This window comes from Cytobacillus spartinae, assembly GCF_042865285.1.
Lineage (GTDB): Bacteria > Bacillota > Bacilli > Bacillales > Cytobacillaceae > Robertmurraya_A > Robertmurraya_A spartinae.
The window spans coordinates 57,555-112,237 of sequence record NZ_JBIACK010000017.1; the positions used below are offsets into that span (position 1 = coordinate 57,555).

At 36.2% G+C, this 54,683-nt stretch carries 54 protein-coding genes and 2 riboswitches (1 of these 56 only partly in view); of the genes, 16 read left to right on the forward strand and 38 right to left on the reverse strand.

Annotation, left to right across the window (positions count from 1 at the left end; translation table 11 throughout):
* Together ACFYKX_RS23635 and ACFYKX_RS23640 are read right to left on the reverse strand one after the other, a co-directional pair.
* Positions 1-322: the 5' portion of a M3 family oligoendopeptidase gene (locus ACFYKX_RS23635; protein WP_389364193.1), read on the reverse strand. Its footprint begins 1,373 nt before the window's first position; only the first 322 of its 1,695 coding nucleotides appear in the window; its start codon is at positions 320-322; the stop codon falls past the left edge of the window.
* Positions 323-542: 220 nt separating this feature from the next.
* The gene (locus tag ACFYKX_RS23640) at positions 543-983 is read right to left on the reverse strand and encodes a MarR family winged helix-turn-helix transcriptional regulator (protein WP_389364297.1); all 441 of its coding nucleotides are present in this window, start codon (positions 981-983) and stop codon (positions 543-545) included.
* A 251-nt stretch (positions 984-1,234) separates the two neighbouring features.
* On the opposite strand from ACFYKX_RS23640, the gene ACFYKX_RS23645 reads away from it, so the two are divergent.
* Both ACFYKX_RS23645 and ACFYKX_RS23650 read left to right on the forward strand, forming a co-directional pair.
* On the forward strand, positions 1,235-2,740 hold the full coding sequence (locus tag ACFYKX_RS23645) for an ATP-binding protein (RefSeq protein WP_389364195.1): 1,506 nt from the start codon (positions 1,235-1,237) through the stop codon (positions 2,738-2,740).
* 32 nt (positions 2,741-2,772) lie between these two features.
* Entirely contained in the window at positions 2,773-3,384 is a 612-nt protein-coding gene (locus ACFYKX_RS23650; protein WP_389364197.1) for a DedA family protein, read from the forward strand.
* Between the two features lie 260 nt (positions 3,385-3,644).
* Here ACFYKX_RS23650 and ACFYKX_RS23655 read toward each other — a convergent pair whose 3' ends face one another.
* A complete protein-coding gene (locus tag ACFYKX_RS23655) occupies positions 3,645-4,640 on the reverse strand; it encodes a phosphotransferase enzyme family protein (protein WP_389364199.1) in 996 nt (331 codons plus the stop codon).
* A 155-nt stretch (positions 4,641-4,795) separates the two neighbouring features.
* On the opposite strand from ACFYKX_RS23655, the gene ACFYKX_RS23660 reads away from it, so the two are divergent.
* Positions 4,796-6,028, forward strand: coding sequence for an MFS transporter (locus ACFYKX_RS23660; protein WP_389364201.1), 1,233 nt, complete (start codon positions 4,796-4,798; stop codon positions 6,026-6,028).
* Between the two features lie 33 nt (positions 6,029-6,061).
* On the opposite strand, the gene ACFYKX_RS23665 is transcribed toward ACFYKX_RS23660, so the two are convergent.
* A complete protein-coding gene (locus ACFYKX_RS23665) occupies positions 6,062-6,589 on the reverse strand; it encodes a hemerythrin domain-containing protein (RefSeq protein ID WP_389364203.1) in 528 nt (175 codons plus the stop codon).
* Positions 6,590-6,829: 240 nt separating this feature from the next.
* Between ACFYKX_RS23665 and ACFYKX_RS23670 the strand changes: the two genes are divergently transcribed.
* Together ACFYKX_RS23670 and ACFYKX_RS23675 are read left to right on the forward strand one after the other, a co-directional pair.
* On the forward strand, positions 6,830-7,168 hold the full coding sequence (locus ACFYKX_RS23670) for a hypothetical protein (protein ID WP_389364205.1): 339 nt from the start codon (positions 6,830-6,832) through the stop codon (positions 7,166-7,168).
* Positions 7,169-7,436: 268 nt separating this feature from the next.
* Positions 7,437-7,580 carry a hypothetical protein gene (locus ACFYKX_RS23675; protein ID WP_389364206.1) on the forward strand — a complete coding sequence of 48 codons (144 nt, stop codon included), beginning with the start codon at positions 7,437-7,439 and terminating at the stop codon, positions 7,578-7,580.
* 81 nt (positions 7,581-7,661) lie between these two features.
* Here ACFYKX_RS23675 and ACFYKX_RS23680 read toward each other — a convergent pair whose 3' ends face one another.
* The 4 genes from ACFYKX_RS23680 to ACFYKX_RS23695 are packed head-to-tail and all read right to left on the reverse strand — an operon-like array spanning position 7,662 to position 11,120.
* The gene (locus ACFYKX_RS23680) at positions 7,662-7,946 is read right to left on the reverse strand and encodes a ferredoxin family protein (protein WP_098526926.1); all 285 of its coding nucleotides are present in this window, start codon (positions 7,944-7,946) and stop codon (positions 7,662-7,664) included.
* Positions 7,946-9,241, reverse strand: coding sequence for an FAD-dependent oxidoreductase (locus tag ACFYKX_RS23685; protein WP_389364208.1), 1,296 nt, complete (start codon positions 9,239-9,241; stop codon positions 7,946-7,948). Before ACFYKX_RS23685 ends, ACFYKX_RS23680 begins: the two co-directional genes overlap by 1 nt.
* On the reverse strand, positions 9,234-10,262 hold the full coding sequence (locus ACFYKX_RS23690) for an electron transfer flavoprotein subunit alpha/FixB family protein (protein WP_389364210.1): 1,029 nt from the start codon (positions 10,260-10,262) through the stop codon (positions 9,234-9,236). Before ACFYKX_RS23690 ends, ACFYKX_RS23685 begins: the two co-directional genes overlap by 8 nt.
* A gap of 39 nt (positions 10,263-10,301) precedes the next feature.
* Positions 10,302-11,120, reverse strand: coding sequence for an electron transfer flavoprotein subunit beta/FixA family protein (locus tag ACFYKX_RS23695; RefSeq protein WP_389364212.1), 819 nt, complete (start codon positions 11,118-11,120; stop codon positions 10,302-10,304).
* Positions 11,121-11,694: 574 nt separating this feature from the next.
* Between ACFYKX_RS23695 and ACFYKX_RS23700 the strand changes: the two genes are divergently transcribed.
* On the forward strand, positions 11,695-12,606 hold the full coding sequence (locus tag ACFYKX_RS23700; RefSeq protein ID WP_389364214.1) for a YitT family protein: 912 nt from the start codon (positions 11,695-11,697) through the stop codon (positions 12,604-12,606).
* Between the two features lie 89 nt (positions 12,607-12,695).
* Here the strand turns inward: ACFYKX_RS23700 and ACFYKX_RS23705 are convergent, their stop codons facing one another.
* Entirely contained in the window at positions 12,696-13,247 is a 552-nt protein-coding gene (locus ACFYKX_RS23705; protein ID WP_389364216.1) for a PilZ domain-containing protein, read from the reverse strand.
* Positions 13,248-13,362: 115 nt separating this feature from the next.
* Positions 13,363-13,602 (reverse strand): Spo0E family sporulation regulatory protein-aspartic acid phosphatase, encoded by a 240-nt coding sequence (locus ACFYKX_RS23710; RefSeq protein WP_389364217.1) that lies wholly within the window; start codon positions 13,600-13,602, stop codon positions 13,363-13,365.
* Between the two features lie 322 nt (positions 13,603-13,924).
* Here ACFYKX_RS23710 and ACFYKX_RS23715 point away from each other — a divergent pair, with 322 nt between their 5' ends.
* A complete protein-coding gene (locus ACFYKX_RS23715; protein WP_389364219.1) occupies positions 13,925-14,845 on the forward strand; it encodes a DMT family transporter in 921 nt (306 codons plus the stop codon).
* A gap of 49 nt (positions 14,846-14,894) precedes the next feature.
* Here the strand turns inward: ACFYKX_RS23715 and ACFYKX_RS23720 are convergent, their stop codons facing one another.
* From ACFYKX_RS23720 to ACFYKX_RS23740, 5 genes are all read right to left on the reverse strand, one after another.
* Entirely contained in the window at positions 14,895-15,428 is a 534-nt protein-coding gene (locus ACFYKX_RS23720) for a 1,2-dihydroxy-3-keto-5-methylthiopentene dioxygenase (RefSeq protein ID WP_389364221.1), read from the reverse strand.
* A gap of 19 nt (positions 15,429-15,447) precedes the next feature.
* A complete protein-coding gene (locus ACFYKX_RS23725) occupies positions 15,448-16,062 on the reverse strand; it encodes a methylthioribulose 1-phosphate dehydratase (RefSeq protein WP_389364223.1) in 615 nt (204 codons plus the stop codon).
* Entirely contained in the window at positions 16,059-16,721 is a 663-nt protein-coding gene (locus tag ACFYKX_RS23730; protein WP_389364225.1) for a 2-hydroxy-3-keto-5-methylthiopentenyl-1-phosphate phosphatase, read from the reverse strand. Before ACFYKX_RS23730 ends, ACFYKX_RS23725 begins: the two co-directional genes overlap by 4 nt.
* 1 nt (position 16,722) lies before the next feature.
* Positions 16,723-17,940 carry a 2,3-diketo-5-methylthiopentyl-1-phosphate enolase gene (gene mtnW / locus ACFYKX_RS23735; RefSeq protein ID WP_389364227.1) on the reverse strand — a complete coding sequence of 406 codons (1,218 nt, stop codon included), beginning with the start codon at positions 17,938-17,940 and terminating at the stop codon, positions 16,723-16,725.
* Between the two features lie 84 nt (positions 17,941-18,024).
* Positions 18,025-18,131, reverse strand: a riboswitch (SAM riboswitch).
* A gap of 163 nt (positions 18,132-18,294) precedes the next feature.
* Positions 18,295-19,467: a pyridoxal phosphate-dependent aminotransferase gene (locus tag ACFYKX_RS23740; protein WP_389364228.1), complete on the reverse strand. Its 1,173-nt coding sequence runs from the start codon at positions 19,465-19,467 to the stop codon at positions 18,295-18,297.
* 119 nt (positions 19,468-19,586) lie between these two features.
* On the opposite strand from ACFYKX_RS23740, the gene ACFYKX_RS23745 reads away from it, so the two are divergent.
* Both ACFYKX_RS23745 and mtnK read left to right on the forward strand, forming a co-directional pair.
* Positions 19,587-20,375 carry a carbon-nitrogen family hydrolase gene (locus tag ACFYKX_RS23745; RefSeq protein WP_389364230.1) on the forward strand — a complete coding sequence of 263 codons (789 nt, stop codon included), beginning with the start codon at positions 19,587-19,589 and terminating at the stop codon, positions 20,373-20,375.
* Positions 20,376-20,459: 84 nt separating this feature from the next.
* Positions 20,460-20,609: riboswitch (SAM riboswitch) on the forward strand.
* An 83-nt stretch (positions 20,610-20,692) separates the two neighbouring features.
* The gene (gene mtnK / locus ACFYKX_RS23750; RefSeq protein WP_389364231.1) at positions 20,693-21,874 is read left to right on the forward strand and encodes an S-methyl-5-thioribose kinase; all 1,182 of its coding nucleotides are present in this window, start codon (positions 20,693-20,695) and stop codon (positions 21,872-21,874) included.
* Positions 21,875-21,953: 79 nt separating this feature from the next.
* Here mtnK and ACFYKX_RS23755 read toward each other — a convergent pair whose 3' ends face one another.
* The 12 genes from ACFYKX_RS23755 to ACFYKX_RS23810 form a co-directional block, all read right to left on the reverse strand.
* Positions 21,954-22,103, reverse strand: a complete 150-nt coding sequence (locus tag ACFYKX_RS23755) for a GNAT family N-acetyltransferase (RefSeq protein WP_389364299.1) — start codon at positions 22,101-22,103, stop codon at positions 21,954-21,956.
* Complete coding sequence (locus ACFYKX_RS23760; protein WP_389364233.1) at positions 22,034-22,216, reverse strand: hypothetical protein; 183 nt, start codon at positions 22,214-22,216, stop codon at positions 22,034-22,036. The genes ACFYKX_RS23755 and ACFYKX_RS23760 overlap by 70 nt, the downstream gene beginning before the upstream one ends.
* Positions 22,217-22,218: 2 nt before the next feature.
* Positions 22,219-22,803, reverse strand: a complete 585-nt coding sequence (locus ACFYKX_RS23765; protein ID WP_389364234.1) for a DUF2087 domain-containing protein — start codon at positions 22,801-22,803, stop codon at positions 22,219-22,221.
* 151 nt (positions 22,804-22,954) lie between these two features.
* Complete coding sequence (locus tag ACFYKX_RS23770; protein ID WP_389364236.1) at positions 22,955-23,452, reverse strand: methylated-DNA--[protein]-cysteine S-methyltransferase; 498 nt, start codon at positions 23,450-23,452, stop codon at positions 22,955-22,957.
* Entirely contained in the window at positions 23,453-25,264 is a 1,812-nt protein-coding gene (locus ACFYKX_RS23775) for a PAS domain S-box protein (RefSeq protein ID WP_389364238.1), read from the reverse strand.
* A 408-nt stretch (positions 25,265-25,672) separates the two neighbouring features.
* Positions 25,673-27,487: a methyl-accepting chemotaxis protein gene (locus tag ACFYKX_RS23780; protein ID WP_389364240.1), complete on the reverse strand. Its 1,815-nt coding sequence runs from the start codon at positions 27,485-27,487 to the stop codon at positions 25,673-25,675.
* Positions 27,488-27,784: 297 nt separating this feature from the next.
* The gene (locus tag ACFYKX_RS23785; RefSeq protein WP_389364242.1) at positions 27,785-30,079 is read right to left on the reverse strand and encodes a thiamine pyrophosphate-dependent enzyme; all 2,295 of its coding nucleotides are present in this window, start codon (positions 30,077-30,079) and stop codon (positions 27,785-27,787) included.
* Positions 30,079-31,092, reverse strand: a complete 1,014-nt coding sequence (locus ACFYKX_RS23790; RefSeq protein WP_389364244.1) for a 2-oxoacid:acceptor oxidoreductase family protein — start codon at positions 31,090-31,092, stop codon at positions 30,079-30,081. Before ACFYKX_RS23790 ends, ACFYKX_RS23785 begins: the two co-directional genes overlap by 1 nt.
* 322 nt (positions 31,093-31,414) lie before the next feature.
* Entirely contained in the window at positions 31,415-32,134 is a 720-nt protein-coding gene (locus ACFYKX_RS23795) for a LutC/YkgG family protein (RefSeq protein WP_389364246.1), read from the reverse strand.
* Complete coding sequence (locus tag ACFYKX_RS23800) at positions 32,134-33,561, reverse strand: LutB/LldF family L-lactate oxidation iron-sulfur protein (protein WP_389364248.1); 1,428 nt, start codon at positions 33,559-33,561, stop codon at positions 32,134-32,136. The genes ACFYKX_RS23795 and ACFYKX_RS23800 overlap by 1 nt, the downstream gene beginning before the upstream one ends.
* 38 nt (positions 33,562-33,599) lie before the next feature.
* On the reverse strand, positions 33,600-34,316 hold the full coding sequence (locus ACFYKX_RS23805; RefSeq protein WP_389364250.1) for a (Fe-S)-binding protein: 717 nt from the start codon (positions 34,314-34,316) through the stop codon (positions 33,600-33,602).
* A gap of 203 nt (positions 34,317-34,519) precedes the next feature.
* The gene (locus tag ACFYKX_RS23810; protein WP_389364252.1) at positions 34,520-35,251 is read right to left on the reverse strand and encodes a FadR/GntR family transcriptional regulator; all 732 of its coding nucleotides are present in this window, start codon (positions 35,249-35,251) and stop codon (positions 34,520-34,522) included.
* Positions 35,252-35,491: 240 nt separating this feature from the next.
* Here ACFYKX_RS23810 and ACFYKX_RS23815 point away from each other — a divergent pair, with 240 nt between their 5' ends.
* Positions 35,492-37,258 (forward strand): B12-binding domain-containing radical SAM protein, encoded by a 1,767-nt coding sequence (locus ACFYKX_RS23815; protein WP_389364254.1) that lies wholly within the window; start codon positions 35,492-35,494, stop codon positions 37,256-37,258.
* A gap of 168 nt (positions 37,259-37,426) precedes the next feature.
* Here the strand turns inward: ACFYKX_RS23815 and ACFYKX_RS23820 are convergent, their stop codons facing one another.
* Together ACFYKX_RS23820 and ACFYKX_RS23825 are read right to left on the reverse strand one after the other, a co-directional pair.
* The gene (locus ACFYKX_RS23820) at positions 37,427-37,567 is read right to left on the reverse strand and encodes a hypothetical protein (protein WP_389364256.1); all 141 of its coding nucleotides are present in this window, start codon (positions 37,565-37,567) and stop codon (positions 37,427-37,429) included.
* 1 nt (position 37,568) lies between these two features.
* A complete protein-coding gene (locus tag ACFYKX_RS23825; protein WP_389364258.1) occupies positions 37,569-37,730 on the reverse strand; it encodes a hypothetical protein in 162 nt (53 codons plus the stop codon).
* Between the two features lie 177 nt (positions 37,731-37,907).
* Between ACFYKX_RS23825 and ACFYKX_RS23830 the strand changes: the two genes are divergently transcribed.
* Positions 37,908-38,258 carry a DUF3905 domain-containing protein gene (locus ACFYKX_RS23830; RefSeq protein ID WP_389364260.1) on the forward strand — a complete coding sequence of 117 codons (351 nt, stop codon included), beginning with the start codon at positions 37,908-37,910 and terminating at the stop codon, positions 38,256-38,258.
* Positions 38,259-38,301: 43 nt separating this feature from the next.
* On the opposite strand, the gene ACFYKX_RS23835 is transcribed toward ACFYKX_RS23830, so the two are convergent.
* A complete protein-coding gene (locus ACFYKX_RS23835; RefSeq protein ID WP_389364262.1) occupies positions 38,302-39,657 on the reverse strand; it encodes a TrkH family potassium uptake protein in 1,356 nt (451 codons plus the stop codon).
* Between the two features lie 359 nt (positions 39,658-40,016).
* On the opposite strand from ACFYKX_RS23835, the gene ACFYKX_RS23840 reads away from it, so the two are divergent.
* The 4 genes from ACFYKX_RS23840 (at position 40,017) to ACFYKX_RS23855 (ending at position 44,359) form a co-directional block, all read left to right on the forward strand.
* On the forward strand, positions 40,017-41,129 hold the full coding sequence (locus tag ACFYKX_RS23840; RefSeq protein WP_389364264.1) for a CdaR family transcriptional regulator: 1,113 nt from the start codon (positions 40,017-40,019) through the stop codon (positions 41,127-41,129).
* A 111-nt stretch (positions 41,130-41,240) separates the two neighbouring features.
* A complete protein-coding gene (glcD, locus tag ACFYKX_RS23845; RefSeq protein ID WP_389364266.1) occupies positions 41,241-42,653 on the forward strand; it encodes a glycolate oxidase subunit GlcD in 1,413 nt (470 codons plus the stop codon).
* Positions 42,650-43,975, forward strand: a complete 1,326-nt coding sequence (locus ACFYKX_RS23850) for a (Fe-S)-binding protein (RefSeq protein ID WP_389364268.1) — start codon at positions 42,650-42,652, stop codon at positions 43,973-43,975. Before glcD ends, ACFYKX_RS23850 begins: the two co-directional genes overlap by 4 nt.
* 180 nt (positions 43,976-44,155) lie before the next feature.
* Complete coding sequence (locus tag ACFYKX_RS23855; protein WP_389364269.1) at positions 44,156-44,359, forward strand: small, acid-soluble spore protein, alpha/beta type; 204 nt, start codon at positions 44,156-44,158, stop codon at positions 44,357-44,359.
* A 30-nt stretch (positions 44,360-44,389) separates the two neighbouring features.
* On the opposite strand, the gene ACFYKX_RS23860 is transcribed toward ACFYKX_RS23855, so the two are convergent.
* The 8 genes from ACFYKX_RS23860 to ACFYKX_RS23895 all read right to left on the reverse strand — a co-directional run bounded on the left by ACFYKX_RS23860 (position 44,390) and on the right by ACFYKX_RS23895 (position 54,099).
* The gene (locus ACFYKX_RS23860; RefSeq protein ID WP_389364271.1) at positions 44,390-45,475 is read right to left on the reverse strand and encodes an anti-sigma factor domain-containing protein; all 1,086 of its coding nucleotides are present in this window, start codon (positions 45,473-45,475) and stop codon (positions 44,390-44,392) included.
* A complete protein-coding gene (gene sigI, locus ACFYKX_RS23865) occupies positions 45,472-46,230 on the reverse strand; it encodes an RNA polymerase sigma factor SigI (protein ID WP_389364273.1) in 759 nt (252 codons plus the stop codon). Before sigI ends, ACFYKX_RS23860 begins: the two co-directional genes overlap by 4 nt.
* Before the next feature lie 158 nt (positions 46,231-46,388).
* The gene (locus ACFYKX_RS23870; protein ID WP_389364275.1) at positions 46,389-47,714 is read right to left on the reverse strand and encodes a DUF5667 domain-containing protein; all 1,326 of its coding nucleotides are present in this window, start codon (positions 47,712-47,714) and stop codon (positions 46,389-46,391) included.
* A gap of 181 nt (positions 47,715-47,895) precedes the next feature.
* Positions 47,896-48,369 carry a hypothetical protein gene (locus ACFYKX_RS23875; RefSeq protein ID WP_389364277.1) on the reverse strand — a complete coding sequence of 158 codons (474 nt, stop codon included), beginning with the start codon at positions 48,367-48,369 and terminating at the stop codon, positions 47,896-47,898.
* A gap of 153 nt (positions 48,370-48,522) precedes the next feature.
* A complete protein-coding gene (locus ACFYKX_RS23880; RefSeq protein WP_389364279.1) occupies positions 48,523-51,816 on the reverse strand; it encodes an efflux RND transporter permease subunit in 3,294 nt (1,097 codons plus the stop codon).
* A gap of 180 nt (positions 51,817-51,996) precedes the next feature.
* A complete protein-coding gene (locus ACFYKX_RS23885; protein ID WP_389364281.1) occupies positions 51,997-52,491 on the reverse strand; it encodes a protoglobin domain-containing protein in 495 nt (164 codons plus the stop codon).
* 116 nt (positions 52,492-52,607) lie between these two features.
* On the reverse strand, positions 52,608-53,087 hold the full coding sequence (locus ACFYKX_RS23890) for a GNAT family N-acetyltransferase (RefSeq protein ID WP_389364283.1): 480 nt from the start codon (positions 53,085-53,087) through the stop codon (positions 52,608-52,610).
* On the reverse strand, positions 53,065-54,099 hold the full coding sequence (locus ACFYKX_RS23895) for an EAL domain-containing protein (protein ID WP_389364285.1): 1,035 nt from the start codon (positions 54,097-54,099) through the stop codon (positions 53,065-53,067). Before ACFYKX_RS23895 ends, ACFYKX_RS23890 begins: the two co-directional genes overlap by 23 nt.
* A 360-nt stretch (positions 54,100-54,459) precedes the next feature.
* Between ACFYKX_RS23895 and ACFYKX_RS23900 the strand changes: the two genes are divergently transcribed.
* Positions 54,460-54,683, forward strand: a 224-nt coding sequence (locus tag ACFYKX_RS23900) for a transposase (protein ID WP_389364287.1), incomplete at its 3' end; no start/stop codon positions are given.

Genomic DNA, 54,683 nt, shown 5'->3' on the forward strand with positions numbered 1-54,683 from the left:
ACTTTTGCTCTAGTTCATGACGAAACTTAGAATTTACAAGAGCCTCATAATATCTTGTCACCAACCCTTCTACTTGAGGTTGGATTTCATCCATATAATCTTGCTCGTTTTTATAGAATTCATCATTTGTATCAACAGAATGACGGATATAGACAAGGTTAAACATCGTTCCTAAATCATTACGGATTCCATTAATCTCTTTCATTGCCTCATTTTGTTCATCCGCCGAAGACGCGTTTTTAAACTTTTCTAGCGCCACTTCAAAGCTCTTTTCTACTTCTTCTAAATTTGGTCGAGTATATGTATATTCCTCAAATTTCACGTATGTCTCCCCCTATTTCTAAAAATTATGACAATACCTTTTTATTATATATTAAAAAGGATAAATTAGCCTAATATTACTTTATGGCTGACCCATTATTCTCGCTAGAAAGATGGGATGATGCCTTAACATTAAATTCAAAAAAAGAAGCCCTTGGAAAGTGACCCCAAAAAGTTAGAGTAGAAATCTAACTTTTGGGGGTCACTACCTAAAGGGCCACTTAATACTTTCCAACAGATAATCCAAGTTTTTTTAATAAGGTAATACTTGTATTTTTTTCATCTTCAGTTAGTTCTGACATAAGCTCATGGATACGCTTTTCATGCTCCGGAAAAATCTCTTCGATAAACTGTTTGCCCTTATCTGTGATTTGCGCATACGTTACTCTGCGATCATTGGGACAAGCAGTTCTTTGTAAGTATCCTTTGTTTTCTAGTTTATCAACGACATACGTAATACTTCCGCTTGCTAAAAGGATTTTTCCACCAATTTGCTGAAGAGGTTGGTCACCTTTATGATATAGTAACTCTAAAACAGCGAATTCCGTAGGATTTAAACCATATGTTTGAATGAGTTTATTCACATGCTCATTCACAGCACGATATGCACGCGATAGAACGATAAATAACTTTAATGATTGATTAATTTCATCTGTTCCCATTTGACTCATACCCTCTTAAAAGTTCTTTATGAACTTGTTTATTATACATTCGTTACGCCAATAGCCCTATTTAGCTACTTAAAACCATTATAAAAAACCGTAACAAACACTGTCAATTTATTCATTTTAGCGAATGCTCTATTCTTCTAGTCAAACAGCTTTAGAAATAATTCTTCCTGTAATGCTTATCATAAACATTATAATGGTATAATAGTACTTACTTTATCCTGTTTCTCGGAGTTAATTAAAATATGAAAAAAAACTATCGAAATCTTTTTATTTATTTACTTGTCGTTATCATTCCTACCATTATTTTAAGTATATTCTTTATTAACTTAAGAATGAAGGAAGACTATACAGAGAGAGTTGAACATGCCAAGTGGATTGCTTCAATCCATGAGACACATTGGAATCAATTCATAAGTGAAACTGTTACTTCCCTTGAGATGTTATCTCTTACAGCAGGGACCTTAATCAACAACGTGGAACAAATGGGACCACTTTTACAACGTGCTCACCAAACCGATCCTCGTTATGGCGGGCTTTACCTTCTCGACCACCATGGGCATGTGATGACTGGCTCGAATAATCTTATCAAAAAAAATGAATTAGAAGATGATCCCTATATAAAGGAAGTCTTAAAAACAAAAGACACCATCATTTCAAATAACCTTGCTTCTATTAAAAATGGGCAACAAGTTATAGGGTTAGCTGTCCCTGTTCTAAATGAAGAAAATTCTATACAATCTATTACGGTTGCTTTATTACGTGTTGATTATGTTCAAAATATTATGAATGTATTAACCCCAGACACCAAGTTACTAGTTATAAATGCAAACGATGATATTATAATGGGAATTAATAAAAACCATATAGGTGAGATTAATGACCGAACTTGGATAACTGTACCTATTGACCGTCTTCCATGGACCATAAAAGTAAAGATAAAGGATCTTGAGTTTGATAAAATATTTACGGATGCTCTTATCATTATTCTTATTAGTTTGGTCCTCACAAACATTTTATATTTGCTGCTCAAATATATGCTGCTTAAAAGGCAAGCGGCGTTGGAAAAACAGCAAAATGAAGCACAAAAACTAGAACTAGTTGGAACGTTAGCAGCTAGTACGGCACACGAAATCCGTAACCCCCTAACCGGCATAAAAGGGCTTGTTCAACTGTTAAGTGAAAAATATAAAAATCCAAATGACCAATTCTATTTTTCAGTGATAAACGATGAAATTAAACGAATTAATGAGATTGTTAGCGAGTTCTTAATCTTGGGTAAACCAACTGTGCAGAAGATGGAGATCATTGATTTAAGAACGATTATTCTCGAGCTACAGCCTCTCATTTCTTCAGAAGCAAATTTGTTTAATGTAAAATGGACATGCTCTATGCCTAAAACAGCAATTCATGTCGCTTGCACGAAAGATCAAATGAAACAAGTTATCCTTAATATTACGAAAAACGCTTTTGAATCAATGAGTGATGGAGGTAACCTGGATATAGAGCTTTCTGTAGATAAAGAGAATTGTCAGTTGATTATCACAGATACCGGAACTGGAATTCCTGATGAATTGTTAGAAAGTATCTTCAACCCGTTCTTCACTTCGAAGAAGACAGGGACTGGTTTAGGCCTTGTTGTTTGCAAACGAATCCTTCATTCTTTTAATGGAAAAATAGAGATCAAAAGTAAAGAGAATGTAGGTACAAAAGTGATCATTTCATTACCAATTGTAGAAATACTTAAGTAGTGCTTAACTAGTTGTGGAGTTGGAGGTTTTTTATGGACTGGATAACGGAATTCATGGAGCAGTATGGGTATATAGGAATCTTTCTAATGATGGCATTGGAAAACTTATTTCCTCCTATCCCTTCAGAAATCATCCTTCCTTTTGGAGGATTTCTAACTACATACTCAGATTTGACTGTAGTAGGCGTCATACTATCTGCAACAGCAGGCTCTTTAGCTGGTGCTGTCGCTCTCTTTGGAGTTGGTCTCCTTCTAGATGTTGAGCGCTTAGAAAAAATTATTGATCGCTGGGGACATATTCTTCGAGTAAAAAAGGAAGACATTCACAAAGCCGATTCTTGGTTTGATAAATACGGTTATTGGACGGTCCTTTTTTGTAGGATGATTCCGTTAATAAGAAGTCTCATATCGATTCCCGCTGGGATGTCTAATATGAAATTCTTTCTTTTCATCACCTTTACAACGATAGGGACCTTTATATGGAACATTATTCTTGTGTCATTAGGTGCAATGTTAGGGGAATCTTGGGAAGAAATTGAGCATTTTATAGGCGTGTATTCAAATATCACTTATGCAGTCCTCGCTATTGGATTCGCTTTATTTATTCTTTGGTACGTTTTTATAAAAAGAAAACAATACAAGTAAAAACGCTGGAGTCCCAGCGTTAAGACAGTAGACAAACTTGAAAACTTCGAGGTTGCCTACTGTCTATTTTTATTAAATAAAGTCCTACTCTGGATAACCGTTGATTTTCCGCTACGGGCGAACGCCCCCCGGAAAGAAAGCGCCTGGAGCGGAAATCAACCATTTCCCTCCGAAGTAAATAAAAAAGACAAAAAGTATCAAAGTCTCGATGCCTTTTGTCGACAATTTGAAACGCTGGAATCCCAGCGTTTTTTTATTGGTTATATAATATCAACAATAGTTTCTTTCTTCTCTATACGGCTACGAAATTCTTCTAATAACTGATTTATACGTTCATTTCTATCTTCCGGAGCGTATTTTTTATGAAAAACAGAATAAAGCAGTACATCCCTTAATTGCAAAAATAAAGGAAGATGCTCTTTCCAATCTGGAGGAAGTTTATTTTCTGTTTCATATCCTTTGATAAAAGAACTTAAGAAGATGCTAGAAAAAGCATTTCCTTCATTTTTTTCTGCATCTGGAAGGTGCCACAGCGCTGAATAGTATAAGGGGATGGCAATATCAGAAGCAAACCAGTGATGACAACAATCGTCGAAATCGAACACATGGATTTCTTCTCCATCAAAGAAGAAATTACCGGAATGTACATCTGTATGAATTAATCCATATATATCTTTATTTTTCGGTAAGGAACTTATTTTTTGAATGAGTTCTTTCGTATTCTGTATAATCAGCTGCTCATTGTTCGGTATATATTTTTCAATGTTGAGTAATTCTTCTTCATCCCAGTGCTCCCTAGCTGACACGTCACCTTCAGGCTTGTAATCCTTAGTTGCATGATGCATTTTTCCAATTGTTTTGCCCCAAGCATAAAATAAGGGAGGGTTAAAATGCTTATCATTACGGACCTTTACTGGAAAACCATCCGCTTTTGTGAATAAGCATCCAAAGAATAAACTATGATCACTAGCCATAGCCGACTCGACTAATTTTCCATTATTAGAAGTTAATACTTTAGGGACATTTACACCCTGATTATGTAAATAATTTACCCAATCTAATTCAGATAACAACTGATCTTCACTTCGATGAGAGCTGTGGGTAATTCTCAATATAAATGGGGTTTGGTCTTTAAACACTTCAAATACATAATTCTCAAAATCTCCGAGTTTTTTATTCTCTTCGTTTAAATTAAATTGCTGTAGAAAATACTGAAGAATTTCTTTTGTAAACACATTCTCTACTACTGCTTCCATACTCTCCCTCTTCTCTAATTCCATTATTTTCTATATATATTACATAATATAGCATATTTAATTAAAACAAAATCGTTTTGTTCCCGAGAGAATTGGAGTATTATAGCATTATCAAATTTTTAAAAATGAATGCTCTAGAAAGAAGGAAAAACATAATGAGTCAACCTGCTGTCGTCTCTAAAAACATCTCTAAAGAGCATGAGGGTACAGCCTACAAAATTCTGTTTATTATAGGTCTGTGCCATCTGCTTAACGATTCTATTCAAGCGGTAGTACCAGCGATGTTCCCGATACTTGAAAAGTCAATGGGCTTAACTTTTACGCAATTAGGGTTAATTGGATTTTCTTTAAATATTGTTTCATCCATTATGCAGCCAGTCATTGGAATCGTTACTGATAAGAAACCAATGCCTTATGCCTTGCCGATTGGATTAACTTTTACCTTATTCGGTGTTTTAGGTCTTTCTCTATCACCTAGCTTTGAATGGATCTTAATATCGGTCTTATTTATTGGCTTCGGTTCAGCCGTATTCCATCCAGAAGGTTCTAGAGTCGCCTACATGGCTGCTGGAACACGTAGGGGACTCGCTCAATCCATTTATCAAGTTGGGGGCAACTCTGGTCAAGCGTTAGCTCCTTTAATTACAGCTTTAATTCTTGTGCCATTAGGACAAATCGGAGCTGCTTGGTTTACCATCGTTGCAGCCCTTGCAGTTAGTCTCTTAATCTATATTGCCAACTGGTATTCTAGGAAATTGAGCTTTGATCATGCCCTTCTAAAGGGAAAGAGCAAAGTTACAACTAATCCAAAAGGAATTTCGAAAATTATTATTTTTTATCTTTTTCTAATTTTATTCTTAATATTTGCTCGTTCCTGGTATATTTCAGGGATTACGAACTACTATGCTTTTTATGCTATAGACACATACTCCTTCTCTATACAAAAAGCCCAAGTATATTTGTTTGCCTTTTTAGTCGCAGGTGCAGTTGGAACCTTCTTTGGAGGCCCTTTAGCCGATCGATTTGGAAAAAAGAATGTTATCTTTCTATCTATGATTAGTACAGCACCACTTTCTATCGCTATTCCTTTTGTACCTCCAACAGTTGCATTTATCTTGCTTGCGCTAACTGGTTTCATTCTCATGTCTAGCTTCTCAGTAACAGTCGTTTATGCACAAGAGCTAGTACCAGGAAAGATCGGGACCATGGCTGGGTTAACTGTAGGATTGGCTTTCGGAATGGGGGCTCTAGGTTCAGTTGTGTTAGGTTACTTAGCCGATTTAATCGGCCTTCCTTTAACCATTATATTAACCGGGTTTCTCCCACTATTAGGATTAATCACGCTGTTATTACCTTCTGATAAAAGAATAGCTGAAATACATTCATAAAAAATAGGGATGAATGGGAAGCCCCATTCATCCTTATTTGATTTCATTAATTCTAATAAAAAGGTCTTCCTTTTCTTCTACTTTTAAAAGCTTTTCGGCCATCGGAAATAAGATGTTTTCTTCTTTAGCGAAGTGGTCAACCAATATATAGTAAGCATTTTTTATTACATGTGAATATTTAATGATTTCTTCATTGGTAAACTCACTTTTGTTGTTTGTTGCCTTCAAAAAGGTTCCTATACACTCCTTCGCCTGGTCATGTTCATACTCCATGACAGCAATTGGCCCCATTTCCTTCCCAATATACGTTTCCATCATTGGGAATAGAACACCCTCTTCCCTTTCAGAGTGAGGTTCTAACTCGTGAAAAAATGCCTTTACTTGATCAATTAAGCTAGTGAAAGCTTCTTCTCTTTCATCGTTAGCATCTATTCTGTTACATGTGAACAAAAGGTTTTCTAATTGCTTTAGTAGTGATGGATGTTCTTCCTTAAGTTGACGTAACCCTTTACTTAATTCAATATCTTGATTTCCAATCATAGAACTCATACAACCTTGCATAATAACTACTCCTTTCGGTTACCTTCTAGCTACAGTATATATCGCTTAGGCAAAAGGAGTTGTGATTCCAATCACAGATACAAACATAAATACTTTTTTCCGGTTAGTTATCAAATTAATTAGAAACTATCTATACAATTTTCTAAAAATTTTAACAATTACACAGGTAATTTTTCCAGAACCATCATATAATAAATAGTAAGAAATATTTTATAAGTGTTTTATACAAGGAGGGAGAAAATGTATTATCCAAACTATACTGAATTTTATCAAAAGGCTCTAATTCCAATTGGGGTGAATGATCACAGTTCATTATTAAAATGGTCAAATGACGATACGGAAGTCTCACACTGGTTAATTGCACTAGAAGGTCATCCTAAAGATAAAAGCGAGTACTATACTTGGAAAGTCATTGTTTTCGCTACAGATCGGAACGGGAACTTCAGAGGGAGAAAACCTTGTTATACCTCCATTATGTTTGAGTGCTTCCATAAAGCTTACGATGCAGTTAAAGAGATAGAGACTCAAGGTAGAAGTGATGTTTTATACTCCTCCAATTTCCAAGAAAGAATCAGCTAAATTATCCCCTTAATAAACTCCTGGCTTTTCTTCTTTTTACATTCATTTGTGAAATCCCATACATATAGTGGAATACCAACAAATTCATATTAAATTCGACATCAGTTAACTGAAACCTGAAATTAATTTCTTTTACACTTTCTATTAGGACAGCCCCATTAAGGGAGTATTTATTTTCTTTAAAATTAACTAGTTTTCGCTTTAAAAACAGGCAGGAATACAAGCCATTTTTATTCGCATTTATAGAATATATTGAGGTGATTTAAAAATGGGGTTAGACTGCTGTGAAATGTTAAGTAGAGACGTCCGACGTTTAGAACGCCAGGTTCAGAGGTTAGAAAGGCTAGTTGAGCGCCTAGAAAGACAAGTACAAGCATTAGAACAGGAAACAGGTGATACGAAAAACCAGTAACAAAAGTTACTGGCTTCTTGTTAAACCGTTAAACCCTATTTAGAAAGCACCCAAAACTCATGGGTGCTTATTGTGTTCTAGTTAAGCCAACCGAAACACAATCCCATGACCACCCTTTGGATATTCCCACTTAATATTTTGATAAGGGCATCCAATTCGGCAGCTTCCACATTCGTGGCAACCCTCATATCCCACTTGCATCCTCGTTCCTTCCCACTTATAAACTTCCGCTGGACAGAAAACAGTGCATATCTTATCAGGGCATTTTGTCATACAAATATCATGATCCAACACAGTCAAATGGGACTTTGTATCGCATTTAAAGCGAAGTAGATACTGCTTTTCTTCGATGTTTTTTGTAGACATTATTTCACCGCCTTCCATGCACGATATATATCCTGAATCACCTTAAAGGTACCTTTCTCACTAGTTACACTACGCATAATTTGTTTTTGCTTTTCCCGTTTAGGTGTTCCATCAACAGTGAAGAACTTACTAGCAGCCTTATTCATCATTGGTACATAATCTTTAAAATATTGTGGGTAGTGTTCAAATGTGTGTGCTGCATCTTTGTACTTCTCTAGGTCTTTCATAATAAAACTATTATATAGTGCTTCACGGTAACTATTTAAGCTAGCTTCACTAAAGTCTTGGCGTTCCTTTGCTCTTATGACAGCTTCTGCAGCCATTTTTCCAGAAGACATGGCCATATTAGAGCCTTCTCTGTGAATGGCATTAACTAATTGTGCAGCATCACCGACAACGAGAACTCCGTTTCCTGCAACCTTAGGGACGGAATTGTAGCCACCCTCCGGAATTAAATGAGCTAAGTATTCTGCGGATTCTCCTCCAGCGAGTAACGGTTTAACCATAGGATGGTTTTTTAGGTAGTCTAAAAGGTCGTAAGGCTTTAACTTCGCTTTTATCATACTTGAAAGCGTTGTGCCCACACCGATATTCACACTCTCTTTATTTGTATAGATGAAAGCGGTTCCAAGATTACCTTTAGTAGAATCACCAAATATTTCAATGGTGCACCCTTGATTATCCTCTACATTAAATCGGTCATTAATCTTCTCTTTTGAGAGATTAATAACTTCCATAACAGTTAAAGCCACTTCATCTGGTCTGAACTCCTTATGGAATCCTAACTGCTTCGCTAGTAGCGAGTTAACACCATCAGCTAACACAACCACATCGGCGTACACATCACCATCTGGGCGGTCCGTACGTACTCCAATTACCTTCCCATTTTCAACTATGCATTCTAGCGCAACAGTTTCATTAATGAGTAGGACACCTTCTTCAACCCCTTTTTGGGCAAACCACTGATCAAACGGTGCACGTAAAACGGTAAAGTTATTATAAGGTTCGACACCCCACTCCAGCCCTTTGTAGCCGAAAGTGACCGTCGATTCTTTATCCATCATCCAAAAGCGCTGTTCAATGACAGGTCTTTCTAGCGGAGCTTCCTTCCAAAATTCCGGAATAATCTCCTCCATTTGTTTTCGATATAAAACGCCACCCATTACATTCTTACTTCCTGGATATTCTCCTCTTTCAATTTGCAATACCTTCAATCCATGCTTAGCGCATGTGTATGCGCAAGAAGTACCTGCTGGCCCTGCTCCAACGACGATTACATCAAACTTTTCAGGCATAGCTAATCTCACCGCCTTCTTCTTTACGGATTTCCTTGAATTGTTGAATCAGCTTTGGAACAATTTCCAGCGCGTCTCCTACTATTCCATACGTAGCTACATCAAAAATGGGAGCGTTAGGATCTTTATTTATCGCAATGATAAATTCTGAGTTCTTCATCCCAACGACATGTTGAATCGCCCCTGATATACCGATTGCAAAATAGATTTTGGGCGTTACCGTTTCTCCAGTCTGACCAATTTGCATTTCATGTGGGAGCCAACCGGCTTCGACGACATCTCTCGTACCTCCGACACTAGCCCCTATTGTATTTGCAAGTTCATGAATGAGCTCAAACTTTTGTGCATCACCCATTCCTTTTCCTCCACAAACAATAACATGAGCATCTGCTAAACTAGCTTTTTTTGTTACATCCTTCACAATTTTCAACACTTTTGTGCGCATATCTTCTTCTTTTAAAGGAATTTCTTCTTCCATTACTTTCCCTTGTCTATTTGCATCTGGTTCAAGTGCTTTCATGACCTTAGGACGAACTGTCGCCATTTGAGGACGATGTTTTTTGCAAAGGATTGTAGCCATAATATTACCGCCAAATGCAGGTCGACTTGCTTCGAGTAGTCTTTTTTCTAAATCTACATCAAGCATTGTCGTATCAGCCGTTAATCCTGTACTTAAGTCGGTTGCCACAGCACTAGCTAGATCCTTTCCATTTGGTGTCGCACCATATAAGAAGATTTCAGGCTTATACTTCTCAGCTAGATGGATGACACCCTTCATATATGACTCTGTACGGTAGTCTTTTAAAACAGGATGGTCAATCACATATACCTCATCCGCTCCATATTCGATGACTTTAGAGCATAATTCTTTCACTCCGTCACCCAAAAGGACTCCTGCAAGTGCTACATCTAGTTTATCCGCTAATTTTCTCCCTGCACCAAGTAATTCAAGAGACACTCCCTCTATTTCACCCTCATTTTGTTCCATGAATACCCACACTCCTCGGTATTCTTCCATCATCCTAGTCCCCCCACTCTAAAAATGTTTTATTCATGTTTATCACTTCACATAAAAGAGTTCCTTTTTATCCATTAATACATCCATTAGCTGCTTAACTTGTTCATCTGTTGTGCCTTCAAGCCTTTTTCCGCCGTCTGGCTTCGGAGGTGTAAACATTTTTCCTACGATAGTTGGAGAACCCTTTAATCCGAGTTGAGTGCGGTCAACATCCTCTAAATCATTCACTGACCATATAATGGGTTCATATCTTGCTGCCTTTAACATGTTTGGAAGTGGCGAATATTCAATATGATTTATCTCTTTTTCCACTGTTAATAAGCAAGGCATATTAACCTGAAGAAGTTCGTAACCGTTTATCACTTTTCGTTTAACAAGAGCAGTCTTCTCAGCCTCATTAATTTCACAAACTTCAATTACATTTGTAATAGGTGGGATATCTAGTCTTCTTGCAATTCCAGGTCCCACCTGACCCGTATCCCCATCTATAGCATGCTTCCCACAAATAATCATGTCGATAGGTTGGATCTTGGCGATTTTATCAAGTGCTTTTGATAATGCATAGCTTGTTGCTAATGTGTCTGCGCCTGCAAAGGCCCGATCAGATATCAAATATCCTTCATCTGCACCTATTTCAACACTTTTCTTGATAATGGCTGTTGCTTGTGGTGGTCCCATTGAAACAACGGAAATTCGGCCGTCCCCCTGAACTTTTTTCATCCTTACCGCTTCCTGTACTGCATGTGCATCATAAGGATTTAAGATAGCAGGTGCACTTCGACGGTCGAGGGTGTTTGTTTTTGGGTTAATTTTAATGATTTTGGTATCTGGTACCTGCTTAACACAAACGACAATGTGCATGTAAAAACCCCCTCCTTGAAAAGTTTAAGAATCTAGCTTTCTTGTATATTTTTGCAATGCTTTGTAATACGATATATGATGGCTTACAAAAGCATAGTACAAACAAATTTTTCGATATTAGGTGACTATAATATTGAAAGTCTTCTAAAGTAGATAAAATTCAGAGCATTATTTCAAATTTTTAGTAAAAATAGCGGAAGTTAATGGTTGGGGTTACGTATTAAATATTTTTTAAATAGTAACGAAAAATTATGATATTAAAATAAAAATCATTAAGAGAAGTGTATATGATGTGGCATTCTGGAAGAGACAAAGAAGGTTACAAATTTATTTTCCTATTTAATACTATATAATAATTCTAAGTTTACACTATGATAAAAATCACAAGATGAAGGCTTATTTTTCCAAAAAAAATAAAAAGACATTAGCTAGGATCCTTCAATTACATTATTAAATAACAAGAGTTCAACTCTAATTTCAGCTAAGAATACAAAAGTTTTTGGTTTTTTAAGCCAATAATACCAGTAAACATATTATAATATTTATTAATAATACAAAACAGCGAGGTGTTTTAATGGAAACAGGGTCTGAAGCAGACAGCATATCTGCACAAATCAATAAGAAGATAGAACACAAAAAACTTTCGAAAAAGAATATTTTTAAAAGAGGCTTTTTCATGTTTATTGGTGCCATATTAATGGCTGTGGGTATTGAAATATTTCTTGTTCCAAATCAAATTATGGATGGAGGTATTGTAGGAATATCTATCATACTTTCCCACTTATCAGGGTTTAAACTCGGACTTTTCCTATTCTTCCTTAATGTTCCATTCTTTTTTATAGGTTACAAACAGATTGGAAAAACCTTTGCCATTTCCACTCTTTTTGCCATTACTATTCTTTCTATTTCCACCGTGTTCTTCCACCCGGTACCTGCTTTTACAGCTGATATGCTGCTAGCAACTGTTTTTGGTGGTATTATTCTCGGAACAGGTGTTGGGATTGTTATAAGATACGGAGGGTCATTAGATGGAACAGAAATTTTGGCTATCCTCATAAATAAAAGACTACCCTTTTCTGTTGGGGAAATTATAATGTTTTTTAATATTTTTATATTTGCAAGTGGTGGGTTCGTATTCGGTTGGGACCGTGCCATGTACTCTATTCTCGCTTATTTTATCGCTTTTAAGACCATTGATATTGTTATTGAAGGGTTGGATCAATCAAAGTCTGCTTGGATTATAAGTGATAAGCACGCTGATATAGGAGAAGCCATATTGGCACGTTTAGGACGAGGTGTTACGTACCTTAAAGGAGAAGGTGCTTACACTGGCGACGACAAGAAGGTTATTTTTTGTGTGATCTCCCGCTTAGAAGAAGCGAAGTTAAAATTAATTGTTGAGGAGCTAGATCCAACTGCATTTCTGGCCGTTGCTGATATTGCCGAAGTTCGAGGTGGAAGATTTAAAAAGAAAGCTATTCATTAAAAGAGCAAGCACCTGGAACGGAAATCAACCATTTTCTCTACAAAAAAATAGACGAAAGACAATCTGTGGCTTGCTATCTTAGCAAGCCATTAAATTTTTTCAAGTTGAGTTTTCAATAAATACTTTCTTAAATAGAATAAACTCTTATCTTTAAGTTCATTTATTTCACAGCCATATCTGAAACCATTCTCTATTTTCGATTTATTTTTTATTGAAATAACACATGAAACAAATTTAGTTTCTAAATAAAAATGAAGGATGTAATGGATATTCAAATCAACTGAGACCTCTGAAATGAACCCTATTCCATTCAGGCTAATGTCTATAACCGTAATATCATACTTAAAACTAGCATCTGAGTAAGGATAGATTTCCCCAGTAGAATGAATTCTACATCTTATACTTCGTCTACGGCTATGAAATTTTTCTATTTTGAAATAAGGGACGAATAAATAAAGATTATTTTGATCTTTTTTTAGTACTGTTGCTCCTATTGTATCCCCTTCAATTAAGCAGTCAAACGAATCACCAGTCTTTATTAAATCGGGCCTCTTAACAACTACGTTTATCATTTCCCCTTCTACTTGAAAGAGAGCAGCTAAAATTCTCTTATTTTTATGGATTAATGTTATATACTCCATTAGGGAAACCTCTCTTAAATAAGAAATATTATTCAAAAAACGCCTAAAAGCAGTTTACAATGAGCCATAAAGAAATAAAGGAAGATTCATTAAGAATCTTCCTAAACATTATAAGTTAAACCTTTACAAGTTGCTTTGGCCAAATCAAAATCATTTGTTTGTAGTTGGTTCTAATTTCGGGTGTTTTTCGATTATCACCTTGAAAGGAACATTGATACTCATAAATTAATTTATCTAGTTCTTGACTATATCGTACTGTATCATCACTAGTAAATCCACTCATTTTTGCCGAATCGATCATTTTTTCTCTCTTTTTTTGGATCTCATCTAGCAATTCTTTAGTACTTTGGTACACCGTTCTTTCCTCCTATTACATTCCCTAATCCTTTAACGCCTTAAATCAAAAAAATAGTTTACTGATGCATTATTACAAGAATTTCTAAAAATGTAAATAGAATCAACAATATTAGACAAAAGTTTTTTTAACTGACAAATTTCTACTTACATTTAACACTTCTTTTCGACACCCTTTGATAGAAACCGCAACAAATAACCCATATTACTCTCGATTCTAAAATATTGGAAAAATTTCTATTCCATAAAAAATACAATGACAAATACAGTTAGAAAGAGTAATATTTTACTATCTATTATGCTTCTTGCATGGAGGTTTAAGTATGCCCGTCTATTATTATATTCTTCTATTATCTACTAGTTTTTTATGGGCAGGGAATTTTATAGCTGGAAAGTATCTAGTTGGTTACGCCAGTCCATTAGTTCTAACAGAACTCCGCTGGGTAATCGCCTTAATTGCACTACTACCTTTTATCTTACTAAAAGAAAAAACATTAAAATTTCCTAAAAAAGCACTCTTTCCTCTTATCGGGATGGGCTTAACAGGAATTGTTCTATTTAATCTATTTATGTATTTAGCTTTAACCTATACCACTGCAGATAACGTAGGCCTTATCTCAACCTTAAACCCTATTGCAATCGCACTATTAAGTTTCTTGTTCTTTAAAGAGAAGTTGTCCGCTCAAAAGTACATTGCTATTTTAATATCCCTAATAGGTATTATGATCGTATTAAGTCATGGTGACCTTCAAAAGCTTATTCAATTGAAATTTAATGTTGGGGATATCTACATGATGATTGCAGTTGTCTGTTGGGGCCTATATTCAATTCTAGGAAAAGTAGCTATGAGAACGGTATCCCCTTTTCTATCAACCTTTTGGTCCGGTATGTTTGGCGTCATCATGATTGTTCCATTCATTGTTAAGGATTTAGAAATTACAAACCCTCCCCCTTCATTCTGGGTAGCTGCCCTTTATACTGGAGTGGGTGCTACAGTACTTGGAATGGTATTTTGGAATATAGGTGTTAAAAATGTGGGTAGTACCACAGCAGGAATGTTTTTAAATTTTAATCCGATCTTTACTGCAGCTCTAGCCTACTATTTTTTAGGTGAACGTATGGGGGTTGCACAATGGATTGGAGCAATTATTGTCATCATTGGTGTTTATTTGTTTACTAATGAGAAACTACTTTCAAGACTTAATTTAGTGGGAAACAAAGTCGTCGAAAAAGTGCCTCAGTAAATGGAAAAGTGCTGTCTGAACAATTTCCAGACAGCACTTTTTGTAATACTTAAGCCTCTACTTCATCTTTTTCATAGATTGGTACCCAACCTTCAGTTGTAACGAAAATACGAATAGCAACAACTTTACGATTTTCTTGAAGAGTAAAATAGTGACGAACGTTTGGTGGAACTGAGATTAAATCACCTGGATTTAAGAATACTTCAAAAAACTCTCCATCTTCTCCTTGAATGATAAAGACTCCATTTCCACTTACAATAAATCGAACCTCATCATCTGTGTGATGATGTTCTTTTTGGAAGTTTTGAAGAAGCTGTTCAAGATTTGGTGTGTTCTCTGACAGAGAAATCACATCTTGGGCTTTGTACCCTCTTCTTTCAGAAATTGCAGCAATCTCCACTTCAAATGCTTTTAAAATCTCTGCCTTTTCATCATCTGATAACAAGAATTTTTCTTGAAGGTTTGCTGGTAATTTTGTAATGTCCCAATGCTCATAAATTACACCTTGTTGTGTTAAAAATGCTGCTACTTCCTCTTGGTTTCTAATCTCTTCTTTAGTGTTTTGTTTTACGATATAAGCCATTTGGATTCTCCTCTTCCATTTATTTTGTAAACTCCATTAAGCGGAGTTGGTATCTAAATAAAAACTCTGCTGCCTCTAAAAGCTTTTTTGCTTCAAAAGGGGTTCTTCCCCAAACTGTAATTCCATGATTACGTATAAGGACTACGCCTGTGTCCTCCTGAACATGTTCTGAAAATTCTCTAGCTAATGTGGGAATATGTGCATGATTATATATGATTGGAATTGTTAAGGTTGCATCTTCTTCCCATTTATCAAAAGCTTTAATAATTTCCTGACCTTTAAAGGTTATTTCACCTTGATCTCCATATAGTTCTGATACCACATTGTTTTCAACTGTATGAACATGTAGACTGCATCCAGCTTTAGTCTTGTTGTATATCTCTACATGTAAAAGTGTCTCTGCAGAAGGCTTTAAATGAGTTTCTTCTACTGCTTGACCTGAAGCATCAACAAGCAAGAAGTCCTCACTTGTTCTTTTTCTTTTGTCTTTCCCGCTTGCTGTAACTAAGAATTGTAGTGGTGATTCACTAACCTTTATGGCCAAGTTTCCGCTTGTTCCCATAAACCAATCTCTTGTAGCAAGCTCATCTTTAATATCAGCTAATTCTTCCCATCGCTGTTGTAAATTTGTCATGTTCTAACACCACTTAAGCTTTTAATTGTCTCTACACAATCATAAAAGGTATTGAATGGACTGTGCGGGAGACCTAACTCCTGACACTTTTCCAATAATAAGTCTCTTGCGATGACATAATCAGCCTGTTTTGCAGCCTCTAAATCGGTTATAGAATCCCCAATAACTACCTTAAAAAGCTGATCACCGTCTAGCGTCCGAATAATAGACGGCTTACAACAGCCACAATCATTCGTACATTGTTCATCGCATGTATGAGGCCACAATATCTGAATCGTTTCACTAGTAAAATCTGAAGCATTACAATAAATAGCTTCAAAAGGACCGAATGGTTCTAATATAGGGTGTACAAAAAAGTCAATTCCACCGCTTACAATATAAAGTGAAATATGTTCCGCTTTAAGAAAATCTACAAATGGTTGAAAACCATCGCGGATTTTCCCATGTTCTTTCGCAAATTCTATGATATCTTCCTTTAAGTTACTAGGTAAAAGTGCAAACATTTTGCCTACACCTTCCCTGATAGAAATTCTTTGTGCGAGCACATCGTCTTTTAGTTTTTCCCATTCTTTTGGTGCAAAATGTTTCATGATGTTAATAATATTGTCTTTCTCTGTGATCGTTCCATCAAAATCACAGAACACTGCGATTTGTTTCATACTATTTAACCACCTCTGTGCAGCCCCATAAATCAATTGCCTTTTTAAGCTCCGGTAGGGACTGTGCATTTTCTCTTAGTGGCAACCCTTTTAATGAAATATCAATCGCTTGACGGAAAGCCACGCCTCCACCTTTAGCTCCATCTGGATGACCATGAACTCCACCACCTGCATTAATAACACTATCATTTCCAAAGTCGCGAACGAGCAAAGGTACTAAACCTGGGTGGATCCCAGCTGATGGAACAGGAAAACAGGTTTTAAATTGGTCCTGAGCCGTTAAGGCTTGACTAATGGATAAAGCAGATTCCTTCTCCAATGCAACCGATCCGTATGGAGACGGGAATAAAGACAAATCAGCCCCCGCATATCGAAGCAATTTTCCTAGAAGTAGAGAATAGGATACTCCGTAATCTTGGGATGCTGCGATAGCTCCACTAAAAGCCGGATGAGCCATAATTGGAAGAGCAATTTCATCATCTTCTCTCAGCTCTTGTAGAACGTCAAGACCATATGAAAACACATTAAATAAAAGTAAGTCTGCGCCTAGTTCTGAAGCCCTTCTAGCCTTATCTTTTAATTCAAATGTTTTTCCGGTCAAGTTTACTGCATACATCGTTTTATGACCGTTAAACTCATAAGCTTCATTTAGAACTTTTTTACCTTCTGAAATGCGCTTTTCAAACGGAGTTAACTCATTTTCAAATAAGATTTCATCATCCTTTACAAGATCGATTCCACCTAATGCCTGCTCCTTCAATTGAGTTAACAAGTAAGGCAAATCTCTTCCAATGATTCCTTTAAAAATACTCATCAATAGAGGACGGTTGAAAACTCCTAGCTTTTCTCTTATGCCCTGTATTCCGAAGCGTGGACCAGGGAAATGAGATTTAAGTTCTTCACCAAATTCTAAATCTATTAATTTGATTTTTCCATCGAGGGATAATTTACCAAAAACAGTCGTTAAAATAGCAGGCAAGTCAGGTGAAAAATTTATTGTTGGATACGCGATTTTAATTAACGACACAGTATCTGTCGAATCTACGTCTACTCCTTCAATTGAGACCACTCTACCTTTATGTTTTCTTAACTGATTTTGTTCAAGCTCTTGCAAATGAGTCCATGAACCAACAGTCAAGCCTAAAGCAATTTCTTCGGCTTTCTTTTCTGGATTGTGCTTGGAATCATGAACCAAATACGTAGCAATAATTTCACTCATATTAAACTTCCTTTCACGCAAACATAAGTACGACCACAAAAAAACCTCTTCAACAAGAAGAGGTTAGGATTACGATCTAACATCTCCTTATCTTTCAGCTATTGCTGCAAGAATTAGCACCGTGCTTAATGTAAATTAAGTCGGTTGCCGGGCTTCATAGGGCTAGTCCCTCCGCCTACTCTTAATAAGAAAACGAAACATAATATTCAATTATCTTTTTCTAAAAAACAGAAAATATACTAAATCACTTGCACCAAATTAATTTGGATTATCGCAAGAATTTTTTAAGTTGTCAATACGGAAAAAGCAAAAAAGACAGAAGATTTGTTACTTTTTCAAAAGAGACCGCAAGTTTTAAAAAATATTCAATCCTTTTATTCTATCTACCGCTTCCTGTAATCTTTCTTCTGAGGTTAATAGCCCTACACGTACATAGCCTTCTCCCCAACTGCCGAACCCGATCCCAGGAGCTACAGCAATATGAGCTTTTTCTAAAAGAAAATCAGCAAACTCTTCTGAAGAAAAACCATTAGGAACCTTTAACCATGCAAAGAAAGAGCCTCTCGGTGCAGAAACTTCCCAGCCTATCGACCTTAAACCACTAATTAGAGTATTGCGCCTTTTTTCGTAAAGATCATTTAACTCTTGTACACATTGTTGCGACTCGGTTAAAGCTGCTGTGGCTGCTTCCTGTACAGCTCCAAATAAGCTAACATAAAGATGGTCCTGAAGTAAATTAATTGCAGAAATAACACTTTCATTTCCAACGGCGAAACCAACACGCCAACCTGCCATATTATAGGTTTTGGATAAGGTATAAATTTCGATTCCAATATCCTTTGCCCCTTCGGTCTGCATAAAGCTAATAGGCTTCTGTCCGTCAAAACCAATTGCACCATATGCAAAATCATGAACCACACAAATATCGTGCTGTTTAGCAAGTTTGACCGTTTTTTCAAAGAATTCATTGGTAGCCACTGCTCCAGTTGGATTGTTCGGGTAATTCAAAAACATTAGCTTACCCTTTTCCAATTCCTCAGAACTCAGTTCACTGTAGTCAGGTAAAAAGTCATTTTCTTCTTTTAACGGCATCGTAATCATTTCCGCTTTAGCAAGTGCCACACCTGACCAATAATCAGGATAGCCTGGATCAGGGACAAATACACTTTCTCCTGGATTTAACAAACATTGTGGGATTTCTACTAGACCCGCTTTTCCGCCAAAGAGAATGGCTACCTCTTTGTCAGGATCAATGGTAACTCCGTATTCACGTTGATAAAATTGAGCAGCACCCTCTTTTAATGAGCGAAACCCCTGAAAGGGAGAATATTTATGATTAATAGGATTCTCTGCAGCCGACTGAAGTCTCTGTATGATATGTTCAGGTGTCGGTTGATCTGGATTGCCTTGTCCTAAATTAATGACATCAAAGCCCTCTTGAATGGATTGATTAACCTTCATAACAAGGGAAGCGAAAAACTGTTTTGGAAGAGATTTTAATAAATCCGATTGAGGATAAACTTTCATTTTTCCACCTGCTTTAATATTTTCATTTTTTAAAAATTTTTGTTGAAAAACTAGTCACAAAGATATAACGTATTTGACAGATTGTAAAGCATTTATTTAATATTTTTACTTATGAGGTGATGACTGTGTCAATCAAAATATCATGTATACAAATGGATATTGCCTTTGGCTTGCTCGAGAAGAATTTTGAAAAAGCTAATCATTTAATGGAAAAAGCAATGGAACATCGTCCTAATATAATTGTTTTGCCTGAGTTATGGACAACTGGATATGATTTAACAAGACTAGATGAGCTTGCAGACGAATATGCTGAAAAGAGTCTAACATTCTTGAAAGAAAAAGCAAAGCAATTTCAAGTCCATTTAGTTGGTGGATCTGTAGCAAACAAGACAGACGAAGGAGTATTTAACACCCTGTTGGTAATCGATAAAAATGGGGAGCTCGTCCATCAGTATAGTAAGTTGCATCTTTTTAAATTGATGGATGAGCATCTATATCTTTCAGCTGGGAAAGAAAAAGGATTATTTACACTTGATAACCAGTTCTTTGCTGGGATGATTTGTTATGATATCCGTTTCCCAGAATGGATACGTTCGCATACAACAGAAGGAGCAGAGACACTATTTGTTGTGGCTGAATGGCCCCTAGCAAGGCTTTCTCATTGGCGTTCCCTATTAATTGCAAGAGCCATTGAAAACCAATGCTATGTGATTGCTTGCAACCGCTCAGGAGCAGATCCAAACAATGTGTTTGCTGGTCATTCGATGATCATTGATCCTTGGGGTGATGTTGTAGCAGAGGCTAGTGAAGCTGAAGAGATTTTGACAGGAGAAATTGACTTGGAAAAGGTGAAAGAAGTAAGAAGTATGATACCGATATTTGCCGACAGACGTCCGGAATTGTATTAGGTTAATTTATAAAAACGTATTGACAAGAATAATGATTTGTTGTTATGATTCTCATCAGTGAATATTTTCTGAAAATTAATTTTTCTCTTATCAAGAGCTGGCAGAGGGATTTGGCCCGATGAAGCCCAGCAACCGACCGTAATTCCATTGTGAGATGGGGCGATATTTGTTCGCCGGATTTTATCCGTAAGGCACGGTGCTAATTCCACCAGATTTATTCTGGGCAGATAAGAGGTGCGAAGTCTAAGCTTCAAGCCTCTTTCAAATGAGAAAGAGGCTTTTCTTATGGGGAAGCCTCCAATTAGGAGGAGTTTAAAATGACATTACAACAAAAACAACAGCAACAAACATATGAGCCTTTAACTGAAAGTACAGCAATCGAATTAGCTAAGAAACTAAACTTATTTTCTGATCAGGCAGTCTTACAAAGTACAGAGATTGGTGATGGTAATTTAAATCTCGTATTTAGAATTGTGGACCAAGAAAATAATCAAAGTGTGATTATTAAACAAGCCCTTCCTTATGCAAAGGTAGTAGGTGAAAGTTGGCCGTTAACATTAAAGCGGGCAACCATTGAGTCAGATGCACTAAAAATATTTAAGGATATTGCGCCTGATTTTGTACCAGAAGTTTACTTTGCTGACGAAGAACTGGCTATAACCGTTATGGAGGATCTATCTCACCTTATTATTGCTAGAACAGGTTTCATTCAAGGAAATGATTATCCACTGCTATCAGCACACCTTGGAAAATACTTAGCAAGAACATTGTTTTTGACTTCCGATTTTGGGTTAAAGCCTGCCAAGAAAAAAGAATTAGTAGGGCAATTTATTAATCCGGAGCTTTGTAAAATTACAGAGGACCTTATTTTTACAGATCCTTTCTTCGATGCACCTACAAATAATTTCGAACAGGAACTCTTAAAAGAAGTTAACCAAATATGGAACGACCAACAGCTTAAGTTTCAGGTTGCCCTTTTAAAGAAAAGCTTCTTAACGGATTCTGAAGCGCTATTACACGGTGACCTTCATACAGGAAGTATCTTTGTATCCGAAGAAGAGACGAAGGTAATTGATCCTGAGTTTGCTTATTTTGGCCCAATCGGCTTTGATCTAGGTCAAGTAATCGCGAACTTACTATTCCAAGCGATTGCTAATTCGGAAAAACGCGAAGTGATTTATAATCATATTGAAGTGTTTTGGACTACGTTTGTTAAAGATTATGAGGCTCTATGGAACAGCCAAAATGAAGAGCCACTAGCTACAACAGAAGGATATTTGTCTTTCCTTCTAGAGAAAGCATTAAAGGACGCTATCGGCTTTGCTGGATGTGAACTTATCCGCAGAACGATCGGTCTTGCACATGTAGCGGATTTAGATGGAATTCAAGATGACACAGAACGTATAGAAGCAAAAAGAACAACGTTATCAATTGGTCGTGAACTAATCGTGAATAGAAACCAATTTACATCGATTCAACAGCTATTAAGTAGCTTATAACAAATTACAGGTATCTTCTATATTGGAAGATGCCTTTCCTTTTTCAACCACATTTATATAAGCACTTCCCTTAGGGAGGTTAGTTCACATGCTCCAGGGAGTACACTCCATACTCCCGTGGTGTATGAAAGCCTAGTTTTTCTGCCAGTTTAATAGATCCTACATTTTTAATGTCACAGTCCCAACGGGGTAGGATGAACCAGTTATGTTGTTTCGCGAATTCACATATACGTCCCCGTCTATAAAGTGATCAAGTACTGAATAGGCAAATGTAGGGGTGAAAGGAAGTTCCTCTAAAAAACTTTGTATAAAGGAATAATCACTTAAAGCTAACTTTTCCACTTTTAACCCTCGCTCTTTGCCCAAAATTCTTCAGGGTTTAATTCGTAGATCCCATTTTCTCTATACATATATTGATTAATGATAAACTCCCTTCGGATGGTTGCATAGTCCTCATGGAATTGCTTTATATATTCGTTTAACTCTTTCTCCTCGTACTTTTTCCCCATCTTTAATCCACGGATGATGTATTCAAATACAATTAATTTCTTCTTCCTTTGTGCAGGGATATTTTTTAACTTACCTTCTTTAAAAAAGTTATCAATTACCTTTTGTCGTTCAACAATCGATTTCTCCATATTATCTTTCTCCCCTTCTTTTTTCTCAATAAGTTCCATAAGGACACTAGCTTGTTGCCTAATAACCGAGGTATTTAAATGAAAATATAGTGTGTTCTTATCTCGTCTATCGTAAACGACGTTAATATCTCTTAGCTTATTTAAGTGATGGGTAATGGTTGGCGGTGTTAATCCTAGTTTTCCAGCAATTGCTTGACCATGAAGTGGCCCTTTTGCTAATAGAGCAATGATTCGAATCCTTGTTGGATCCCCTAAGGTTTTGTGAAAAGAAACTAAACGATTTAGTTGCATAACCGACTCCTCAATTCGATATTTATCTAATTAGATTTATATCAAATTAATTAATGTGTGTCAATGATGGCTTAGGTTTCTGCTTACTATTTAGAAATTAGGCACAAAAATACCACCTTCATGATAAAAGGTGGTTAAATATCTACCTTGGTTATAGGGTTACTCCCTCTATTTCTAATAGCTTTTCTTTAATATCAATTTTGTTACCTGCATACCCGGTAAGTGATTGATTTTTCCCGATAACACGGTGACACGGAATCACGATCGGGAGTTTATTGGCTTTATTGGCTAAACCTACTGCCCTTACTGCTTTTATGTTGTTAATGGAATGGGCAACATCTTGGTAGCTTCTCGTTTGTCCGTAGGGAATTGCTCTCAATACATTCCAAACAGACATTTGAAAATCCGTGCCATCATATTCGATTGGTACGTCAAACTCCAATCTTTTTCCTAAGAAGTACTCCTCTAGCTGCTGTATCACCCTTTTTAGTATTGGGTGCTGGGATTGAGGATTCTCACCCTTTAAAGTAGCTTCTTTTTTTAAGAAGTCTTCTTCATTCAGATAAATAGCAACTAACTTTTCATTTTGACTGACAATATGTAATTCACCTATTGGGGAATCAAATTTCGTATATTCTCTTTTATCCACTCACTTGTTCCCCTTTTTTAAAGGTAAGTAAATATTAAATGTCGTACCAACACCTAATTCACTTTCTACTTGGATATTCCCCTCATGCTCTTCAACAATCTTATATGTGACCATTAAGCCTAAGCCTGTGCCTCTTTCCTTTGTAGTGTAAAAAGGCTCCCCTAACCTCTTAAGCTTTTCATCAGGAATACCACTACCTTCATCCCTGATCGAGATATGAACTTTATGGTCATCCGTTTCTTTCATGATAATCGTGATAATTCCCCCTGTGGGCATAACCTCGATTGCGTTTTTTATAATATTGATAAAAACTTTCTTCAACTGATTTGGTTCGCAATAAATAGAAGGGATTTCATTTCCAAGAACCATGTTAAATTGAACATTATGCAATACGGCTTGAGCACTAAGTAGATCCACTGTTTCTTGCATAATTTTAGCCACATCTTTTTCCACAAACATGACGGCCTGAGGCTTCGCTAAGATTAAGAATTCATTAATAATGGAGTCAATTCGATTCAGTTCTGTTGTAATAACGGAAAAGTACATCGAATGCTCCTCTTTAAATGAGTCTTCTAGTAATTGAATAAACCCCTTTAAAGCAGTCATTGGATTACGAATTTCATGAGCGATTCCCGCTGCTAACTGACCAATGACATTTAATGTATCAGATTTTCGAAGCTGTTCCTCCATATTAAGCTTATCTGTTATATCCTTAAATACAGTAAGGCTGATATTTAATAGAACATTATGCTTACTGGAAAACTCGAAATATTTTACATTACCTGATTCTAACCTCAGCGGTAATATGCCCTTTATCTGACCGTTTTCTAACAGAACTTTCCTCTTTGCATAAATTTCATCCTCAACTACATTTGAGTATTTTAAAAAGTTAAAGAATGATTTGCCTACTATATCATTTTTTGAAAGCTCAAGCATTCTCAAGCCGGATTCATTTATATCTATGATTTCCGATTTATCGTTCCATAGTAGAATCCCTTCAAGAGCTCCTTCAAAGATATTTCTAAACTTTCGTTCACTATGACGAAGCTCTTCTTCCATTCTATATCTTTCTGTAACATTTCGCAGAATGATTATATTGTTTCCATCCACTGCATTTAATTTTGACGTAAATTCTAGAATCTTATTTTGGCCATTAGGCATTAAAAATAATAACTGATCTCGTACAGATCCAGTACTCTTTAGGGTGTTCACTATTTTATAATACTTCTCGTCTTTTAAGGGAACAAACTCATCGAGTTTTCTTGTTTTCAGTTCATCTAGATGACATTCAAATATTTTACATGCAGAGTCATTTGCATCTATCACTTGGCCATCATTGTCCCAAAAAACAATTGCATCAAGCGCTTCTACGAATAAGTCTTTATATAGTTCTGAGTTTTTCTTGACCTTCTGCTCTAGTACATTTTTCTCGGTTACATTTCTTAATATGGTTATGTATAAGTTACTATCTATTAATTTATTTGCTATAAGATCAAAATACAGGGTATTATCACCGTTTAGCAAAGGAAGGTTCCCTTTAGCCTCATTTTTCCGGCTTAAAATTTCCATGATTTTCTTAACCTTATATTGTCTGTCCTTAGGTATATGAGACTCTAAGTTAGACTGAATTAAGTCATAGCGGTCTATACCAAGCACTTCACAAATAGAGTCATTCACATCTATAATGATTCCGTTCTGGTCAAATATTATGATCCCGTCAGAAATAGAAGAAAAGATATTACTTAATTTATATTCTCTATTTATTTCATCTTTACAGTTCTTCTTATGATCACTGTCAATAGTAGGCTTCACATTAAACCCCCTTTTGGGATATTACATATGGCTGTTTCCGCATAGATTCTAGCTATACGTATATCGTCTCCAAAACGGATTCTATGCTGTTTCGTGGCATCTTTCCTCCCAAAATAAAGAAAACAGCACCATAATTCGTTCAAAAGCAATTTTAAAGTATTTAGATAGCACCAAAGTTTACGAAAAGAGCCTTACATATAAACAAATTCTACATTATTTGGCAAATCCCTTTCAATATGAGTATAATACCAGTACTTTTTATCTAGTAAATTAAACATATGGAATTTTCTAATAGATTTACCTTGTTTAAGAGGAAATTGAATTTTAAAAAAGTGGACTAGAGATACTCCTTTTAATCTAGAATAAAATCTAGTTAACAGGATATAATCTCTGCCCACTATTAATACTTTACAATTTAAACTTTGAAATCATAGAATTCATTTGCTCTGCAAGCTCGGATAACGAGTGAGCACTATTTGAAATTTCTTCCATCGAATTATTCGTTTGAAGAACGGACGCACTTGCTTGTTCAATACCTGCTGCAGATTCTTCCGATACAGACGCGATATTCTCAATACTGTTATTCATTTGAGCGGATCCTTCAGAAACCTCTTGAAGACTAGTCGAAATATCATTTACACTCTTCGTCATTAAATTAACAGCACTGTAAATCTTTTGGAACGTTTCTCCAGTGACTCTGATTTGATCCGTACCTTCCTCAACTTGCTCATACCCATTTTGTAAAGAAGAAACGACTTCGTTTGATTCTATTTGGATACCTTTTACAATATTCGTAATGTCAGACACTGAGTGAGAGACCTGTTCTGCCAGTTTTCTAACTTCGTCCGCAACTACTGCAAAGCCTCTACCATGTTCGCCCGCACGTGCAGCTTCGATTGCTGCATTTAATGCTAGTAAGTTCGTTTGAGCCGCAATATCCTGAATAACCTGAACAAGGGTAGAAATTTCTTTCGTACGGTCGTCTAGGCCCTTAACTTTTTGTACGGAACCTTTCATAATATCATTAATTCTTACCATTTGGTTTTGTGATTGTTTCATTAAAGTGTCGCCTTGTTTCGTTAAATCTAGTACTTCATCTGAAGCCTCTTTAATGACCAAACCACTCTCGTTTGCCGAATCTACCTTTTGTAGATAATCTTCCATCATCATCGCTAATGTTGAAGAAGAATTAGCCTGCTCCTCTGCACCTCCAGATAGCTCCTGCATCGTTGAAGCAACCTGTTGACTAGCAGCTTTTACTTCATTTGCTGATTGATTTAGGAAATCACTTCTATTTGATACATCATTAGAAACAGCTAAAATTTCTTGAATCATCGCTTGAAGCTTTTCTTTCATAGAATTTGTAGCTTTACTCAATTCAGCAATTTCATCTTTTCCATTGTAGGATACTAATTCTACATTCAAATTCCCTGCGGAAATTTCATTCGATACTCTTACGATTTCACTTAATTTATTTGAGATGATTTTACCGATTAATAGAATACAAGCAATTCCTAGAAAAGCCGAAACTACAATGGAGACAACTAGAACAATTGTTGCTGTTACTAAACTAGATTTCGCTGCCTGAACTGCACTACTTTGTTCTTCCTTTAAAGAATTTCTAAGTTGATCAATTCTTAAGACGGTTTGGTAAACAATGTTATCTACTTGTAATTTACCTAGTTTAAACTTATACTCATTTCCAGCTTCCATTTCAGGAATAATAACGTCTTTAAATACAGCTGAGATCTTCTTGTCATTTTCATCGATCTGTTCAAATAATAGCTTTGATTCTTTAGTAGTTAGCATCGGTTGGATTTGTTGTTTTAATTCATCGAAGCTAGCAGAAATATCATCGATTTGGTCCATATAACGTGGTTTTTCATCAATAATATATGTACCTATCATACTCCCTTTTTGGTGGAACATCGCTGAAGCTTCTGTAATTAGTAGAGCTTTTTCACTAGACTCTTGCATAACATCCATTTTGTTATTAGCTACAGTTAAAAGAGAGAAAGTAATAAGTGAAGATATCGTAAACAATCCGATAGTTACAAATAGGGCAACCCCATACTTTTGACCTAATTTTAAGTTTTGCCAAAGTTTGAAATTGGTTAGCTTATTAAAAAACTTCCAATCTCTTTTGGTACCTTTGTTTTTCTTTACTTTTGGTTGCTTAATTTTCTTCTCTTTTTTACTAAATAATTTCTTGACCCCGTTCACCCTTCTTCCTCCTTATGTAAAAAATATTGTCGAAAGTGATAGTAAATTATGAATAAATAAAACTTTTTTACTAGATTCTTTTATTATAATAAAAAAATTATTACTTTTGAAGAAATAGTTTCCAACATTCTTAATGTATTTTTATGTAAAAAAGCAAAGTGCATAAAATACACTTTGCTCGAAGTTATAGTAACATATCGTTATTTACGCTAATTTCTTAGGATAACCATGTATTTATAATAACTAGTTTATGACTTACTACCCCTTCGATTTTACAAATACTTTTTTCCTATAGTTCTATAAGAAGGGGGTTTCATGCCTTGCTTTTAGTCGGTTCCACCTTTTTTCTACTTCATTCTCAAAATCCAATAACATTTCCTTATTTTCTTCTTTTAATAGATGCTTCGTTTTCCCCATAAATTTTAGCCAATCCGATAGAGGAATTCTCTTATTCTTATTTTCCGGATCATAAGTAATCGTCGTTTCACCTTGTTCAACTTCATAGAGTGGGAAGAAACAAGAATTTACTGCTGCCTCCATGATCGTTTGACCATAGCGGTCCTCAGATTTCCAGTTTAGTGGACAAGTTATTAATATTTTTCCATAAACGGTACCTACATTTTGTGCATACCATTGTGCTTTAGCGGCCTTCTTGATTAAGTCCTGAGGGAACGCCTCTGATCCTGTAAACACATACGGGATGTTCGTTGACGCCATGATTTGTGCTGTATCTTTATGGTGGAACGCTTTTCCTTGTTGTGCCTTACCGACATTTGTTGTACTTGTCATATGACCTAGTGGTGTAGAATATGACATCTGTGATCCTGTGTTCATATATCCTTCATTATCGTACTCTAGCATGATGAGCTTATGATTTCGTAGAGCTGTTCCAATTGCAGAGCCCATTCCGATATCCATTCCCCCATCGCCTGTAATCATGACGAAAGTGGCATCTTCAGAGACATTAATTTCTCCCCGTCTTTTTAGTTCAAGGAATGCTTCTAAAGTGCCAGATAATGTAGCTGCTCCATTTTGGAATAAGTTGTGAATCATTGTTTGCTTATGAGATGAATAAGGGTATGAAGTCGTTACCACATAAGCACAGCCGGTTTGGAATAAAACGACAATATCTCCCTCAATCCCTTTAAAGAATAGTTCAAGTCCGGAGAAGATTCCGCACCCAGGACATGCCCCGTGTCCAGATGCAAGACGTTTAGGCTTAGTTGTTAAGGCTCTTAAAGGAGGAATTTTCACTTTTAATTTATTGGTTTCCTCATCTAACGTTACATCAATTAGTCCAGACTTGTAGACGTCTCCATGTTGTGGTTCAATCACTGGGGCTAATACATGCTCTTGATTTCCCGGGACATGGCCATAGTAGTCAAAAGGCTTACCAGCATACCCTTTGTCCTTTGCCTCTAAAGCCATTTCAAAGAACTTTTCAGCATCATCTGCATAAAAGTCTTTACCACCCAAACCAAATACTCGACTTAACACGATAGTTTGATTCTCTTTATCTTCCTGCAATGCAGATTTTACTTCATGAGTTAAATTCGGACCATGTGCCCCATAAGAATCTGCTCGCTCTCCAACAAGCAATGCCTTCACATTTTTTAAGGCTTCACGAATTTCTTTTGCAGGGAATGGACGGATAATATTTGGACTGATTACCCCCGCTTTAATCCCTTTTTGTCGAAGCTGATCTACCACATCTTTTGCTGATTCAGCAGCAGAGTTTAATAAGAAGAGCGCCACCTCTGCATCTTCCATTCCATACAAATCTAATACTGGATATTCTCTACCAGAGATTTTCGCATACTCTTCCGCAACTTCCTTAAACACTTCACCTGCATTGTACATCGCTTCAGATTGCTGATAATGGTTGTTAATTAAATCGTTACCATCCATATGAGCACCAATCGTAACTGGTTTTTTAGGATCGCGCGCAAAATGATAATGAGTAGGGCACTCTCCTACAAACTGTTGAACGACATCTCTTTCTTTGAAATACTGTACCTTCCTCTTCTGGTGTGATGTAAAGAATCCATCATATGCAACAATAACAGGAAGACGAACCTTAGAGTGCTCAGCAATTTTTAATGCCATAATGTTCATATCATATACAGCCTGCGGAGTTCTCGCCGTCAAAATGACCCAGCCTGTGTTTAAAGCATAATAAAGGTCGGAGTGGTCACCACGAATATCCAAAGGACCACTGATGGATCTTGTTACTAGGTTCATGACCATTGGAAATCGTGTTCCCGATTGAACTGGTAATTGCTCAAGCATATACATTAATCCGTTCGCACTTGTTGCGTTAAAAACACGTGCACCGGTTGCCGCAGCACCATAACAAATACCTGCTGAACCATGTTCACCATCAGCAGCAATTAATGTGATATCATGGAGCCCGCGTGATTTCATTTGATCAAGATATTGTGCAACCTCCGTTGAAGGCGTGATAGGAAAATACCCCATTAGATGATAATTTATTTGTGCAGCTGCCATTGCAGCCATTTCATTACCTGATTCAAACGTTGTTAGTTGCTCAGGAACTACGTCTACTTTCAAATCTCTTTCCAGTGTAGCCATTATGAAATCCCTCCTGATACGTACGGAAAATGTTGCTTTACTCTGTTAGAATCAGCAAAGCCTATTGTTTCACGCAATTCACTTAATGCACTAGTTGGACATGCCTCTACACATTTTAGGCATCCTTTGCAATACTGATAATCAATGCCTTTTAAAAACATCTGCTTTCGACCACGTTTGTCTTCTCCTTCTTCCCAAACAAAACAATAGTCGGGGCAAACTGTGTCACAAGCAGCGCAATTAATGCATTGTTCTTGTTCAAATTGTGGAAGGAAGCCTTGACGAGATCCGCTTAAGTCCTTCAATACACTATTGGCCTGTGATGTTATGACTCCACCAATCTCTTGCGTTTCATACCCAAGCAAAGGGAGTGGTCTTATAAAAGATTTACCTATCGCATCAATCGGAGCTTCATATGACTTAAACTCCACTTCAAAATAACCTCTATCAAAAGTGCGAATATTCGGTTCGACTAGATGAGGATATTTTTTTTCAAATGTATTTCTTATTACATTTCTCATCGCATCAGGGTCTAAGAAGTCACAAATTCTAAAAAGTGCTCCAAGCATCGCTGTATTAACCTTTGTTTTTTCCTCGACTGCAATGGTTAGAGCATCAACAATCGCTAAAGTACCATATTGTATCTGTAAGTCATCTTTAATATCATCAAATTTTCTCGTTGAATTCACAAGGACGATTCCGTCAGGTGTTAATCCACTAACAACATCAACTGTTTTATACAATGCTTCATGAAATACTCCGATAACATGCGGCTGTTCAATCGGACTATGTGCACGGATTTCAACCTCTTTATCGCAGAAACGTACAAAGCTTTTAACTGGTGAACCTTTCTTCTCTGATCCATACGAAGAGAAGTTTGAACCATTTAAGTCAAGGCCAAGAACGCCTGCTTCAGCTAACATTTTCCCTGCTAAATTAGCTCCTAATCCACCGATGGATTCTAATCGTATTTCAAAAAAGCCTAGCTCATTCTTTCTAGGTAAAATTGACATACTTTTCCCCCTAAAATATATAGATTAGATTTTATCCTCTTAAAAAGGCCCCTAAAATCCCCTTGTTATATTTTATGTGAACGTTTTCTATTTCGCTGTGATAAAAATCATACACCCGCCAAAAAACTACTAAAACAGTTATTTCTCTTTGAGGAAACCTTATGTTTGTTAAAGAAAAATTTAAACAAACAATTATATAACAGGTGTTAAATTGTACTATAACAGGTTGTTAACCCCATGAAAACTCTCCAAGTAGTTTCCAAATAAAAGAAAAAAGACCTACCTTTAAAAGGCAGGTCTAAAAATCTAATCTTCTAAATATCTATTTATCTTCAACAACCACATAAGTAGCCTTAATAGGACCGTGAACACCCACAACCAGTATCATTTCAATGTCAGCTGAATTACTTGGCCCAGTAATAAAGTTTATACATGAAGCAATGTGTTCAGCGTTTTTTGCTTTCTCTCTGATGAGTCTTGCAGCTTGCGTCATTCTTGGTACAATACTGCTTTTAGGAATAATAATGATAGAAGTTGCTGGTAGAAAACTAACGGTTCTCCCTTTATTTTTATCACTAAAAAGAACCGCAGTTCCTGATTCCGCTAATGTTATATCACTAAATGTAATTCCTACATTAGCTTTCTCAGCTTTAACTATGTTTTCTTCCCCTTTAGTTGGATCCCAAACATGGACATCAAGCCCTTCTTGTGGCCATTCTTCATTGATAAGATCAGTAAGTCCGAAATCGTTAAAGCGTTCATCCCCCCAAGAAACAATTGGGCCACCGCCATAGGAATTAACTACATCTTTAATCGATGTTCTCAAATCTTTTGAATGGGTAAGAATCATATTGGTGTGTATGTTGGCACACTGTGTACGTAACACCTCTACTAAATCATCCTGTGTAGCATCTTTAAGCACTTCATCTTGGGGCGTGTGTTTCCATATAGGTCTATCAATCTTAGTTGGATGAACATCACGACCTAACCTGGAGGAAACCTGACTTAAGAATACTTCGCGATTGTGTATCGTTCCTTTCATTATTGGTCTCCTCCCTTTGGACGATTTTTGAACCAATCTCTGAATCTTTCTTTATTCGGGGCTGGAAACTCTCGGATTTCAGTCCATGCTTTTAATGGTCCAGGACCATTAGATATTTTATCCCCAACAGTAAAAGGATTCATTGCTGTTGGTGCTATTTTTGAGCCTAGATTATATAGTGAAGGTGATGCAGCGCCAAGACCAAATGCTTTCATGGCAAGCTTTTCAGATATTGGTGCCCGCCCTTCTTTTTCTACAATAACCTGTCTATGTTTATGAAGTAGTTCATGCAACGGAATTTTAACTGGACATGCCTCGGTACATGCCGCACACAATGTAGATGCATACGGTAATTCTTTGTAATCATCGTACCCTCCAAGTAATGGAGAAAGAACAGCCCCAATTGGACCTGAATAAATAGAACCGTATGAATGTCCCCCTACATGTCGATATACTGGACATACGTTGACACATGCAGCACATCGAATACATTGAAGGATAGACTGGAATTCACCGCCAAGGATTTTGGACCTGCCATTATCAACGATCACTAAATGGAATTCCTCAGGTCCATCAACATCACCTTCGTCCTTTGGTCCCGTTAAAACCGTGATATAACTAGTAAGCTTCTGCCCTACTGCACTTCTCGTAAGGAGACTCACTAGTACTTCCATTTCTTCAAATGTAGGAACTAATCTTTCCATTCCCATTACCGTAATTTGTGTTTTCGGTAAAGCTGTAACTAAATCAGCATTTCCCTCATTGGTTACTAGGGTAATAGACCCTGTCTCAGCAATTGCAAAATTACAACCTGTGATACCAACGTCAGCGGTCAAGTAATCTTGTCTGAGTCGTTCACGTGCATGAAGAGCAAGCTCTTCTGGCTTTTCCGTATTTTTATATTCGAGCTTTTCTTTAAATATATCACGAATTTGTTCCTTGTTTTTATGAAGAGCAGGGGCAATAATATGTGATGGCGGATCATGGTCATCAACTTGAAGGATGTACTCTCCTAAATCCGTTTCAATAACCTCACAGCCTACATCCTCTAAACAAGCATTCAAGCTAATTTCTTCCGTTACCATTGACTTTGATTTAACTACTTTTTTGGCATTCTTTTTCTCAATAACACTTTTTATATATTGGTTCGCTTCCTCAGCTGTTTGAGCAAAGAAAACATGACCACCACGCTTGCTTACATTCTCACTTAGTTCATATAAGTAATAATCTAAATTCTCTAAGACATGCTGCCTAATTTCTTCTCCGTGAGAACGCCATTCTTCCCAATTGCCTAACTCTTCGGCAGCATTTAAGCGGCGAGTATGAAGCCGTTCCTGAGCTCCAGAAACAGCCCCACGCATAAATGAATTATTTAGTCCTTTATCCACACGGGTATTGAATTTGTCCGTGCTAGTTTTCATCGCCATATGAACGATTCCTCCTTCTTATATTGTTCCTCGGAAGATTAACGGTTGTTTAGAACCTCTGCTATATGCAGGACTTTTATCGGTTTTCCCTTTCTCACAATACGTCCACCAATGTTCATTAAACAACCACCATCAGCACCTATTAAGAAGTCAGCCTCCGTTTCTTCAACATGCTGGACTTTTTCATCCACCATTTGCTCAGAGATTTGAGCCATTTTCACTGAAAACGTTCCTCCGAATCCACAACATTTTTCCTTTCCTGGTAGCTCAGTGAATTCCAGACCTTTAACATGACTTAAGAGTTTCATCGGTGCATCCTTAACACCTAGTAATCTCGTCATATGGCATGAAGTATGGTAGGTTGCCCTTCCATTAAATTTAGCACCAACATCCTCTACCTTTAACACATCCACAATAAATTGCGTTAATTCGTATGTTTTGTCAGCAAGAGCTTGAGCTTTCTGCTCCCACTCCTGATCCCCTTTAAAAATATGAGGATATTCCTTAAACATCGTTGCGCATGAGCCTGAAGGGGAAACGACGTACTCAGCATGTGAAAAAGCATTTATCATTCTTTTCATGGCTTCCTTTGATTCCTTCACATACCCACTGTTATAGGCTGGTTGACCACAGCAAACTTGGGATTCAGGAAAATCAATCTCACAGCCAAGATGCTCTAATAATTCAACAGTCGCTTTTCCCACATTCCCTTGAAACATATCTACTATACATGTAGCAAAAAGGGTAACTTTCATTTGTCCTCTCTCCTAAAACCTTCATTTTTATTTTGCAAAAAATTCAGTCAACCGGTCATCTGATGACCTAAGCTTATATATACAAAAATATTAATAGTTCAACTATAACAGAATTTGTTCATAGTGGGATTTATTTTTTTGAACATTCTTAAAACAAAATGAAAGGGTCTAATAGCTTTGAATTTACTAAATGCCGATAATATTTATAAATTCGAATCAGGTTTATCTTGAAAATAATCATTTAAAAGGTTTTCTACATTTTCAAGATGTTTTAGCATACAAGAACGAGCCTTTTCTTCATTTTGCTCCTCAATGGCAACATAAATAGAAAGGTGCTCTTCGTATAGTTTCTCACTCGTTTCATCTTTCGAAAATAACCAAAGTCTCCTAGTTTCTTTCATCGTCTTTACCATTAATTCTGATACATGGTTTAACAAACTTACTAATAATGGATTTTGTGAAGCGTTTGCCAAAGCTAAATGGAATTCTAAATCTGATTTTTCCCCTAGTTCTTCATTACCATATGCTATTTTCATTTCATTTAAAGCTTTTTGCATGGACTCTAGATTTTCTTTAGAGCGATTCTTCGCAGCAGACGCTGCAGCACCAGTTTCAATAATTTTTCGAACTTCTAAAAGATTGATGACATCCTCTTTATTCATTAAAATGGCTGTCGTAAGTGGCATCGTGATTTGGCTTGCCTCAAACCCTTTAATATAAGTGCCTTCTCCCTGCTTCATTTCAACAAGTCCCATCGCTCTCAGAGCACTTAGTGCCTCCCTAATAGCCGAACGTCCTACTTGAAAGTTCTCAGCTAGCTGTTGAACAGAATCAAGCTTATCCCCTGGTTTTAAATCTCCATTTTTAATCATAGTTAAAAGTGTATCAGCCACTTCTTCGTATATTTTTTTAGGCTTTATTCGCTTATATTCCACGCTTCTCACCTCTCTTATCTACGGTTACATATCTTGTATAAGATTAATTATAAGGCTATTCATTACGATAAGTAACATAAAATTTACAAGCCATATGAACTTTCCATTGAGCCATTGATTCCTTTCTATGTTTTGCCTTACCCCATCATGGTTAAAATGTGGTAGAATGGGATTTTGGAATGAAAACAAAACAATTTTTAAATAAATTTTATGAATCCTACCTAGAAGGGGTTAGAATAGATGAACATTATTGCAGCTACTTTAAATGCAAAATATATTCATACCAATATTGCCATCCGATATTTGAAGGCATACGCTCAACCAGAGTTTGATATTCAATTAGTTGAATATACGATAAAAGATCCTACCATGAACATCGTCACAGACCTTATTCAGAAGAAGCCTACGATTATCGGATTTAGTTGTTATATTTGGAATATTGAAGAGACCATTAAAGTCGTTAAGATGATTAAAAAGATTGATCCTTCTATTACTATTGTCGTTGGTGGCCCAGAGGTAACTTACGATGTACAAGATTGGATGGAGCAGGTACCTCAATTTGACTTTGTTGTAATTGGTGAAGGAGAAGAAACATTTAAGCAACTCTTGACTTCAATCAGAGATGGCGGTGAAGTTAGCACCATTCCAGGTATTGCTTTCCGACATGAAGGAAAAATCAGCATTAACCCACAGAGAAATAAGTTAGATTTGAAAGAACTTCCTTCTATTTTTAGATTTGAAGAGGACCTTCCACATCTATCAAAACGAGTGATTTACATTGAAACAAGCCGTGGATGTCCATTTAGCTGTCAATTCTGTCTTTCTTCCATTGAAGTAGGGGTTAGATATTTTGACCGTGAGAAAGTGAAGGATGATATTCGCTACTTAATGAAAAATGGAGCAAAGACCATTAAGTTCGTGGACCGCACATTTAATATTAGTAGAAGTTATGCCCTAGAGATGTTTCAATTCTTGATTGATGAGCACCTCCCAGGTACTGTTTTTCAATTTGAGATAACCGCCGATATCATGAGACCAGAAGTAATTGATTTCCTAAATAAAGAGGCACCTCCTGGATTGTTTAGATTTGAGATTGGTGTACAATCAACAAATGATTATACAAATGAACTTGTTATGAGAAAGCAAAATTTCGAAAAACTTACTCGTACCGTTACCATGGTTAAAGAAGGACAAAAAATTGCACAGCATCTTGATTTAATCGCTGGGTTACCAGAAGAAGATTATGATTCATTTAAGAACACCTTTAATGATGTATTTGCATTGAGACCAGAAGAACTTCAGCTAGGTTTCCTAAAAATGCTAAGAGGAACAGGATTACGCCTGCGTGCAGAAGATCACCAATATATCTATATGGATCACTCCCCATATGAAATCTTAGGAAACAATGTGTTATCCTTTGATGACATCATTCGAATTAAACAGGTGGAAGATGTTCTTGAAAAGTATTGGAATGATCACCGAATGGATCACACGATCGAGTATTTAGTAACGAATTCATTTACATCTCCATTTGATTTCTTCCAACAATTTGGATCATTCTGGGAGGATAAGGGCTGGTCTCGAATTGGGCACCAGTTAGAGGATTTATTTAAGAGATTATATGAGTTTCTACAATCTAAGAAGCTTAAGGACCTAGATATCGTTGTCGGTCTGATGAAGCTTGATTACCTATCAAATGCAAAATATAAACCTAGAAAGCCTTGGTGGGATCCAAGCTTTGAAAAAGATCAACGCTCAGTCATATATCAAAGTATTTTACAAAACCCTGCCCTACTTGGACAAGAGTTTGTAAAACTAGGTTTGCAGGAAAAAGAGCTCTATAAACACACGATGCTTGAAGAATTAGCATTCAATTTAAACGAATATATGTATTCAGGGAAAATAAAGCTGGAAAACACACATTTACTTGCTTATTTTGATCCTGCAAACGAGAAGACGCTTCTGTTTGGTTGTAGTGGTGAAAAAACAACTGCTAATCAAGGATAATTAAATAATTTTAGGTCAGACACATTTTTAGTGCCTGACCTTTTTGCATATGCGGGTGGGTATTCGACTACATTTAAATTCTTTTCGGCAAGTTCTAAAATAAATCGGCGACTCTGAGATTTTTTCGGCTACTTATGGGACAATATCGACGACCCTCAGTACCATTCATCAGCAATCCTCTTTTTTACTTTCCTTCTTCTTTTTATCTTTGTTCATATATGGAGTTTCTAAATGCTTAGCTGCATTAAAATCACCAAACTCAATACCAAACTCGACGTTAGATGCATCTTTTTCTTTCTTGTTTTCCATATTACGCTCTTCCCTCTCTACCATGCTTCGAATTGCGGTTAAATCCTTTCATATCATTTTCACCGTTACTAAATTCCGGGGTAAAATCAGATTCCTCCAAGTTTCTCTTAGGGGTTTTACTATATTTCTCAACAGCATTATGTTCTGCTTTTCTTTTTGCCATTTTTTTCATCCTCCTTGATTAAACATTATTTCGTTATTAGTTTGAGACTTGTCTATCCTCTTTATTTCTGCCTTTTTTTACAAAAGAAACTAGTTCATAAAAAGAAAGATAATACAGAAACTATGCTTAATTGATTTTTCCAAACAATCAACAATGACGGAAAAAAGGATGAGAGAAATGACGAAAAAAAAGAAAAAGCAATTCGAAAAGGTTTCAATAGATGAGACAATGCCTCACCAAATTAATTCTCCCGACTTTAAAGATACAGGTATTAAAATGGAACCACCTTTTGAGAATTCTCATGGTGTAATCATTGGAGATAGTAAGTACTCCTCCCCCAACTCTCCATTAGAACAATGGTCAGAGGACACCGATCCCGCTATCATGTCTGGAGATGAATGGGTCCACCCAACTAATGATATAGGCTGGAATACAGCCGAAAACAGAGAATTAATCGAAAGCAAGAAACCTCCAAAAGGGTATCCGTTCATGCATCCAACAAAGGATGTTAGTCACGGGAAAGACTAAAATTTTGGCATAACAAAAATCCAGGGATTATCCCTGGATTTTTTTATCCAATAATTACACGCTCTTTTGGATAATGATATTTTGTTTTCTTTTCTTTACCACCAATCATAAATAAGAACGATAGTAGCCCAATTCTTCCAATAAACATTAAAACCATGATGACACACTTACCAATAGTAGATAAGTCTGGCGTTATTCCCATCGACAGTCCTGTTGTACCGAATGCAGAACAAACCTCAAAGAGGATTTCGATGAAAGAGTGTGACTCTGTGATGGAAAGAACCGTTACGGATACAAAACAAAGTGCTACGGCAAGTAATGAAACAGCAAGAGATTTAATGATATCTTCTTCATGCAATTCTCGATTAAAAACCTTAATATGGCGGTTTCCTTTTGCAAAATGATATAGAAATAAAATATTGAGGGCAAAGGTAGTTGTTCTAATCCCTCCACCAACAGAACTTGGTGATGCCCCTATAAACATTAGTGCGCTCATTACAATCAATGTCGGTTCAGCAAATTCACTTACATCAATAGTAGCTAGGCCACCACTTCTTGTTGAAACGGACTGGAAAAATGCATAGAAAAATGACTTATGCCATGAAACATCCTGAAAAGTGTTCTTCCATTCAAAAATCAAAATAAAAATAGTTCCGAAAATTAATAATCCAAGAAAAGTAACAGATGTTAGCTTTGTAAAAAGTGAAAATCTAAAGGTAAGATTTTTCTCTTTCGGAAATAAGAACTGCTTTAATTCGATTAGCACCGGAAACCCAATTGCACCTAAGGTTATTAAAACAATGTTAATCAGCTGAACAAAATAATCGTCAGCAAACGGAATTAATGATTGGCCAGTGATATCAAAGCCCCCGTTAGTGGTTGCACTAACCGAAGCAAATAATCCATGTAAAAAAGCCACTTTCCAATCATCATAATAATTTAAAAAATAAAATCCTAGTATTAACATTCCTATGAATTCTATAATTAAAATTATTTTTAATATTTCTTTAATCAGATTAACTAATCCTGCTAAGCTTGTTTGATTATGATCCACCATAATCAATCTTCGTTCTTTCAACCCAATTTTCCTACCAAGTAATAACCAGAAAAAGGTTCCTAAAGTCATTACCCCGATACCACCAAATTGTAGAACAAACATCAATACAAAAACGCCATAAACACTGTATGTTTCTGATATGTTAATGACCGTTAAACCTGTTACACTAACAGCACTTACTGCTGTAAACAAAGTATCTATAAATGAAACTTCTACACCAGGCTTATGTACAATGGGAATACTGAGGAGAAGAACGGATACGCTGACAGCTAAAAAATAATATCCGACAATCGCTTGGGCAGGTGTAAGTTTATTAATTGCAAGTTTTAAAGAATGCCACATGTATGTAACCTGTCCTTTCGGTACTTTATAAACCTATAATAAAGAATCAGACCTAATATTGGAAGGCTTAGGAAATGATTTACTTAATATATTCTAGACTCGCGAAATACTTTTTCATAAATAAAGTGATTTAGTGCGATCTATATTCATTACTATAATAGAACATTTTACAAATATAACAAAATTACTAGCAAAAATAAACTCCTCTTTATATTACACATTCCCCTTGATCTCGAACATGGGCAATCGTTTCAATTAAAGTCTAGATAGAACTTTATGGAACTAAACGAAATAGTATCTCCATATACATTAAAAGCTTATATAATAGAATTATTCACAGGCCGGAAGGAAGTCATTTAATGCTTATAAGAGAGCTTGCAGAAAAGGTTGTCGCTGAAGTTAGAAAACTTCTTACTGAAGATATTATCGTAGTTGATACGACTGGAATTATTATCGCTAGTACTGACCCAAAGAGAATTGATACGTTTCATGAAGGTGCTTTAATTGCTTGTAAACAGAAGGACAAAATCGTTATTTCAAAAAAAGATGAAGCCATCTTACAAGGAGTCAAGGCTGGAATTAACCTACCCGTTTTCTTTCAAGGAGATGTTATTGGAGTCATTGGAATTACTGGTACCCCAGACACCGTATCACCTTATGGAGAAATTATCCGAAAAATGACAGAACTATTAATCAGTGAGAGTTACTATACTGAACAGTTGGACTGGCAATCCAGAACAATGGAAGCTTTCCTCTTCGATTGGATTCAATTAAGAGACTGGGATTCTACGTTCATTAGTCGTGCAAAGTTACTGAATATTAACCTTGAGCTGAATCGAAGGATCATGATTGCTGAGTTTAAACACGAATCCTTTCATCTCCATCGAGAAGCATGGGCTTCAGTATTTACTTGGAATGAACTTGGTAATGATGATTTGATTGTTCGCTGGGGGAATAACCGAATTATATGTATATTTGCAAATGCGGAATATCAAAGTAAAACATATTTTAAAGAACGAGTTATTAGATTTCAACATTTCTTAACTGAACAATTAGGGCTGCCTATAACAATCGGAGTAGGAGCAGTTGTCAATTCTGTAAAATTGTACGAGTCGTATCAGCAAGCAGAAAGAGCAATCAAATCAAGTACCATTAATAATAGGATTGTCTACGATGAAGATTTAAGGTTAGAAATGATCCTTGAAGAAATTAAACGCGAAACAAAGAACGACTTTATTCAAAGAACGATTGGGAATCTTCTAGAGGATAAGGATTTGGAGTATACGTTAAGGGCACTTCTTGATCAAAACTTTTCGCTAAAAAATACGGCTGATGTACTTCATGTTCATATTAATACCTTACATTATCGTCTAAAGAAGATTAGTGAACTGACAAATTTAAACCCTCGGCATCTTGATGACTTGTTTTTAATTTATTTGGCATTTGTTTTGTTAGATAAACATACAAAATAATTCTTATTTCAATCATATTTTTCGTATAGTTATCCATAGCGGTTCATGCCGCTTTTTTTTATACTTTAAGGAAAGGTAATAGTGAAAGCGCTTATACGGGAGAGTGGGGAAATGTTAACTACAGATATAAAACATAAACTTATTTCAATTGTTGGTCAAGAAAACTATGAGGATAATAAAGCCAGTAGACTGGTGTATTCTTACGATGCAACACCTAATTTCCAATCCTTACCAGATGCTGTTTTAAGCCCAAGAAATACGAATGAGATATCAGCAATCGTTAAAGTATGTAATGAGTATAAGATTCCGATTGTCCCAAGAGGCTCTGGTACCAATTTATGCGCAGGCACATGTCCTACAGAAGGCGGAATCGTCCTTCTTTTTAAACATATGAATAAAATCATTGAAATTGATGAAGAAAACTTAACCGTTACCGTACAGCCAGGAATAATTACCCTGAACATGATTCAAGAAGTTGAAGCAAAAGGATTATTTTATCCTCCTGACCCTAGCTCCATGAAAATTTCCACGATTGGTGGAAATATTAACGAAAATTCTGGTGGTTTACGGGGTCTAAAATATGGAGTAACTAGGGATTATGTTATGGGATTAGAAGCAGTCCTTGCAAATGGAGATGTTATTAGAACAGGTGGAAAGCTCGCTAAAGATGTAGCTGGCTATGATTTTACTCGCTTATTTGTTGGGTCTGAGGGTACATTAGGAGTTATTACTGAGGCAACTCTCAAACTTATTCCACTCCCTGAAACGAAAAAGACAATGCTTGCCCTGTATCAAGATATCGATGCAGCAGCTCGCTCGGTATCTAAGATTATTGCCAATAGAATCATCCCAGCTACCTTAGAGTTTTTGGATCAACCTACCCTTAAAGTAGTTGAGGCTCATGCTCAAATCGGGTTACCTACCGATGTTCAAGCCGTGTTATTAATTGAACAGGACGGCCCACCGGAAGTTGTTGAGCGTGATATGTTTAGAATGGCTGAAATCTGCAAGCAGGAACAAGCGATCTCCGTACAGGTTGCTAAATCAGAAGAAGAAGCTGAAGCACTCCGAACTGCACGGCGAAATGCATTGTCAGCACTCGCTCGCCTAAAACCAACCACCATTCTAGAAGATGCTACTGTTCCACGGTCAGAAATTGCCCGTATGGTTAAAGCAATCAATGAAATTGCAGAAAAGTATGACTTAACTATTTGTACATTTGGTCATGCAGGCGATGGAAACTTGCATCCAACATGCCCAACTGACGTAAGAAATCATGAAGAAATGGAAAGAGTTGAGAAAGCTTTCGAAGAAATTTTTATAAGAGCAATTGAATTAGGTGGGACCATTACAGGTGAACACGGCGTTGGGGTTATGAAAGCACCTTATCTTGAGTTAAAGCTCGGTGCACAAGGGATTGCTGCTATGCAGGCAGTTAAATCCGCATTAGACCCTAATAACATCATGAACCCTGGGAAGGTATTTGCAAAAGAAAGTAGAAAACGAGTGGTGGTAACACAATGACGACACTTAAAGAACAGCAAGCCATTCAAAAAGAATTCCAAAGTCGAATGGATGAGAATGAGTTACTAAATTGTATGAGATGCGGTTTTTGTTTGCCCTCATGCCCAACTTATATAACATCTGGATACAAGGAAACCCATTCACCACGCGGTCGTATAGCGTTAATGAAGGCTGTGGTTGATGGATTAATTGAGCCAGATGAGGATGTTGAACGATCTCTAAACCTCTGCTTGGGCTGTCGAGCTTGTGAACCTGTTTGCCCATCTGGAGTGAAATATGGTCATCTTCTTGAAGAAGCACGGGACATTATCAATCAAAATAAAAAGCATTCTCTTCCTGTTCGTGCCGTACGTCACATCGTTTTTGAAGAATTATTTCCTCACCAGAACAGGATGCGAACTGTAACTGGACTTTTAGGAATTTATCAAAGATCTGGACTTCAAACATTTGTCAGGTCAGTCGGTTTTATGAAACTTTTTCCTGATAGCATGGCAACAATGGAAAAAGTCTTACCCAAGGTACCAACGATGAAAGAGATGAAAAACCGTCCAGAACATGTCGAAGCCACTGGTGAAAGAACGAAAAAAGTAGCCTTTTTTACTGGGTGTCTAATGGACACTATGTTCCTTGAAACCAATAATGCCACAATAAAGCTCCTACAACTTGCTGGTTGTGAGATTGTTATTCCTAAAAACCAAAATTGCTGTGGGGCACTTCACGGACATAGCGGGGAGAAAGACGGTTCCAAGGAGCTTGCAAAAAGGAATATTGTCGCTTTTGAGGAATTGGACGTCGATTATATCATAACCAATGCTGGGGGATGCGGTGCCTTCCTAATTGATTATGACCATTTATTAAAAGATGATCATGAATGGAATGATCGAGCAAAAGCATTTACAGCTAAATTAAAGGATATTACCGAAATCCTTTATGAAGTTGATTTTCATAAAAAACAGAATTTACAACTTCCTTTTCAGGTAGTCACATATCAAGATTCCTGTCACTTAAGAAATGTAATGAAAACAGCTTCTGCACCACGTTCTCTTATAAAGTCAATTAAGGGAATCGAATTTAAAGAGATGAAAGATGCGGATCGATGCTGTGGTTCGGCAGGCATTTACAACATCGTCGAATCTGAGATGTCTATGCAAATTCTTGACTACAAAATGGAGCAAACCAAGGCATCGCATGCTGCCACTATTGTTACCGCAAACCCTGGATGCCTTTTACAGATGAAGCTTGGTATTGAAAGAGAAAATATGAGCAGTGAAACACGTGCGGTTCATATTGTTGATTTACTGTTAGAAGCAGTTGAAACTTGAAAATAAAAAAAATAAAAGCACCTGAAATAGGATTAGACTCTTTATTCAGGTGCTTTTTTATTATTAGCTTTTCTTTGTGTAATTACGAAAACATTTCCACTTATGAAATAAATTCTTTGCCTAATACTATATTTACAGAGAAAAAATTCTCTGCAGTACCAAGAAAGGAGTTGAGTTTAAATGGCATCAAGTAGTAACAAATTATTAGTGCCTGGAATTGAACAATATTTAGATCAAGTTAAGTATGAAATCGCTCAAGAATTTGGTGTGAACTTAGGTTCAGATACAGTTTCTCGCGCAAATGGTTCAGTAGGTGGAGAAATTACAAAAAGACTTGTGCAACAAGCTCAATCACAACTTTCTGGACAATTTAATCAAAAATAACTGAATATAGATATGGACAAAAAAGTCCGGCTATTCGCCGGACTTTTCCTCTGGATTATTATTTTGCTTTTTTCCTTTAGATTCGTTGTTCTTTTCTTTTTCTTTATTAGCTCGCTTATTTTCTTGTTCTTTATCTTTACCTTTATTATTTTTTTTTTCTTCTTGTTGTTCTTTAGCTTTTTTGCTATTTCCATTCCCTTGGTCCTTCTTTTCCTGACCAGGAGGTACAGATTTATTATTCTGATTTTGCTGTTCCTTTTCTTCCTTCTTCGTCAGCCCTTTGTTCTCGTTTACTTTTTTATCTTTGTTGGCATTTTGACCATTTGCTTTACCATTCATTTTATTGTCGCTTGGGTTATTAGGTTTATTTTCTTTAGGTTTATTCTTATTAGGTTTACTCTCATTAGGTTTATTCTCATTAGATATAGAATTTCCATTTTCCTTTTTTGATGCTTTGAATTTCCCTACAGTAACCCCATTTTCCTTAGCTTCAGTTCTTTCTTCTTTTGTAGCCTCAATTGCTTTGATAATTACCTTTTCTTTTTCTTCTTTAATTTCCTGCTTCAAAGTATTAACAGTTTTTGTTAATCTTTGGTCAATTTCTTCTACTCTCTCTCCTATATAAACAGTTCCTATAACAACACTATTTTGTTCTTTTAGGAAGCCTTTTTCTTTCACTTTTGTTAGGATAAGCTCAGTAACAGCTGAAATATTTTGTTTTTCCCAATCTTTAATTTCGGAAATGATGTTTTCTGCACTATCATTATAAGGTATGAGTTCAAGTACTTGTAAGTCTTCATTTACTGCTAACTCCAGACTTGGGTTGATGTCAATCGACATATATGCGTACACTTCGTTGCTATTATAAAAAGGGATAAAAGAAAAAATTAGCAACATACAAGCTAGGCTAACAGCAACAATTGATTTTCCTCTAAAGGTTTGAAAAAAGTTAAAGATACCTATCTTTTTTCTATCTTCAACCTCGATTGGAAAAAAATTAATTTCTTGCCCTATGGCATAGCCAACATTTGTATTTCGGGCTCGTAAAAATTCACCATCCGGGGTAAGCATTGTTAAAAATTGTTCATTCACTTCCATTATAATTCCTTTTTTCACGCTTCCAGCACCCCCTTTATATAATCTTTTAAGTATAAATAATCACCAATTAAAATTAAGGAAATAGCAATAATATATTTACGATTCCGTTCAATTGTCTTTCTACTAACATCTACTTGATCCTCTAACTGCTTTATGGGCAACCTTTTTTTCTCTAATAAGATATTTCGCAACTCATCATTATGTACGAGAGTATTAGCTACCTCAATAGCATTTTTTCTAGCATCTGCATGCTTAGGAGATTGTTGAAGCAAATCCTGAAACGAAAGATCAAAATCAATTAGAACTTGAGAGAACTGCATAATCTCATTTCTTCTTAACTCTTCCTCAGTCTTCTTACGATAATCATCAATAGACAAATTTGCCTCAATAGACGATTGCGGAAGTTCATCCTCTGAGTCATTCTGATTATTAGTATCAAAACTTAAGTTTTGATGCTTAGCTTGGGTCCGAATATAGTCAATAACTCTTCTCTTTATAAGTACCTCAGCGAAGCTTAAAAGGGAATTCCCCTTATCAGGTGCATATTTTTGGATAGCTTCATTAAAAGCAATAAGACCAATACTAAATTCATCATCAGTTTCATTAATATATCTTTTACAAACTGAGGATACAGCCTTTGCAATAAAAGGCTTATAGGAATCTATAAGGTCGTTTTGTAGATCTGCATTACCCTGTTGTATTTTAAGAACAGTTTCTTCTATATTGTTCTTTTTCTTTTTTGCTAAAAAAAGCAAACCTAGCAATAGTCTCACCTCTCTATTGTCACAATATATCATACGATACATGATGCAATTTTTTAAGGGTAAGCTATTGGAAAAAATTTTTCATAAACATTTTTAACGGAAAGTTACTCAATCATTTTAAAAGAAAGCTCCATTTGGAGCTCTCTTTTTATTAAATTAGCAAAGAATTATTCCTTACCGTTTCCTTTTTCACCGTTGTTACCTTTTCCTTGGCCCTGTCCGTTTCCGTTACCTTTTCCTTGGTTCTGTTTTGCCTGCTCTTTCATTTCTTTACCTTTAGTCTTTGCTTCTTCTTTTACTTTTTTCGCTTCTTCTTTCAATGCTGCTTTTTGCTCTTTTGCTTCAGCTTTTATTTCTTTAGCTTTTTCTTTTGCTTGAGTTGCTACCTCTTTACCAACAACTGGTACCACTGCTGTTTCAGTGCCTTCTTCAACCTGTTCTTCATCATTACTTTCAGAATCTGTTGTTTCAGTTGTTACTTCTGTTTCAGTTGTTACTTCTGTTTCGGTAGTTACTTCTGTTTCGGTAGTTACTTCTGTTTCAACAGACTCATTAGTGCTTTCCTCTATATCTGACTCTACTGCTTCTACTTCAAGTTCTGCCAATTTTTTTGCAAGCTTTGCGTAGCTTCTTTCAATGTTTCTTTTTAAAGCAGCTTTTGCAACAGGATTTTTCACCTTTTCCATTGCTGCAGTTAAAGCAATAATGTTTTGAGAAACTAATTTCTCAACTTCTACATATGGATTTTCTTCAGAATCCTCAATTTGCTCATCTTCAACAACTACATCTTCATTTGTTTGATCTTCCTCAGTTGTAGTTTCTTCTTCAGTAGCAACTTCTTCAGTTGTGCTCTCTTCGTCAGTTGCGTTCTCTTCGTCAGTTGATGTGTCTTCTTCGTCAGTTGATGTGTCTTCTTCATCAGTTACGTTTTCATCTTCAGTTTGCTCACTGTCATCCGAACTTGCATCTTCTTCAGAATCAGCATCCTCATTACTCTCGGTTGGATCTGATGGATTGTTTTCATCAATAATTTCTTCTGCATTCTGTAAAGATTCTAATGCTTTTTCAATAAGTTCTAGTGCTTTTTCTTCTTCACCAGCTAAAAATAATGCTTCAGCTTCCATTAAACGCTCATTTGCGTAAGTAGCCCATAATTCAGCTTCTTTTACGTCATCAATCGTAATTGCCAGTTTAATTTTTTCTAAGGCAATCTTTGCAAAGTAGAAAAAGCTTCCAGGTACTAAAGAAGGTACTTCTGTTTCAGTTTCTACTTCCTCTTGTACATCACCTTCAACTGAAGTAGTTGAATTATCTGTTACAACTGTAAGTCCTGCATCAGCTTCAGTAGTTGTTGATGTTTCAGTTACTTCAGTTGTAGTTCCTTCACCTGTATTTGCACTTGCAATAGTTGAAAATGTAAATGTACCTGCTAAAACAACTGCTAGTGTACTTTTTGCGATTTTATTAAGTTCATTGCTTGATAAAAATTTCATGTATGATTCACCTCTATAGTTTTTAGCGGCCGCTGCTTTCACTAACACTTTACGAATCGGGGAGTGTCATTTCTGGGGGTGTATTCTAAAACATTTAATTTTAATTTAACTTTTTTGTAATAAAAGACCATGTTCTTTTCAAAAAAAAAAAAGACTTTTCCCTTTTCGAAAAGTCTTTCTCTCATGCTTGATTCATTGTTTTACTTTTAAGTAAAAAATACCGTATGAGTCCCCCAATTAGTAATCCTGGAATGAGGAAGAGCATAGGAAGAAAAACAGGTCCAAACATTACTCCAAAAAGCCTTAAAGTGGTTGAATAGATCAGTCCTACTGTCACAAAGTAAGCTCCGAACACAAAAGGTAGATAAGAATATTTCTCTGTTTCAGGCATGGCATGACGATACGCGTCCCACATCGCATACATATAAAGACAAGGATAGAACATTAACCACTGATAGTCGACTACATGAATCGCTTTGGATATTTCCCAATGGAAACTATGGATAATGGCAACATTAAAACGACTGTTAACATTTATTACGATCTCTAAAACTAAAAAGAGAAATCCAACAATTATTCGACCTGTTAATAATTGACTAAATCCTGGTAAAGCCACGTTCCATAGTACTGCTTCTAGTTTATTAAGTTTTTTCATATAATTTTCACCAGCTAATATTCGATAATGTTATTTTTCACTATATTCTTGGGAGTTATTACAATTTTCTTAGACCATTTACTGACAAGATTCGACAAACCTTCTATTACTATACAAAAGACCTCTCCATTCAGGAAAGGTCTTCTTACATTTTTATTCTTTATCATCTTCTCGATTCGGTTTTTTATTTTCGATTTGTTTTTCATCTTTAACAAGTCTTAGCAATTCTTCTAAAACATATGCCATTTCTTGTCTGTCGTATTTTCTATCATCTTTTACTGGAAGATTCGTTTCTTCTTCTGTGACATGAACTTCTTTTTTCTTCCTTTCAATCCGCTCTTCAAGCAAATAAGCAGGAATAAGATGACCATCAGGTGTTGCATACATCTTGTTCAACCTTCTTGTGTCTTTATCAAAGAAGCTGTAAACTACAGGAATAACAAACAATGTTAAAAATGTACTACTAATTAATCCCCCAATAACCGTTATGCCCATAGGCTGATTGATTTCAGTTCCTTCACCAATTCCTAGTGCCAAAGGTATTAATCCTAAGATTGTAGTCAGTGCTGTCATTAAAATAGGTCTTGCACGGTCTTTAACCGAAATAACTATTGCATCATATGTTTTAATGCCTTCTTCTTTCTTCTGATTAATATAATCAACAATCACAATGGCATTATTTACAACAATCCCGGCAAGAACGATAATCCCAATAATCGCGGTTAAACTTACCGGAGTTCTGGTAATCGTTAAAGCAATGGCGACTCCAATGACCATCAATGGAACTGTAAACATTATGACAAAAGGGTATTTTAATGATTCAAACTGTGCAGCCATAACTAGGTAAATGAAGACGATTGCTAAAAGAAAGGCCATCAGCATATCGTCAATGGATGATTCTAATAAATCTCTGTCTCCGCTAAAGACTATTTCAGTCTCTTCAGCAAGATCAAGGTCAGCAATTTCTTCATCCACAAGTGCTGAAATTGCACCTAGGTTTGTGGAATCCTTATATCTAATCGTGAACTGTACAGCGTCTTGTTGATTAATTCGTTGAATATTAACTGGTCCAGTTCCTTGTTCAATATTCGTAACTTGATCTAGAGTAATGTAATTGCCATCAGGCTTTTTTAATAGTAATTTTCTTAAATTGTCTAGGTTCTGAGTGATCTCTGGGTCATATTCCACATATACGCCATAAATATTTGATTCTTCATCGATGATTTGTGTTGCTTGGTTGCCACGTGTAACATCATTTACTACCATCGCAATGGCAGCTGGTGCTAGCCCTTGATCAAAAGCTTTATCTCGATCGACTGTAATTTGTACCTCTTCTACAGTATCCATTAAGTCGGTAGTAATCTCTGTTACATCATCCAATTCCTTCAATGAATTGTAGATGCTGTTTACTGACTCATTTAATCTTTTCTCATTTAAGTCTCTTACACTAAATGAGAGTGTGTTTGGAGTAGAGCCTGATGAAGACTGAAGATTAAACGAAAGTTCAGCTGTTTCATTAATTTTAAAAGCAGCTCTTTCTACTTCTCTTTTTACATTATCAACAAACTCAAAAGTAGATTGCTCACGATTTTCTAACTCTTTCATTTTCACATAAATTTCAGCAATGTTTGCATTTTTAGAGCCTCTAAATGACCCTTCTTGAGTTGTTCCAATTAAACTTACATACGTATCTATGTCACTCTTATCCTCAAACTGTTCCTCTATAGCAGAGACTACTTTTTCGGTTTCCGTTAATGCCGTTCCATTTTCAAGTTCAACTCGGATCGTAAAAAAGCCCTCATCTGTATTAGGTAAGAATTGAGTTCCGACCGTTGTAATCCCGTAACCTCCACCTGCTAATAAAACAAGCGTAATAAGAATGACAACGAGTCTATTTCTTAAAGCCCACTTTATGGAACCCTCTAGGGCCATCATAATACCTGATTCTTGTCGCTTCTCTTCAATATTCTTTTTAGGCGCTTTAAGCAGTCTACTCGCAAGCATTGGAACCACTGTTAAGGCTACAATTAACGATGCAAATAGGCTAAAAGAAATCGTTAATGCAAACTCAGTAAAAAGTTCTCCTATAATCCCTGTAATAAAAACAACCGGTAAGAAAACAGCTACAGTCGTAAGAGTGGAAGCGGTAATCGCCGCGCCAACTTCTTTTGAACCATCCCTTGCTGCTTCTTTTGGGTCTTTCCCCATTGATAGATGACGGTAAATATTTTCAATCACAACAATCGAATTATCAACAAGCATCCCAATACCTAGAGCTAATCCCCCTAATGTCATGATATTAAGGGTGAAATCAGCAAAGTACATGAGAACAAAGGTGAAAATCACTGAGTACGGAATAGCAATTCCAATAATAAGTGGGCTTTTAACGTTCTTTAAGAAAAAGAAGAGAACAATCATGGCAAAAACTCCACCTAATAATAGGGAGTTAGATATATTACCAATTGCTTGCTGTATATACTCACCTTGATCGAAAAGAATTTCTGACTCAATCTCTTCGTATTTTTCTTTACCTAAAAGCTCATCTAATTCGGAGATGAAATCCCTTGAAACGGCAGCAGTGTTTGCATCCGATTGCTGAAGCACACTAAGTAGTACGGAAGCTTCTTGATTCGTTCTCGTAATCGTTCGATCATCTTGTTTCTCTAATTGTACATTACTAATATCACTAAGCTTAATTTTTTCCCCATTTGCAGGATTAAGAGTTACCGTTAAATCTTTTAGTGTATCGACAGAATCAACAGTACTTATAATTCTCGTTGTTAGTTCTTTTCCACCTGTTAAAATCGTATCACCTGGCATTGAAATATCGTTCGCCTGGATCACATCCACGACATCTGACTGACTAAGATTAAAATCCCTTAATTTTTCTTGGTCAAGTTCTACTTTTACTTCCTTAATAGCCGTACCTGACAAATTAACGCTAGCTATTCCGTCGACTTTTGTAAGCTCTAGTTTTAATTGATCTGCAAGTTCCCTTAATGCTTCAGCATCTTCACTTGAGCTTAACGAAAGTTGAATAATAGGAAATTGAGAAGGGTCAAACTTTAGAAAGCGTGGTCTTTCTACACCATCAGGTAACATGGTTTGGTCTAAGCGCTGGATAATTTCATCTTGTACTTCATCAATATTAGTTGTCCAAGAAAATTGCATCAATATTAAATTAGCACTTTCTTGGGATGTAGATGTCATCGTATCTATTCCTGGAAGTGTAGCTAGATTGGCCTCCAGTGGTTTTGTTACTTTTTCTAACACTTCATCAGGACTTGCCCCAGGATAAGAGGTTACGACTACACCAACAGGTGGATTAATATCTGGGATCAGCTTTAAAGGAATATTTATAAGGGAAACGACCCCTAAAATTAATACTAGAAACATTGTAACTAAAGTAAAAATGGGACGCCTAATGGAAAAATTACTAATTTTCATCCAGAAACTCCTTTCACCCTTATATGACCGTTCAGTCAGTCACCTTAGATTTGTATGTACAAATATAACTATATAGAAGTAAAAATCTCGTTGCAAGCACTGTGCACAACTGGTTATTTCAATCCTGTGACAGCTTATTGTGGTTAAGAGAAAATAAAAAATGACAGTAATAGATCACTGTCATTTTAAACTGCTTTCATCACTATTTTCTTTTAACTTTTCATATTCTGCGAGACAAACCTGAGTATCAAACATAATGCGCTTTGTAAAAGCTTGGTATATCTCAATTCCCTGTTCCATATCTTTACAAAGGTTATATATTTCATCTAAGTATGTTTGAACTCCAGCTAAATACCATTCAGGATTTAGCCCGATTCGAAAATGAACATGGGCAATTTTTTGTACATACATAATATACACAGCGTCTATCTTGTCTGAAAACAAACTTCTATAATACATTGATTGTGTCTTTTTTACACGATCAAAGGTTGAGTGCTGATTTACGATTTTGTATAGTGTCTCATTTTTAACCACACGAATATAAAAGTTCATTACCACTTCATTCGTATATCTTTCAAAGAACTCTTTATGGTCATGAAGAAGGTCTAAATGCTCCTGCTTTAATCCAATATAATGAACAAGGTCGGTCCAGTTGGGGTCTACTTGTATCGACATAGAAAAGGCACATCCTAATATATAATTATTTATTATAAAGGATTTATGCCACTATGAAACATTATATTTCAATTTATCTTAAACTGCTTAATCAATTATCATTGATTTGTCACAATTTACCTCAATGGTTTTTCAAGTAAAATTTCATCCTTAATTGGAATGCCATAAAAACCCACTAAAGGGATCTCGGGCTTTATGATTCTAGCCTTTTCAATTGCATCTTTTAAAATGGCCATCATCCTGTAGCCTCTTTTCTGGTAAAACTTTAAAGCATCAATATTATCATTTGAAGTAATAAGGGTTATTTTAGGTATGTTCAGTTGAGAAGCCTCAGACTCTACTAACTCCATAAGATTAGACCCTATCCCCCTCTTTTCAACGATACTATCTAGAGAAATAATTTCTCTTTCTCCTTCTCGATCCACATACGTTACGAGACCAATTATTTGGTGCTCATCTGCTAGGCAAGCATAACCTGGTAAAGAGTCACATTGATATACCCCGCTAGAAATCACCATTTGACTACTTCCCCAATGCTCACGAAAAAAAGCTTCTAGTTTTTCTTTATCTACTTTATGTAAGTGAACGTACTCCAACTAATTCTCCTCCATTAATGGCGGGATTCGATGGTTTTCCGATAAAGTATCCTTGTGCTAAATCAACACCAATACTCTGACAGAACTCCAACTCTTCTTTTCTTTCAATTCCTTCCGCCAAAACTTTAATTCCTAGGTCTCTTGAAATCTGTAAAACGTTCAATAAAAATCTTTGTTTCTCACTATTTTGATCACAATGATCCACATAACTCCGATCAATTTTTACATAATCAGGGTTTAACAGTTTTAAAGTTTCTAGAGTGGAAAACCCACTACCTACATCGTCTAGTGCTACCTTCATCCCCTCACGTTTGTAGGTTGAAAGCACACTTTTCAGATGATCAATATCTTCAATTTTTTCTGTTTCTACCACTTCAAAGACAAGATCGTTCGGATTGATTTCATACAAGTCCACCAAATAAAATGTGTGTCTTAAACAAAAATCTGGATTGTAAATCGTTGAAGGTAAGAAGTTAATAAAACTTTTAACTCCTTCCTTAATGAATTTTTTTCGAGCTTTAATAGCCGCTTCTCTAGCCCGCTGATCTAATAAGGAAAGCATCCCTGTCTCTTCTGCAGCTTTAAATAACATACCAGGGGGGACAGGTTTTTCTTGGTTGGTTCTTAAAAGAGATTCATATCCATAAATTTGGTTAGCCTGTTGTAGGTCTATGATAGGTTGTATATGACTAATTAATTCACCATTTTGAATGACTTCCACAAGCTCCTTATTTGCCACCCTAGCTTTAAGATTTTTTAGGGTATAAGTAGTGTAAGGTTTTTTCGACTTTCTAGTTAATCCACATTTTATTTCTCTACATTTCTCTCCAAATTGCACTTCTAACTTACTTAATATATTTTCTAAGTTATGTATCGTATCATACTCATATCTCCAGCACTCATTGTCTTCCTTTTCAAAAGGTGAGGAGAGTTTTTCATGTGACCAAACAAATAAATAGCCCGAATGGTGTATCTGAAACGAAATACCACAGTGAACGCACTTATTATCCATATCCATACTCCAATAGTTTGACTTTACTTTTTATTTTACCAAAAAGGGAATAAGTTGGATAACAAGATGTCTTATAGAAGCTCATTATAAAAAAAACGATCCAAAACTGGATCGTTTCAGACTGTAGACAAACTCGAAAATTTCGAGGTTGCCTACAGTCCTTTTTTTATTAAAATAAAGTTATACTCTTGGTAACCGTTAATTTACGCTACGGGCGAACGCTTTCCGCGGGCGGGGCCGAGCCGCTTCCCTCGCTACGCTCAGTCCAGGGTCTCGACTTTCCCGCTTTTCCCGCTGGAGTCGTCGCCCTTCGCTCTAATCAACTAATTAAACTGTAATAATTTTTTGAGGTGACGTACGATGATGACTAAAAACCAATCCAATGAACGCGAACAATTAGAAATGCTCACGATTGATCAATTAGTTCCTGATGATCATTTAGTACGTAAGCTTGAGCCAGCCATTGATTTCTCGTTCATCTATCCCATGGTTGAAAACCTATATTCGGGGCTTGGTCGTCCAAGTATTGATCCAGTCGTTTTGTTTAAGATGGTATTCATACAATACATATTTGGGATACGTTC

What these genes read in the sequence shown, in the direction of transcription:
- ACFYKX_RS23790 (WP_389364244.1), bottom strand. Translation starts at nt 31,092, where the DNA reads ATGTCAATTTTACCTAGAAAGAATGAGCTAGGCTTTTTTGAAATACGA.
- ACFYKX_RS23660 (WP_389364201.1), top strand. Translation starts at nt 4,796, where the DNA reads ATGAGTCAACCTGCTGTCGTCTCTAAAAACATCTCTAAAGAGCATGAG.
- ACFYKX_RS23870 (WP_389364275.1), bottom strand. Translation starts at nt 47,714, where the DNA reads ATGAAATTTTTATCAAGCAATGAACTTAATAAAATCGCAAAAAGTACA.
- ACFYKX_RS23685 (WP_389364208.1), bottom strand. Translation starts at nt 9,241, where the DNA reads ATGCCTGAAAAGTTTGATGTAATCGTCGTTGGAGCAGGGCCAGCAGGT.
- ACFYKX_RS23705 (WP_389364216.1), bottom strand. Translation starts at nt 13,247, where the DNA reads ATGGAGTATATAACATTAATCCATAAAAATAAGAGAATTTTAGCTGCT.
- ACFYKX_RS23730 (WP_389364225.1), bottom strand. Translation starts at nt 16,721, where the DNA reads ATGAAACAAATCGCAGTGTTCTGTGATTTTGATGGAACGATCACAGAG.
- ACFYKX_RS23745 (WP_389364230.1), top strand. Translation starts at nt 19,587, where the DNA reads ATGACTGTGTCAATCAAAATATCATGTATACAAATGGATATTGCCTTT.
- mtnW (WP_389364227.1), bottom strand. Translation starts at nt 17,940, where the DNA reads ATGAGTGAAATTATTGCTACGTATTTGGTTCATGATTCCAAGCACAAT.
- ACFYKX_RS23765 (WP_389364234.1), bottom strand. Translation starts at nt 22,803, where the DNA reads ATGCAACTAAATCGTTTAGTTTCTTTTCACAAAACCTTAGGGGATCCA.
- ACFYKX_RS23880 (WP_389364279.1), bottom strand. Translation starts at nt 51,816, where the DNA reads ATGAAAATTAGTAATTTTTCCATTAGGCGTCCCATTTTTACTTTAGTT.
- ACFYKX_RS23825 (WP_389364258.1), bottom strand. Translation starts at nt 37,730, where the DNA reads ATGGCAAAAAGAAAAGCAGAACATAATGCTGTTGAGAAATATAGTAAA.
- ACFYKX_RS23680 (WP_098526926.1), bottom strand. Translation starts at nt 7,946, where the DNA reads ATGTCTACAAAAAACATCGAAGAAAAGCAGTATCTACTTCGCTTTAAA.
- ACFYKX_RS23795 (WP_389364246.1), bottom strand. Translation starts at nt 32,134, where the DNA reads ATGAAAGGAACGATACACAATCGCGAAGTATTCTTAAGTCAGGTTTCC.
- ACFYKX_RS23695 (WP_389364212.1), bottom strand. Translation starts at nt 11,120, where the DNA reads ATGCACATTGTCGTTTGTGTTAAGCAGGTACCAGATACCAAAATCATT.
- ACFYKX_RS23645 (WP_389364195.1), top strand. Translation starts at nt 1,235, where the DNA reads ATGAAAAAAAACTATCGAAATCTTTTTATTTATTTACTTGTCGTTATC.
- ACFYKX_RS23840 (WP_389364264.1), top strand. Translation starts at nt 40,017, where the DNA reads ATGCTTATAAGAGAGCTTGCAGAAAAGGTTGTCGCTGAAGTTAGAAAA.
- ACFYKX_RS23785 (WP_389364242.1), bottom strand. Translation starts at nt 30,079, where the DNA reads ATGGCTACACTGGAAAGAGATTTGAAAGTAGACGTAGTTCCTGAGCAA.
- ACFYKX_RS23855 (WP_389364269.1), top strand. Translation starts at nt 44,156, where the DNA reads ATGGCATCAAGTAGTAACAAATTATTAGTGCCTGGAATTGAACAATAT.
- ACFYKX_RS23850 (WP_389364268.1), top strand. Translation starts at nt 42,650, where the DNA reads ATGACGACACTTAAAGAACAGCAAGCCATTCAAAAAGAATTCCAAAGT.
- ACFYKX_RS23665 (WP_389364203.1), bottom strand. Translation starts at nt 6,589, where the DNA reads ATGCAAGGTTGTATGAGTTCTATGATTGGAAATCAAGATATTGAATTA.
- ACFYKX_RS23740 (WP_389364228.1), bottom strand. Translation starts at nt 19,467, where the DNA reads ATGAAAGTTTATCCTCAATCGGATTTATTAAAATCTCTTCCAAAACAG.
- ACFYKX_RS23700 (WP_389364214.1), top strand. Translation starts at nt 11,695, where the DNA reads ATGGAAACAGGGTCTGAAGCAGACAGCATATCTGCACAAATCAATAAG.
- ACFYKX_RS23670 (WP_389364205.1), top strand. Translation starts at nt 6,830, where the DNA reads ATGTATTATCCAAACTATACTGAATTTTATCAAAAGGCTCTAATTCCA.
- ACFYKX_RS23830 (WP_389364260.1), top strand. Translation starts at nt 37,908, where the DNA reads ATGACGAAAAAAAAGAAAAAGCAATTCGAAAAGGTTTCAATAGATGAG.
- ACFYKX_RS23815 (WP_389364254.1), top strand. Translation starts at nt 35,492, where the DNA reads ATGAACATTATTGCAGCTACTTTAAATGCAAAATATATTCATACCAAT.
- ACFYKX_RS23640 (WP_389364297.1), bottom strand. Translation starts at nt 983, where the DNA reads ATGGGAACAGATGAAATTAATCAATCATTAAAGTTATTTATCGTTCTA.
- ACFYKX_RS23690 (WP_389364210.1), bottom strand. Translation starts at nt 10,262, where the DNA reads ATGATGGAAGAATACCGAGGAGTGTGGGTATTCATGGAACAAAATGAG.
- glcD (WP_389364266.1), top strand. Translation starts at nt 41,241, where the DNA reads ATGTTAACTACAGATATAAAACATAAACTTATTTCAATTGTTGGTCAA.
- ACFYKX_RS23725 (WP_389364223.1), bottom strand. Translation starts at nt 16,062, where the DNA reads ATGACAAATTTACAACAGCGATGGGAAGAATTAGCTGATATTAAAGAT.
- ACFYKX_RS23650 (WP_389364197.1), top strand. Translation starts at nt 2,773, where the DNA reads ATGGACTGGATAACGGAATTCATGGAGCAGTATGGGTATATAGGAATC.
- ACFYKX_RS23715 (WP_389364219.1), top strand. Translation starts at nt 13,925, where the DNA reads ATGCCCGTCTATTATTATATTCTTCTATTATCTACTAGTTTTTTATGG.
- ACFYKX_RS23885 (WP_389364281.1), bottom strand. Translation starts at nt 52,491, where the DNA reads ATGTCGATACAAGTAGACCCCAACTGGACCGACCTTGTTCATTATATT.
- ACFYKX_RS23675 (WP_389364206.1), top strand. Translation starts at nt 7,437, where the DNA reads ATGGGGTTAGACTGCTGTGAAATGTTAAGTAGAGACGTCCGACGTTTA.
- ACFYKX_RS23820 (WP_389364256.1), bottom strand. Translation starts at nt 37,567, where the DNA reads ATGGAAAACAAGAAAGAAAAAGATGCATCTAACGTCGAGTTTGGTATT.
- ACFYKX_RS23805 (WP_389364250.1), bottom strand. Translation starts at nt 34,316, where the DNA reads ATGAAAGTTACCCTTTTTGCTACATGTATAGTAGATATGTTTCAAGGG.
- ACFYKX_RS23835 (WP_389364262.1), bottom strand. Translation starts at nt 39,657, where the DNA reads ATGTGGCATTCTTTAAAACTTGCAATTAATAAACTTACACCTGCCCAA.
- ACFYKX_RS23720 (WP_389364221.1), bottom strand. Translation starts at nt 15,428, where the DNA reads ATGGCTTATATCGTAAAACAAAACACTAAAGAAGAGATTAGAAACCAA.
- ACFYKX_RS23655 (WP_389364199.1), bottom strand. Translation starts at nt 4,640, where the DNA reads ATGGAAGCAGTAGTAGAGAATGTGTTTACAAAAGAAATTCTTCAGTAT.
- ACFYKX_RS23895 (WP_389364285.1), bottom strand. Translation starts at nt 54,099, where the DNA reads ATGGATAATAAGTGCGTTCACTGTGGTATTTCGTTTCAGATACACCAT.
- ACFYKX_RS23800 (WP_389364248.1), bottom strand. Translation starts at nt 33,561, where the DNA reads ATGGCGATGAAAACTAGCACGGACAAATTCAATACCCGTGTGGATAAA.
- mtnK (WP_389364231.1), top strand. Translation starts at nt 20,693, where the DNA reads ATGACATTACAACAAAAACAACAGCAACAAACATATGAGCCTTTAACT.
- ACFYKX_RS23875 (WP_389364277.1), bottom strand. Translation starts at nt 48,369, where the DNA reads ATGAAAAAACTTAATAAACTAGAAGCAGTACTATGGAACGTGGCTTTA.